Here is a 56,638-nt window from a genome sequence, read left to right as displayed (position 1 = left end):
GGATCGCGAACGACATCGCGCCCGAGCACCTCGAGATTTCCGCGCTGGAGCCGCAGCAATGGGGCCAGCAGATCCGCCACGCCGGCGCGATCTTCCTCGGCCGCTACACGAGCGAAAGCCTCGGCGACTACTGCGCCGGCCCGAACCACGTGTTGCCGACCTCGCGCACCGCGCGCTTCTCGTCGCCGCTCGGCGTGTACGACTTCATCAAGCGCTCGAGCCTGATCGAAGTCAGCGCCGAAGGTGCGCAGACGCTGGGCGAGATTGCTTCCGAACTCGCATACGGCGAAGGGCTGCAGGCGCACGCGCGCAGCGCCGAGCTCCGGATGAAGGGGTGAACCGCGCGCCGGAGCCGATGCCGACGCATCGACTCCGGACGACGAGGAGACCAAGCGCAGGGCGGCAGCCGCCGCCCTGCCGACCAATTTGACGCCGGCGCGACGCACGCCGGCTTGAGACCATGACGACGCCACAAGACATCATCCGCCGCGACGTGCTCGCAATGACGAGCTACCCGGTGCCCGACGCGAGCGGGTTCGTGAAGCTGGATGCGATGGAGAACCCGTATTCGCTGCCGGCGCCGCTCGCGGCGGCGCTCGGCGAGCGCCTCGCGCAGGTCGCGCTGAACCGCTACCCGGCGCCGCGCCCGGGCGCGCTGCTCGACAAGCTGCGCCGTGCGATGGGCGTGCCGGCCGCGTGCGACGTGCTGCTCGGCAACGGTTCGGACGAAATCATCAGCATGATGTCGGTGGCCTGCGCGAAGCCGGGCGCGAAGGTGCTCGCGCCGGTGCCGGGCTTCGTGATGTACGAGCTGTCCGCGAAGTTCGCGCAGCTCGAATTCGTCGGCGTGCCGCTCAAGGCCGATCTGACGCTCGACGCCGACGCGATGATCGCGGCGATCGCCGAGCACCGGCCTGCGATCGTCTATCTCGCGTACCCGAACAACCCGACCGGCACGCTGTACGACGAAGCCGACGTCGAGCGGATCATCGCGGCCGCGCGGCACAGCCTGATCGTGATCGACGAGGCGTACCAGCCGTTCGCGGAGCGCTCGTGGCTGCCGCGCGCCGCCGAGTTCGACAACGTCGTCGTGATGCGCACGGTGTCGAAGCTCGGCCTCGCGGGAATCCGCCTCGGCTATCTCGCCGGGCTGCCGACGTGGCTGACCGAGTTCGACAAGGTGCGCCCGCCGTACAACATCAACGTGCTGACCCAGGCGACCGCCGATTTCCTGCTCGACCACCTCGACGTGCTCGACGCGCAGGCGGCCGAACTGCGTGCGGAACGCACGCGCCTCGCGCAGGCCGTGGCCGCGCTGCCGGGCGCGACGGTGTTCCCGAGCGCCGGCAATTTCCTGCTGGTGCGCGTGCCGGACGCGGCGGCCGTGTTCGATGCGTTGCTCACCGAGCGGGTGCTGGTCAAAAACGTGAGTAAAATGCATCCGTTGCTGGCCGAATGCGTGCGGCTGACCGTCGGTTCTCCCGACGAAAACGCGCGCCTGCTGGCTGCCTTGAAACTCGCGCTGCCCGGTTGACCCCAGGGCGCGGCGGCGCGCGACGATCAATCCCCATTTACATCAGACTCATTCAAGGAATTGCCATGCGTGTGGCGGAAGTCGTTCGCAATACCAGCGAAACGCAGATCCGTGTGAAGCTCGATCTCGACGGTACGGGCCGGCAGAAGCTGGCCACCGGCGTGCCGTTTCTCGACCATATGCTCGATCAGATCGCGCGACATGGTCTGATCGATCTCGAGGTCGAAGCGCATGGCGATACGCATATCGACGACCACCATACGGTCGAGGACGTCGGCATCACGCTCGGTCAGGCCGTCGCGAAGGCGATCGGCGACAAGAAGGGCATCCGCCGCTACGGCCATTCGTACGTGCCGCTCGACGAGGCGCTGTCGCGCGTCGTGATCGACTTCTCGGGCCGGCCGGGTCTCGAATTCCACGTGCCGTTCACGCGCGCGCGGATCGGCACGTTCGACGTCGACCTGTCGATCGAATTCTTCCGCGGGTTCGTGAACCACGCGGGCGTCACGCTGCACATCGACAACCTGCGCGGGATCAACGCGCATCACCAGCTCGAAACGGTGTTCAAGGCCTTCGGCCGGGCGCTGCGTGCGGCGGTGGAGCTCGACGAGCGCGCGGCGGGGCAGATTCCGTCGACGAAGGGCAGCCTCTAACTTTCGAACGGACAGGACGCCACGGACAACCTCACGGCTTCGGCGCGGCGCGCCGGCTTGCGATGGATCTGCTCAAATCGTTCATTTCACTGCTCGCGCTGATCAATCCGGTCGGCGCGGTGCCGTTCTTCCTGAGCCTGACGGCGCAGCAGACGGACGACGAGCGGCGCCGCACGATCCGGATCGCGTCGGTGTCGGTGTTCTGCGTGATGACGGTGACGACGCTGCTCGGGCAGCAGATCATCGACTTCTTCGGCATATCGGTCGGCTCGCTCGAAGTGGGCGGCGGGATCATCATGCTGCTGATGGCGATCAGCATGCTGAACGCTCAGGCCGGCAACACCCGCTCGACGCCGGAGGAGCGCCACGAAGCCGAGCAGAAGGACAACATCGCGGTCGTGCCGCTGGCGATTCCGCTGCTCACGGGCCCCGGCTCGATCAGCACGGTGATCATCTATGCGGCGAACTCGCATCACTGGTATGAGCGAGCCGGGCTCGTCGCGATCGGCGCGGCGCTGGCTCTGCTGTGTTTCTTTGCGATGCGGCTCGCCGAGCCGATCGCGAACTGGATCGGCCGCACCGGCATCAACATCGCCACGCGGCTGATGGGTTTGATGCTGTCGGCGCTGGCGGTGGAATTCATCGTCAATGGACTGAGGGCGCTACTGCCTGCACTGAGATGAAAACTTCGATTGCGATTGTGGATTATGGGATGGGCAACCTGCGCTCGGTCGCGCAGGCGCTCAAGAAGGCCGAACCGGCCGCCGACGTGGCGATCGTCGACACGCCGGCCGCGATTCGCGCGGCCGACCGCGTCGTGCTGCCCGGCCAGGGCGCGATGCCCGACTGCATGCGCTGCCTCGGCGAATCGGGGCTGCAGGAAGCGGTGATCGAGGCGTCGCGCACGAAGCCGCTGCTCGGCGTGTGCGTCGGCGAGCAGATGCTGTTCGACTGGAGCGCGGAAGGCGACACGAAGGGCCTGGGCCTGCTGCCCGGCAAAGTCGTGCGCTTCGAGCTCGACGGCCGGCTGCAGGACGACGGCTCGCGCTTCAAGGTGCCGCAGATGGGCTGGAACCGCGTGCGCCAGTCGCAGCCGCACCCGCTGTGGGACGGCGTGCCCGACGACGCGTATTTCTACTTCGTTCACAGCTATTACGTGAGCCCGGACAACCCGGCGCACACGGTCGGCGAAACGGCCTACGGCGCGCCGTTTACGTCAGCGGTCGCGCGGGACAATCTCTTCGCGACCCAATTCCACCCCGAGAAAAGCGCGGAAGTCGGGTTGCGTCTGTATCGCAACTTCGTACACTGGAAGCCGTGAACGTGGTGCGCGAGCCACAGTTGACAGGGCGCAAACGCCTGTCGTGCGGGGCTCGCACGCTTAAGCACCGAAAGAGTTGTACTAAACTAGCGAGACGGCGCGGCACCGGTTTGGCCGGTGCGCGCCGGATTCTTTTCATTTTCCACGACGACACCCGATTGCTATGTTGCTGATTCCGGCCATCGATCTCAAAGACGGTCAGTGTGTGCGCCTCAAACAGGGCGATATGGACCAGGCCACGATTTTCTCCGAGGACCCGGCGGCGATGGCCCGCAAGTGGGTCGATCTCGGCGCCCGGCGGCTGCATCTGGTCGACCTGAACGGCGCATTCGCCGGCAAGCCGAAGAATCTCGAGGCGATCGAAGCGATCCTCGACGAAGTCGGCGACGAAATCCCCGTTCAGCTCGGCGGCGGCATCCGCAGCCTCGAGACGATCGAGAAGTATCTCGACGCGGGCCTGTCCTACGTGATCATCGGCACCGCGGCCGTGAAGGATCCGGGCTTCCTGCAGGACGCGTGCACCGCGTTCGCGGGCAACATCATCGTCGGCCTGGACGCGAAGGACGGCAAGGTCGCGACCGACGGCTGGAGCAAGCTGACGGGCCATGAGGTGATCGATCTCGCGCAGAAGTTCGAGGACTACGGCGTCGAGTCGATCGTCTACACGGACATCGGCCGCGACGGGATGCTGCAGGGCATCAACATCGAGGCGACCGTGAAGCTCGCGCAGGCGGTCGGCATTCCGGTGATCGCCAGCGGCGGCCTGTCGAACCTCACGGACATCGAGAACCTGTGCGAAGTGGAAGAGCACGGTGTCGAAGGCGTGATCTGCGGCCGTGCGATCTACTCCGGCGATCTCGATTTCGCGGCCGCGCAAAAGCGCGCGGACGAACTGAACGGCGAACTCGACAACGCGTAACCGCGGTGTCCCGTTCGCCGGGGCTGCCCGCAGGCGGCCCCGACCGGAAGCCTCGCGCGAGGCTTCCGCAACCGGCCGTTCCACCGCGGCCTATGGCGTACATCATGGCTCTAGCTAAACGCATCATCCCCTGCCTGGACGTGACTGCCGGGCGTGTCGTCAAGGGCGTCAACTTCGTCGAGCTGCGCGATGCCGGCGACCCCGTCGAAATCGCCCGCCGCTACGACGACCAGGGCGCCGACGAACTGACGTTCCTCGACATCACCGCGACCTCCGACCAGCGCGACCTGATCCTGCCGATCATCGAAGCCGTCGCGTCGCAGGTCTTCATTCCGCTGACCGTCGGCGGCGGCGTGCGCGCCGTCGAGGACGTGCGGCGCCTGTTGAACGCCGGCGCGGACAAGGTCAGCATGAATTCGTCGGCGGTCGCGAACCCGCAGCTCGTGCGCGACGCGGCCGACAAGTACGGCTCGCAGTGCATCGTCGTCGCGATCGACGCGAAGCGCGTGTCGGCCGACGGCGAGGCGCCGCGCTGGGAAGTCTTCACGCACGGCGGCCGCAAGGGCACGGGCCTGGATGCGATCGAATGGGCGCGCAAGATGGCCGAACTCGGCGCGGGCGAGATCCTGCTCACGAGCATGGACCGCGACGGCACGAAGTCGGGCTTCGACCTCGCGCTCACGCGCGGCGTGTCGGACGCGGTGCCGGTGCCGGTGATCGCGTCGGGCGGTGTCGGCTGCCTGCAGGATCTCGCGGACGGCATCAAGGACGGCCGCGCCGACGCGGTGCTGGCCGCCAGCATCTTCCACTACGGCGAGCACACGGTCGGCGAGGCGAAGCGCTTCATGGCCGAGCAGGGCATCGCGGTGAGGCTGTGATGAATACGCAAACGAAATCCCTGCCCGCGTGGCTCGACAAGGTCCGCTGGGACGACAACGGCCTCGTGCCGGTGATCGCGCAGGAAGCGTCGACGAACGACGTGCTGATGTTCGCGTGGATGAACCGCGAGGCACTGGCGAAGACGATCGAGACGCAGCGCGCGGTCTACTATTCGCGCTCGCGCAAGCGCCTGTGGTTCAAGGGCGAGGAGTCGGGCCACGTGCAGCACGTGCACGAGGTGCGGCTCGATTGCGACGAGGACGTCGTGCTGCTGAAGGTCGAGCAGGTGTCGGGCATCGCCTGCCACACCGGCCGGCATTCGTGCTTCTTCCAGAAATTCGAAGGTACGGTGGACAGCGGCGACTGGGTCGCGGTCGATCCGGTGCTGAAAGACCCCGAACACATCTACAAATGACGCAATCGACCGAAGACACGCTGCTGCGCCTCGCGGCCGTGATCGATAGCCGCAAGGGCGGCGACCCCGAACAATCGTACGTATCGCGCCTGTTCCACAAGGGCGACGACGCGGTGCTGAAGAAGATCGGCGAAGAGGCGACCGAAGTCGTGCTGGCCGCGAAGGACGTGCGCCAGGGCGGCGCGCCGACGGCGCTGGTCGGCGAGGTGGCCGATTTGTGGTTCCACTGCCTCGTGATGCTGTCGCATTTCGACCTGAGCCCGGCCGACGTGATCGCCGAACTCGAGCGCCGCGAAGGATTGTCGGGCATCGAGGAAAAGGCGCTGCGCAAGCGCCGCGAGCGCGAGGAAAACGGCGGTTGACGGCTCGCGGCCTGCCGCGCCGGCGACAGTGCGGTAAGCTGTAAGAATTGTCATCCAACGGGGGTAGCATCATGACCGATACGCCGAGCCAGCTTCCGACGCCGTCGGTGCCGGGTGCAGCGGACGCCGAGCGGCTGAACGGTTTGCGCACGTTGACGCACGTGCTGTACGGCCTCTACGCGATTCATTGGCTGACGGGCGGCGTCACCGGCATCATCGCGATCATCATCAACTACGTGAAGCGCGGCGACGTGGCCGGCACGCCGTACGCCGACCATTTCGAGTGGCAGATCCGCACGTTCTGGCGTGCGCTGATCGCCTACGTGATCGGCTTCGCGCTGATGTTCGTGGGCGTGGGATTCGTCATCATGTTTGTCACGTGGATTTGGACGCTGTACCGTATCATCAAAGGTTGGCTGTACCTGAACGACAACAAGACGCTCGATCCGCAGGCCTGGTTCTGACCGGCGCGCGGGCGTTTCGCAGGAGCAACATGAGTCACGATCCGAATTGCCTGTTCTGCAAGATCGCGGCGGGCGAGATCCCGAGCACGAAGGTGCACGAGGACGACGAATTCGTCGCGTTCCGCGACATCCGCCCCGCGGCCGAGACGCATGTGCTCGTGATTCCGCGCCGGCACGTGCCGACGCTGTCGGCGGCGAGCGAGGCCGACGCGCCGATGCTCGGCCGCCTGATGCTGCTGGTCGCGCGTCTGGCCGACCAGCTCGGCGTCGCGTACACGGGTGGCGAAACCGGTTTTCGCACGGTGATCAACACGGGCCCCGGCGGCGGGCAGGAGGTTTACCACCTGCACGCGCACATTCTGGCCGGCCCGCGCCCCTGGCTGCGGATGGGTTGACGTCGCGGGGCGTTTCCCCGCATCGATAGTCGAAGCCGGCGTGCCGCCGGCGATTTGCGCCGCGACGCGGCGTGGTTGAGGAGAGGTTTCATCATGGGTGGATTGAGCATTTGGCACTGGCTGATCGTGCTGCTGATCGTCGCGCTGGTTTTCGGTACGAAGAAGTTGCGCAACATCGGCAACGACCTCGGCAGCGCCGTGAAGGGTTTCAAGGACGGCATGAAGGACGGCGAGACGCCGGCGGACGCGCAGCAGCTGCCGCGCAACGGCTCGGTCGACGTCAACGCGAAGGAAACGACGCGTTCCGACTCGAACAAGGCGTAACGCCGGCACGCTGACAGGCATTCGCGATGCTGGATCTCGGTCTTTCGAAGATGGCGCTGATCGGCGTCGTCGCGCTCGTGGTGCTCGGCCCCGAGCGCCTGCCGCGCGTCGCGCGTACGGCCGGCGCACTGTTCGGCCGCGCGCAGCGGTACATCAACGACGTGAAGGCCGAGGTCTCGCGCGAAATCGAACTCGACGCGTTGCGGACGATGAAGACCGATTTCGAGACGGCCGCGCGCAATGTCGAGACGACGATTCACGACAACCTGCGCGAGCACGAGAAGGAGCTGAACGACACGTGGAACTCCGCGGTCGGCGGCCTTAACGAAGGCTCGGTCGATGCCGGTACGTACGGCTCCGACACGCCCGCGGCGCCGTCGTGGCGCGGCAGCACGGCCGCACTCGCGCCGAAGCGTCGCAACTGGCGTGTGAAACAGGCGGCGACGCCTGTCTGGTACAAGCGCGCGACGACCCGCCGCACGCACGTGCAGTCGGGCGCCGCGCGTGTCGCGCGCCACCAGCCGGCCAGCCTGCGCCGGCCGACGCGCTTCTTCTGAGCCGAGCGCATGCTCGCTCGTCAATCCTACCGAGGGCCGGTGTGAGCGACCCCCAGCAGAACCCGGGCGACGCCCCGGAAGAAACCTTCATTTCCCATCTCGTCGAGCTTCGCGACCGCATCATTCGCGCGGGGCTGGCCGTGATCGTCGTGTTCCTCGGGCTCGTGTACTGGGCGCCCGACATCTTCCGGCTGCTCGCGCGGCCGCTGATGGAAAATCTGCCGAAGGGCGGCAGGATGATCGTGACCGACGTCACCGGTTCGTTCTTCGTGCCGATGAAGGTCACGATGCTCGTCGCGCTCGTGATCGCGCTGCCGATCGTGCTGTACCAGATCTGGGCGTTCGTCGCGCCGGGGCTGTACCAGCACGAGAAGAAGCTCGTCGCGCCGCTCGTCGGCAGCAGCTATGTCCTGTTCCTGTGCGGGATGGCGTTCGCGTACTTCCTCGTGTTCCCGACGATCTTCCGCGTGATGGCGCACTACAACGCGCCGCTCGGCGCGGAGATGTCGACCGATATCGACAACTACCTGAGCTTCGTGCTCGGGATGTTCATCGCGTTCGGCGTCACGTTCGAGGTGCCGATCGTCGTCGTGCTGCTCGTCCGGATGGGCGTGCTGACGCTGAAGAAGCTGAAGGAGATGCGGCCGTACGTGATCGTCGGCGCGTTCGTCGTCGCGGCGGTCGTCACGCCGCCGGACGTGTTCTCGCAGCTGATGCTCGCGTTGCCGCTCGTCGTGCTGTTCGAGATCGGGCTGCTGGCCGCGCGATTCTTCGTACCGAAGCCGACGGAAGAACCCGAGGCGGAGAACGGCGCCGCGAGTTGATGCGGGACCGGTGCGCGGCGGCCGGCATGATCGCGGTCGTCGATACGGCCCCTCGACAGCGTTGAAGCCGCGCGCGCCGACCGGATGGCGCAGATCGCGAGGGCGCCCGCAGCTCTTCACCATGAAGAAGGCATGCCGGAGCAACGCCGCCGGACCAAAGTAACAGGGCAGCCGATCAGGCTGCCCTTTTTTGTTTCCGTCCTTGGCTGGCAAGCGGCGCCGGTACGCCGCCCGCCGGAGGTCATTCGCTGTCGCTGTCCTGTTCGTCGAGCGCCTGCTTCGGCGGCGGCGGGCGCTTGCCGATCACGACCTTCACGTCGAACTCCTTGCCCTTGCGCACGACGTGCACCTTGGTCGGGGTGCCCGGCTTGATCTGCGCGACGGTGTTCAGCAGCTTCGTCGTGTCGGTGATGTCGTCGCCGTTCACGCTCACGAGGATGTCGCCCGGCTTGATGCCGGCCTTGTCGGCCGGCCCGCCCTGCAGCACGCCCGCGACGATCGCGCCCGACTTCTGCTGGAGCCCGAATGATTCGGCGATTTCCGGCGTGACGTCCTGCGGCTCGACGCCGATCCAGCCGCGCGTGACCGAGCCCGTCGTGATGATGCTTTCGAGCACGGTGCGCGCGGTCGACACGGGGATCGCGAAGCCGATGCCGAGCGAGCCGCCCGAGCGCGAGTAGATCGCCGTGTTGATGCCGAGCAGGTTGCCGTTGACGTCGACCAGCGCGCCGCCCGAGTTGCCCGGGTTGATCGGCGCGTCGGTCTGGATGAAGTTCTCGAACGTGTTGATGCCGAGGTGATTGCGGCCGAGCGCGCTGATGATCCCCATCGTGACCGTCTGGCCGACGCCGAACGGGTTGCCGATCGCGAGCACGACGTCGCCGACCCGCGACTGGTCGGAACGGCCGAGCGTGATCGTCGGCAGGTTCGTCATGTTGATCTTCAGCACGGCGAGGTCGGTTTCCGGGTCGCTGCCGATCACCTTCGCGGTGCCCGTGCGGCCGTCGGCGAGCGCGACTTCGATCTGGTCGGCGCCGTCCACGACGTGCTGGTTCGTTAGAATGTAACCTTCAGGGCTCACGATAACGCCCGAGCCCAGGTTGGCGGCCGGCTCGTCGTGCTGCTTGCGCGCATTGCGGTCGCCGAAGAAGTAGCGGAACAGCGGATCCTTCGCGCGCGGATCGGGCGGCAGCGAGCCGTCCTTGCTGGAGAAGACGTTGACGACGGCGGGCATCGCCTTTTGCGCGGCCTCGGCGTACGACGTGGTCGCGGGGGCGCCGCCGATGCCCGGTGCGACTTCGCGCAGCGCGACGATCGGCGTGGCGAGCTGCTTGCCGAGCTGTCCTTGCCGTTGCAGCCATTGCGGCTTGAGCGTCACGACGATGAACATCAGCGCGAGCAGTACGGTCACCGCCTGCGCGAAGAACAGCCAGAAGCGTCTAAGCATCTGAAAGGATTAGAGGTTTATATGGATCGGATCGAACTTGAATTGTACTTGAACAATACCCTTGAAATCGCGCGCTTCAAGGACTATTGCCCGAACGGCCTCCAGGTCGAGGGGCGCCGCAAGATCGAGAAGATCGCTACCGGCGTGACGGCGTCGGTCGCGTTCCTCGAAGCCGCGCTCGAATGGGGCGCGGATGCGGTGCTCGTCCATCACGGCTATTTCTGGCGCAATGAGGCGCCGCAGATCACCGGCCGCAAGTACCAGCGGCTGAAGCTGCTGCTCGCGAACGACCTGAACCTGTTCGCATTCCACCTGCCGCTCGACGCGCACCCCGAGTTCGGCAACAACGCGCAGCTCGGCGAGAAGCTCGGGCTGCTCGGCGAGCAGCGTTTCGGCGACGGCGACCTCGGCTGGATGGCCACGCTGCCGATGCCCGTCTCGCTCGAGCACTTCGTCGCGAAGGTCGAGCGCACGCTCGGCCGCACGCCGCTCGTGCTCGGCGATCCGGAGATGCAGTTGCGCCGCATCGCATGGTGTACGGGCGCCGCGCAAAGCTATTTCGACGCGGCGATCGACGCGGGCGCCGACGTGTTCCTGACCGGCGAGGTGTCGGAATCCGTCACGCACGCGTCGGCCGAGAGCGGCGTCGCGTTCGTTGCGGCAGGGCACCACGCGACCGAGCGCTACGGAATCCAGGCGCTCGGCGCCCACTTGTCCGAAGAATTCGATCTCGAACACCTTTTTATCGATATTCATAATCCGGTCTGAACGCCGGATTTGCGGCGGTGCATCGAAATTTCGCAATGTAGCGCATGCTTAAAAGTGAAATGATTTAATCGCTCCGATAGTGGGGGAAAACCCTTAACTATCAATTACTTCGAAGGGATTTTCGTCTCCGGGCCTTGTAAATGGCGACTCCATTCGCGCAAACTAGCGGCGGAATGAAAAGTCGTGACGGAAAATCCAACTCAGAAGTGGGGCGTGTGATGCGAGACAAGGAAGAGAAACGCGTCGACAGCGGCCGCCGTACCTGGCTGATTGCGACATCCGTAGCAGGTGGCGTGGGAGGCGTAGCCACCGTCATACCTTTCGCGGCGTCGCTTGCGCCGTCCGCGAAAGCGAAAGCGGCCGGAGCCCCGGTCGAGGTCGACATCAGCGGCCTGAAGCCCGGCGAAATGGTCACGGTGCCGTGGCGCGGCAAACCCGTCTGGATCCTGAATCGCACCGATTCGATGCTGGCCGACGTCGTCAAGGCCGACAAGGAAGTGGCCGATCCGACCTCGAAATCCCCGTATTCGATGCCGTTGCCCGCGTATTGCGCAAACGAATATCGCTCGCGGGCCGATCGCAAGAACATTCTCGTCGTGATGGCCGTGTGTACGCACCTCGGCTGCACGCCTAGCCAACGCTTCACGCCGGGTCCGCAGCCGAACCTGCCGGACGACTGGCCGGGCGGCTTCCTGTGCCCGTGCCACGGTTCGACCTACGACCTCGCCGGCCGCGTGTTCAGGAACAAGCCGGCGCCCCAGAATCTCGACATCCCGCCCTACATGTTCACGTCGGCGACGACCCTCGTGATCGGCAAGGACGAGAAAGGAGAAGCGTGATGGCCGACAACAAGGAAGTCTCCACGACAGGTCTCACCGGCTGGGTCGACCAGCGCTTCCCGCTCACGTCCACCTGGAAGAAGCACGTTTCCGAGTACTACGCGCCGAAGAACTTCAACTTCTGGTACTTCTTCGGCTCACTCGCGCTGCTGGTGCTCGTCAACCAGATCGTCACGGGCATCTTCCTGACGATGAACTACAAGCCCGATTCGACGCTCGCGTTCGCATCGGTCGAGTACATCATGCGCGAGGTGCCGTGGGGCTGGCTGATCCGCTACATGCACTCGACCGGTGCGTCGATGTTCTTCGTCGTCGTGTACCTGCACATGTTCCGCGGGCTGATGTACGGGTCGTACCGCAAGCCGCGCGAACTCGTGTGGATCTTCGGCTGCGCGATCTTCCTGTGCCTGATGGCCGAGGCGTTCTTCGGCTACCTGCTGCCGTGGGGCCAGATGTCGTTCTGGGGCGCGCAGGTGATCGTGAACCTGTTCTCGGCGATTCCGTTCGTCGGCCCGGACCTGTCGTTGTGGATCCGCGGCGACTACGTCGTGTCCGACGTCACGCTGAACCGCTTCTTCGCGTTCCACGTGATCGCGATTCCGCTCGTGCTGGTCGGCCTCGTGATCGCGCACCTCGTCGCGCTCCACGAAGTGGGGTCGAACAACCCGGACGGCATCGAGATCAAGGCGAAGAAGGACGCGGACGGCATTCCGCTCGACGGCATCCCGTTCCACCCGTACTACTCGGTGCACGATTTCTTCGGCGTCTGCGTGTTCCTGATGGTGTTCGCGCTGATCGTGTTCTTCTCGCCGGAGATGGGCGGCTACTTCCTCGAGTCGAACAACTTCGTCCCGGCGAATCCGCTGCAGACGCCGCCGGAAATCGCGCCGGTGTGGTACTTCACCGCGTTCTACGCGATGCTGCGCGCGACCACCGACCCGTTCAAGATCGTGCTGATGATCGTGATCGCGCTGCTCGGCGTGCTCGCGCTGATCCGTGCGCGCGGCAAGTGGAAGGTCGGGCTGCCGGTGCTGGCCGCGGCGATCGTCGTGTTCATGTTCCTGACGGAATCGAAGTTCTGGGGCGTCGTCGTGATGGGCTCGGCGGTGATCACGCTGTTCTTCCTGCCGTGGCTCGACCGCAGCCCGGTGAAGTCGATCCGCTACCGGCCGCTGTTCCACAAGGTGTTCCTCGGGATCTTCGTCGCGGCGTTCCTGATCCTCGCGTTCCTCGGCACGCGGCCGCCATCGCCGGTCTCGACGCTGATCGCGCAGGGCTGTGCGCTGATCTACTTCGCGTTCTTCCTCGGCATGCCCGTCTGGACGCCGCTTGGCACGTTCAAGCAGCCGCCGGAGCGGGTGCGCTTCAAGCCCCATTAACGAGAGCGAGGAGAGAACGACATGAAGAAACTGCTTTCGACGCTCGCGCTGATCGGGGCGACGGCCGTCGCGCTGCTGGCGGCGCCGGCCGTGCGCGCGGAGGGTAATTTTCCGCTCGACCGGGCGCCCGATAACACGGAAAATCTCGTTTCGCTTCAGCACGGCGCGCAATTGTTTGTAAACTATTGCCTGAACTGCCACAGCGCGAACCTGATGCGCTACAACCGTCTGACGGATCTGGGCATATCCCAGAAGGAGATCGAAACGAATCTCCTGTTCACGACCGACAAGGTCGGGAACACGATGTCCGTCGCGATGCGGCCCGAAGACGCGAAGAACTGGCTCGGCACGACGCCGCCCGACCTGTCGGTCGAGGAACGGGCGCGCGGTCGCGACTGGCTGTACACGTATCTGCGGAGTTTCTACCGCGACGATACGCGGCCGAGCGGCTGGAACAACGCGGTGTTCGAGAACGTCGGCATGCCCCATGTATTGTGGCAACTGCAGGGGCAGCGCACTGCCAAATTCGAAGACAAGACGGACGAGGAGACGGGCGAGAAGGTCCACACGCTCGTCGGCTTCCAGCAGGTCACGCCGGGGACGTTGTCGCCGCCGGACTATGATGCTGCGGTGGCCGACCTGGTGGCCTATATGACATGGATGTCCGAGCCGGCCCAGCAGACCCGCAAACGCCTCGGCGTGTGGGTGCTGGTCTTTCTCGGTGTCCTGACTTTCCTGGCCTGGCGGCTCAATGCCGCGTACTGGAAAGATATCAAGTAAACACGCCTGACCGGCGTGGGGCCGGCGCAAGGCGGAACCCGTGAAAGGGGTTGCGCCGCGTGCCGGCCCTCGGCTTTTTTGAGGAAACGCAAATATGATGGTTCTGTATTCCGGCACAACTTGCCCGTTCTCCCAGCGTTGCCGGCTGGTGCTGTTCGAGAAGGGGATGGATTTCGAGATCCGTGACGTCGACCTGTTCAACAAGCCGGAAGACATCTCGGTGATGAACCCGTACGGTCAGGTGCCGATTCTGGTCGAACGCGACCTGATCCTGTACGAATCGAACATCATCAACGAATACATCGACGAGCGCTTCCCGCACCCGCAACTGATGCCGGCCGACCCGGTGCAGCGCGCCCGTGCACGCCTGTTCCTGCTCAACTTCGAGAAGGAGCTGTTCGTTCACGTCAGCACGCTCGAGAACGAGAAGGGCAAGGCAGCGGAGAAGAACCACGAGAAGGCACGCCTCGCGATCCGCGATCGCCTGACGCAACTCGCGCCGATCTTCGTGAAGAACAAGTACATGCTCGGCGAGGAGTTCTCGATGCTCGACGTCGCGATCGCGCCGCTGCTGTGGCGTCTGGATCACTACGGCATCGAACTGTCGAAGAACGCCGCGCCGCTGATGAAGTATGCCGAGCGGATCTTCAGCCGTCCGGCCTATATCGAAGCACTGACGCCGTCCGAAAAGGTCATGCGTCGTTGATGATGCAATGAGGGCAAGACGGAGCGGGCGGCGCGGCGTGCCGAGTGCTCGCTCCGGGTTCGAGGATTGTGATGCAAGAGATTTCAACGAAGCCTTATCTGCTGCGCGCGCTGTACGAGTGGTGCACCGATAACGGTTACACGCCGCATATCGCGGTGAGGGTCGACAACTCGACGCGCGTGCCGCGTCAGTTCGTGCGTGACGGCGAGATCGTGCTCAACATCAGCTTCGAGGCGACGAGCCAGCTGCAGATGGGTAACGAGTGGATCGAGTTCACCGCCCGGTTCTCCGGGAAGGCGCACAAGATCGAGATTCCGGTGGCCAACGTGCTCGCGATCTACGCGCGCGAGAACGGCCAGGGGATGGCGTTCCAGGTCGATGCGGTGGCGGGCGAGGGCGCGGATTCGGGCGCGTTCGAGGACGATGCCGAGCAGGCCGATGAGGTGCGGCGCGACGAGTCGCCTGTCGTGCTGGCGCCGGTTGCCGATCAAGGTGCGAACGAAGAACCGTCCGAAGGCGCCGACGAACCGCCGAAAACCGACGGGGATGGCTCGAAAGGCGGCAGCAGACCTCGCCTCAAGATCGTGAAATGAGGTAGAATCTCGCGCTTACGCCGGCTTAGCTCATCTGGTAGAGCAGTTGATTTGTAATCATCAGGTGGCGGGTTCGAGTCCTGCAGCCGGCACCATATCCGAAAAGGGGTTACGGAGTTTTCCGTAACCCCTTTTTTTCGTTCGTAGCGATCACCGGCGTGCGCGCTGCACATCCGGGCAATGGTTTCCCGACTGTGCTTTATCGCCAATTCGCCGGGACGGGCGTCGGCCCGCGGATTCCGTCGCCCGCGCGACGCCCCGGGCCTTCGCGCGGCAATCGAACTACTTCATCGCTTCCAGACGTACCACGGCACGACTTCCCGTCGCCTTCGCATAGCGCGCCAGCGTGCGCAGCGACGGCATCGTGCGACCGCTCTCCATCCGCGCGATGGTCGATTGAGTGGTCTGCATCCGCTCGGCGACCTGTTCCTGCGTCAATCCGGCGCGCACGCGTGCGGCGACAAGTTCGCGGGCAACGGCGAACTCCGGTGCCTGCGCGTCATACTCGGCCTGCGTGGCCGGATCGGCCAACAGGCGCTTCTTCAACGTTGCAAGGCTGGTCATCGCTCAATCCTCCTTATCCGGGCGCACGCCATTTCGATAGCGCGACGCGGTGTTCTCTGCGTCTTCTTCACGAACACGTGCAGCACGATCAGGCGTTGCTTCGTCCGCGCGACGTAGATCGCCCGCGCGATGCCATCACGCCCGGTCATGCGGATTTCCCAAAGCTTTCCCGTCAGCGCGCGCACATGGGGCATCCCGACGCGTTGCGGGCCGAACTCCGCCAGCATCTCCGCGATATGGAGGAAGCGGGCGCGCATATCGGGAGGCAATGCCAGCAATTCGGCCGTTGCCTCGGGTATCAACTCAACATGCCAGGTCGTCAGTTTATCGCTTTTTTGCTATATCGGGTGAGTGAGTGGCCCACTGCATGCAATCCACGGGGATTGCATCGACGCCCATCCCTTGATGTGCGGATATTCGCAACAGTGGGGGCGGCGGTGGCGGCTATGCAGTGCTCATGAAGCGCATTCGCCGTCGACACGACCTTTCACAATCTCGGTGAAGAGCGGAGAGAAAAATACTTTGGTGTCCGTTCAATGTAGGCGGTTTCAATTGCTTTGAGTGCAAATTGGCCGTTCGGTATAGAAACCCTGACCAAACGGCAGACGAGGTGAGGCGAAGATTCCTGGGGCGGGGGGCGCTGCGAGAGACGGTTCGATTTCGAGCGACGAACGTTGCGTATCGCGTCAGCGGAATCGTGCCGATATTGGTTGGAGTGCTAGAAGTTTGAAGCGGAGAATTTTGAGGCGCATGGGCAATGGAGGCTAACGTTTCGACCGCATGGCACGTCAATCCAGCTCGGCCACAGGCATCGCCCTCGAGGCTGAAGATGCCTGCGCTCCCGCCCCGATCCGCACGACGTGCGCTGCGCTGGCAATCCGAGCGCGCATCGCACATCGTTGCGCCCTCCTTTCCCTGTCACGCCCGCGTCACGCTGCGCCCCTAACGTTGCACGTTCCCGTCGCGGCACCACCGTCGCGATCCGGGCGTGCGTGACCCGCACGCGACGCCGTGCCCGCGTTGCGCAACGGTCAACCGGGGTCTCGCTCCCGGCGGCGCATCGACTCTGCCTCGCACCATTCCATTCGAAAACACGATCGACGCCGGTTCGAACCGGATCGCGGACGATCAGGAGACAAGGACCATGTTGAGTCCGCATGAATTCTCGATGCTGCTGCGCATAGCCCGCGCACCGGACAGCGTCGACCTGGCGAACCCCGCGTTCGCCGTGCTCGTCGAAAAGCGGCTCGTCGACGATACGCAGGTACGCGTGAACGAGGTGGCTGCGCGCCCGGCGCTGACGCCGATCGGCCAGATGCTGCTCGCGCGCTTCGACGAAGCGGCCTGAGCGAAGGGAAGAGCGAAGAGAGCGGGAGAGAAGAGGCGTCACGCCTTCGCCGTAGCGAGTGACGTGACGCAATGCAAGCGCGGCGAACCGCTTACTGTGCGACCGGCACCGTCACGTCGCTGCCGAACCAGTGCATCGAGATCTTCTTCAACGTGCCTTCCTTGCGCAGCGACTCCAGCGCGTCGTTGATCGCCTTCTCGAACTTCGGATTGCCCTTGCGGAACGGGATCGCCATCTCCTGCTTGCCGCCGTTCAGCACCGCGCCCGAGCGCAGCGGCAGGTTCGACGTCTTGATCATGTACGGCAGCATCAGGCGGTCGTCGAGCGTCGCCTCGATCCGGCCTGCCGCGAGATCACGCAGCTTTTCCGGTGCGCCAGGATACGTCTGCACCTCGATGCCCGGCACGCTGCGCGCCATCTGGTCGTAGTTGGTGCCGAGCGTCACGCCGAGCTTCTTGCCCTTGAAGTCCTCGAGCGACTTGAAGTTGCGCGTGTCGTCCTTGCGCTGGATCAGCTGCGCGGCCGAGTACGTGTACGGCTCGCTGAAGTCGAGCGCTTCCTTGCGCTGCGGCGTGATCGTGACCTGGTTGACGATCACGTCGAACTTGCCGGCCTGCAGCCCCGCGATGATGCCGCTCCATTCGGTCGGGACGAACTGCGTCTTCACGCCGAGCTTGCCGGCAACCGCATTCGCGACGTCGACGTCGAAGCCCTCGAGCTGACCCGACGTGCCGCGCGAGTTGAACGGCGGATATGTGCCTTCGAGGCCGACGCGCAGCACACCGGCTTTCTTCACCGAGTCGAGCAGGTCTTCCGCGTGCGCGGCGACGGCCGTGAAACCGAGGGCCGACGCGAGCAGCAGGCCAGATAGCAGGAACTTCGAACGTTTCATCGTGGATCTCCAGTGTTCAGTGTGGTGAGGGCGCACCGGGCATCGATCGTGCCCGGGCCGGGCCGAATGACGGGCACGTAGACACTACTCGCAACCGGGCGGCGCCGGAAGTCGAATTGGCCCTGATTGCAATCGATTTCAGCGGGCGGCGGGGTGGCAGCGCGGTGTGACGACGTGGCACGTGAGCGCTGGACGAGCGTTAGAAAGGTTTGCCGTGGACGCTCGGACCAACGATTAAAAATACTCTTTTAAACCAGGTCATTTTCCGAGTCGGCTAGTAATTTGTCTGTAAAATCGCGCGAGCGAAAATCGCATCACGCGCCATCCGAGGGCGCGTCAAAAGAAGAAAAGGCCGTTGCCATGAACATGCAGAACACTGTTGCCGCATTGCGCGGCGGGTTGCTTCAGCAGGACCGGCTGCTGAAGCTCGATACGCCATTGGGCGCCAACGTGCTGACCGTGCAGCGGGCCGTCGGCCGGTCGCGCATCGGGCGCGCGTACGAATTCACGCTCGATGTGCTGTCGACCGACAGCGATCTGGAACTCAAAAAGCTGATCGCGCAGCCGGTCACGTTGTGGATCCAGCAAGGCGATCGCAGCTACCGGCCGATCAACGGGTACGTGCACACCGCGCGCCGCCTCGGCGCCGACGGCGGGCTCACGACCTATCAGCTCACGTTCGCCGATTTCACCCATTTCCTGAAGTTTCGCCGAGACCAGCGGCTCTGGAACGACACGACCGTCGACCAGATCATCAGCGACGTGCTGAACCAGCATCCGCAGGCGCAGGGGCATTTCCGCTTCGCGCTGTCGAAACCGCTGCCGAGCCGTTCATACACGCGTCAGCACGAAACCGACTGGCATTTCGTGCATCGGCTGATGGAGAGCGAAGGCCTCTACAGCACATGGCAGCAGGCCGACGACGGCAAGTCGCATACGCTCGTGATCACCGACAACCTGCAGGCGTTCGCGCCGCTGTCGCCGGAGACCGTGCGCTTCTATCGGGGCGGCGCGGCGAGCGAAGCCGACGCGTTCACGCAATGGTCGGGCTCGCGCACGCTGCAGAGCGTGACCCGGACGACGCGCACGTTCGACTACAAGAATCCGTCGCAACCGTCGAACCCGAAGGGCACGACGCTGCCGACGATGGGCGGCCAGGGCGAATTGCCCGACCAGCTCGAAGTCTACGAGTACACCGGTGCGTACACGTATCTGGAGCAGACGCGCGGCGACCATCTGACGAAGCTGCGGATGGAGGAATGGGAGTCGCAAGCGAAGCGCTTCCACGGCGCGGGCGGCGTGCGCGCGATCGATGCCGGCCGTCGTTTTACGCTGGCGGATCATCCCGAACACGATCGCGATCCGGCCGACCAGCGCGAGTTCGCGGCGATCGGCGTCGAATGGTGGATCGAGAACAACCTGCCCGTCGCGAGCAGCAGCGCGGACTTTCCGTACAGCCTGCGCGACGCGTTGACGCAAGCGCAGGAGGGCTACGGTGCCGACGCCGCGTTTCGCGTGCCGCATGACGACGGTTCGGTCGGCTTCTATCTCGTCGAGGTCGAAGCGCAGCGCGTGAGCGTGCCGTATCGCAGCCCGTTCGAGCACGAGAAGCCGAAGATGCATCTCGAGACGGCCATCGTCGTCGGGCCGCAGGGCGAGGAAGTCTATACGGACGAGCTGAATCGGATTCGTGTGCAGTTCGTATGGGATCGTCTGAACCCGGGCAACGAGAACGCGTCGTGCTGGGTGCGCGTCGTGCAGTCGGATACCGGCGGCGGTTACGGTGGCGTGCACGTGCCGCGCATCGGCGAGGAAGTGCTGATCGACTACGTGGGTGGCGATTGCGACCGGCCTTTGGCAGTCGGGCGCGTGTACAACGGCGCGAACCAGCCGCAGTGGCATAGCGACGGGATTCTGTCCGGCTATCGGTCGAAGGAGTATTCGGGCAGCGGCTACAACCACCTCGTGATGGACGACGCGACCGGGCAGAACCGCGTGCAGCTGATGAGCAGCAGCGCGAACAGCCTGCTGCATCTCGGCTACCTGATCGACCAGAACGGCAATTCGCGCGGGTCGTATCTGGGCAGTGGCTTCGACCTGCGTTCGGATGCATATGGCGCGGTGCGGGCGAGCCAGGGCCTGTACGTGACCACGCACCCGAAGGCGCCGAACAGCCAGCCGCTCGACGTGAAGGAAGCGCAGCAGCAACTGGTGACGGGCGAAAGCCTGGTCGAGGCGATGTCGGGCGTGAGCGAGCAGCATCAGGCGGAAAGCCTCAAGGAAGCCCACGACACGATGCGCGCGTTCACCGACGCGACGCAGGACAGCGCGTCGGGCAACGCGTCAGGCGGACGCACGGCAGGCGGCGGCACGGGCAGCGCGAATGCGTTCAAGGAGCCGGTGATGCTGTTCGGCAGCCCGTCGGGGATCGGGATGTCGACACAGCAGTCGCTGCACGTGGTCGCGAACGATCACGTGAACGTCGCGAGCGGACAGAGCGTGCACGTCGCCGCGGGCAAGTCGCTGATCGGCAGCATCGGGCAGAAGCTGAGCCTGTTCGTGCAGAACGCGGGGATGAAGCTGTTCGCCGGCAAGGGCAAGGTAGAGATACAGGCGCAGTCGGACAACGTCGAGGTGACCGCGCAGAAGGCGGTGAAGGTTGTGTCCGCAACCGACCGGATCGAGATCGCGGCCGACCAGGGGATTCTGCTGACGAGCGGCGGCGGGTATATCCGCATCAAGGACGGCAACATCGAGATTCATACGCCGGGTGCGGTCGATGTGAAGGGCGCGTCGCATACGTTCGCGGGGCCGGCGAGCATGGGATATCCGCTGCCGAGCCCGCGGCCGGACCAGCCGGGGCAGTTGGAGCTGTTTCACAAGTACGTGAACGGCGAGGCGGTGAAGGGCGGCCTGTTCACGGTGAGAGACGTGAACGGCGCCGTGCTGAAGAAAGGGGCGCTCGACAACAGCGGCTATACGGCGGTGAGCGGTTTGCCGCCGGGGGCGGTGCGTGTCGAGTTCGGGAAGGATCCGCGCGAGTCGGCTCAACCCGCAAATTACTTCAAGCAGGCGCAGTGGCCGGTCGAGCCCGTCGAGCCGTCGCCGCAGGCGGCGCAAGCCGCGGCGACGGACCAACTCGCGAGCCAGTTGAAGGGGATGGCGCCTGCGGCGACGACGGCTGCGATGGGGCTTGCGAGCGGAGGTGGAGCCGGTGCTGCGTTGGGCGGACTGGCGAGTTCCGCATTGCCGGCTGCCGCAAGTGCGCTGGGTGGGGCAGGCGCTGTTTCCGCGCTACAGACGGCATCGAGCCTGGGCAGTGCCGCGAAGCAGGTGGCCGGGATGGTGCAGGCAGCTCGCCAAGGCGGGCTCGCGGCGCTGGCCACGCCGGCTGCGAAGGCGGCATCCGGTGCGCTGCAGGGCGCGCTACCTGGTGTCGCCGGAAAGGGCGCTACGACGGTGGTGTCGGCCGCCGGTGCGACCGGCATGAAGCTTCCGACGAGCGGGTTCGGCGGACCGCTGAAATCCTGAGAGGGCGGCTTGTCAGCCGTCTTGAAAAAACGAATTGAACGAACAACGACATGGCACAACAACTTCCACCGGGCGCCGAGAAGGAACAGGCCGTTTCCTGGCTCAGCGATATTTCGCCGAAAGATGTAGCGGCGGGAGGCGACCGTTTCAACAAGTGGCTGCTCAAGATCAGCGGCAATCACATTTCGTTCGAGGATCTCAAGACCTTCGCAAGCGCGGTGCCGATCATCGGCAACCTGATGGCGTTTTACGATGCGGTGTGCGACATCGTGATGATCGTCGAGAAGCGCCACGCCAATCTGCTCGATTACCTCGGGCTTGCGATCAACCTGATCGGCGTCATTCCGGTTCCGCCGCCGCTGGCATCGTTTCGACTGTCGGCACGGCCGCTGCTGGCGCTCGTGCGCAATCAATTGCTGGTGTCTCGCGGCAATCTCGGCGCGGCGCTCATTTCGGTGCTCGTCACGCATGTCAACGCCGCGGCCGCGACCGAAATCGAGAACTTCCTGAAGACCCTGCAGGACGTTCTTGTCGAACTGCTGAACGACTGCGCGCATAAGGCGCAGGAGTTGATGCTCGGTATTGCTACCGGGCTGGAACTCGCCCTCAAAGGGCAAATTTTCGACAGCAGCGCCAACGTGCGGCGTACTGCGCAGATCGCCCGGAAGATGGACAAGCGATCCTGGTACAACCCGATGCTGGTGGTTGATGCGATCGAGTACGGTTACGAAGGTTCGATCGCGTTGGGGAAGGAAGCCGGGAACGCGACGGTCGGGACTGCTGCGAAGCTTGCTCCGGATTCGTGGCTGCAACCGTTCCGCGATATCGTCGCGTTCCTGAAGGACGAGGCGCCGAAAGTCGCGAAGGCGATCCGCGATCTGAACGGCAGCGAAGAAGGCAAGATGCTGTGGCTGATCGCGCAAGTGATCGAGGCCGTGGCAAGGGTGCGCGCACGCGGGAAGCTTCACGAAAAGACCGCCGACGTGCCGCCCGGCGGCAAGGGGCGGGCGCAGCACGATCGTCCTCAGGAGCCGGCGGGTGCGATCGGACAGCAGGCGCATGCGGAAGGTGCCGGCCAGAGTCCTTGTAAAAGTTGCGGAATTGGCGCGTCGACCGGGTCGATCGATTTTGCCTTCGGCGATGAGACTTTCACTCACACGGACTTTGAACTGCCCGGCGCACTGCCGCTCGTCTGGGCGCGCACGTACCGGTCGCGCCTCTCCGCATACGACAACGGGGAACTTGGCGCGCGGTGGCTCACGCCATACACGACGCGCATCGATGTCGAAGGCGATAGATGGTTCTTTCGCGATGCCAGCGGGCGCAGCATCGAATATCGAGCGCTTGCAGCCGGAGGTGTGCATGACGATCTCGCGGAAAACCTGACGCTGACGCGTCTGGACGAGACGTGGGTCACGATTGCATACGGCCACGACGAGCTTCACGTGTATGAACGGCGCGGCAATGCGTTCCGGCTGGCGATGCAGAAGGACCGTGCGGGCAATACGATCACGCTCGATTACGACGCACTCGACCGCGTGGCACGCCTGATCGATGCGAGCGGCAACGTGCTGTCGTTCGAGCACGACAAGCAAGGCCGGATCGTGCTGATCGAGCAGGTGCTCGACGATGGAAAGCGCCGTACGCTTGCGAGTTACGCCTATGACGAAGCAGGCGATCTCGTGCGCGCAACCGACCGGTACGGCAACGCATGGAGCTATCAGTACCACCGTCATCTCGTGACGCGCTATACCGATCGCACCGGCCGCGGGATGACGCTCGAATGGGACGGCGCGGACGCTGAAGACAACGCGAACGCGAAATGCGTGCGCGAGTACGCGGACGACGGCAGCCTCGATATCCGCCTTGCATGGCATCCGAACATTCGGCTGACCTACGTGACCGATGCGCTCGGTCAGATGTCACGCTACTACTTCAACATCAAGGGATACGTTTATCGAATCGCCTATCCGGACGGCAGCGAGGAATGGTTCCGGCGCGACGAGCATAACAATCTGACGCTGCACATTCTGCAGGACGGCAGCATCGAGCAGATGCGTTATGACGCACGTGGCAACCGGACCTGGCACGAGCGCGCGGACGGCAGCATCGTCGAGATGGCATACGACGGCAAGGATCAGATGATCCGGCTCGTCGATCCGAACGGCCACGTGTGGCAGCGCAAGTACGACGATGCGGGCAATCTCGTCGAGGAAATCGATCCGCTCGAGCATGTGACGAAGTACGCCTACAACGACAAGGGGCTGCCTACGCAGATCACGGATGCGAAGGGCGGCTCGAAGGCGCTTGGATACAACGACGCCGGGCAATTGACGAGCTACACGGACTGCTCCGGAAAGAAGACGGAGTGGCGGTACGACGATATCGGCCGCGTGATCGAGACAAAGGACGCGTCCGGTGGCGTGGTTGCCTATGGTTATGGCCCGAACGGCCAATTGACGGAGACGCGTTCGCCGGCCGGTGTCGAGCACGTGCAATACGATGCTGAAGGCCGGTTGTTGCGGCATACGGATCAACTCAATCGATCGACCCGATACGGCTACGATGCAGTGGGTCGTATTGCGAGCCGCGCGGACGCGCTCGGGCAGACGATTGCGTATCGCTACGACCGTATCGGCCGCTTGACCGCGCTGACCGATGCGAACCTTGCGACGTACCAGTTCCGCTACGATCCGGCGGGGCGGTTGATCGAGGAAATCGGTTTTGACGGCAAGTCGACGCGTTATCAATACGACCCGGACAGCGGCAGCCTTGTTTCGGTTGATGAAGCGGGTTGCGTGACGTCGATCGACGTCGACGCAAACGGTCGCCTGATGAAGCGTGTGGCGGGGGAAAGCGAGGAACGGTTCGCCTACGACCCGAGCGGCAGGCTGATCGACGCGGTGAACCGCTACAGCCGCGTGCAGTTCTTCTTCGATCCGGTCGGCAATCTGGTGCGCGAACATCACGCGTACGATTTGTTCGGCGAGCGGCGTAGCTACGTCTGGCACCACGAATACGACGAGCTCGGCAACCGACGACGTACCGTGCGGCCGGATGGGCATGCGGTTGACTGGCTTATGTATGGCTCGGGGCATGTGCACGGGATGCTGCTCGATGGCGAGGAGCGTGTGCAATTCGAGCGCGATGACCTGCATCGCGAGACGGTACGCATGTTGTCGAGCAAGGTCGGACAGCGCACGCATTACGACCCGGCAGGACGCGTGCTGCAGCAGACGATCCAGCGGTCGACCTCGCCCGCGCCGCTCGCCGAGCGGCGGTATCGCTATGACGCGGTCGGGCAGTTGTCGCGGATCGAGGATAGTCGCAAGGGCGGGACGGACTATCGATACGATCCGGTCGGGCGGCTGATCGAGGCGATCAGTCCGGTCGCGAAGGAGCGGTTTGCATTCGACCCGGCGAGCAACATCATCGATCCGGTGCGGTCTACCGAAACACCGGTCTACCGGTCGAGCCCGGTGCGGCCGGAAAGCACGTTGCCGGTCGAGGTGCCGAAGGTGTTGGGCAATCTGCTGAAGGCGTATGCGGGGATGCACTTCGAGTACGACGCGCGCGGGAATCTGGTGCTCAAGCGCACGCCGGCGGGGGAGCAGGAATACGAGTGGGATGAGTTCAATCGCTTGCTGTCGGCGCGGGTCGCGGAGGCGTCGCGGCAGAGTCAGTCACGGTATTTCTATGATGCGTTCGGTCGTCGGATCGCGAAGGAGGTGAATGACGAGCGGACGGTGTTCGGATGGGATGGCGACACGCTGGCGTACGAGAGCGATGGCGAGCGCGGCACGCACTATCTGTACGAGCCGGGAACGTTTGTGCCGCTGGCGCAGTATGTGGCGGAACCGGTTGAGGGAATCTCGACGCCGGAGTGGAAGAGTACCGACCGCTACGTGCCGGAGGATGATCCGCTTCAGAAGATGCCGGAGCGGCGGGGTGACGCGGCGCTGTTCTATTACCACTGCGATCAGATCGGGACGCCTCAGTTGCTGACGGATGACGACGGAGACGTCGTGTGGGAAGCGTCGTATAAGGCTTGGGGCGAAGCGCGGGAGGTGATTGCGCGAGTGTCGAAGGCTGCGGGTGTCGTACCGAAGAACCCGTTGCGGTTTCAGGGGCAGCAGGTTGATGAGGAGACGGGGCTCACCTATAACCGACACAGGTACTACGATCCGAATTCAGGTCGCTTCGTGTCAAAGGACCCGATCGGTCTCGCGGGAGGCGACAATTGCTATCAATACGCACCGAACTCGACGGGATGGATCGATCCACTTGGATTGGCTCGTTGTCTAACCTCGAGAGCAGCTCGTCGCGAAGCAATGCGGCAGGCAGGTATTCCGACGAGCCAACAACCAATCAGTCAATCAAAGAACGCATCTGGCCGGGAGTATCGTTATGAAATTCCACAAGGAGGTGGAGGAAAAATTCAGGCCACTGTCCAGCAACAAACGATGGATGTGAGCCACCTTGACGATCCCCACTGGGAGGCGGGCAAGGTAAAGATCGATCCAATCAGCGGCGACACGCGGATGAATGACTATGGTCGACCTAAAATAGCTAATCCGAAAGGAAAGGCTTATTACGGGGGGTGCCAATGAGCGAGAACCATGTGAGTGAGTACCGGAAGGAGCTTCTTTTCAGGAGGGCCAACGGAAAGAAGATTTTAGGCACGTACCTTTCCAAGGTGGCGGTGTTATTTCCATCTCTTGCTCGTCCAGAATTGCTATCCCTTGAGGAGACGGATTCAATTTTGGATAGATTAAGAATAACTTGTGCTGATCTTCGGCAAGAAAAAATCCGGATTCCTGCGGGAGAGCTTCATTCTCAATTGGCAGATATTCGGAATTTCGGGGGCGGTTTTTATGTTTTGGTCGACGAGGACTGGAAATATTGCGGCTTGCTGAAGGTGGGGGCGATAGAAATTCTGAATGTGGTGGTCGAGTTTGGAGGTGGGATATTGAATGATCTTGTTTTTATATCGACTGACATGTCATTGGTTGTTGATTTCGATTTTTTTGAGATGAATGGGCTTAAATTGATAGATGTAAAAAAATGGTGTAAATAGAAGTGCAAGTGAGCAGGAATACGAGTGGGCGAATTCAATCGCTTGCTGTCGGCACGCGTTGCGGAGGCGTCGCGGCAGAGTCATGCAGGTGCTGACGATGAATCAACGCGATGAAAAACTGAAATTGGTCACGAAAATAATGGAGTTCATCGAAGCGCAAACCTATGATCCGGAAATCTGTGCTCGATATGTCTATCTCAAGTCGCTTGATGCTAGGGCATATCGCTATGGTGATAAGAGGCTCGACACGCTGCTCGACACGATTGGTGGGATGAGTGCGGGAGAGGAGTTCGTCTATTCAAAGACTGAGCTTCTAGAAATGTTGAAGGCGTACTTGTCAGAAGCGTAGAAACGAAAGGCTGCTCGAGCGGCTCCCGGTATATATGTTGGATGTCGAGGTTGGGGGAGATGGAAATCAAGTACGACGGAATCGACCATTTGACCGAGCAAACGGGGGCGACGGCATGATGATGCGCTATGAATACGATGAGGTGGGTTTACGGATCGCGTCACATTGAGGAAATTACTCAACGCCCCGCAGCCAAAGGCGGGCTGGCACCTAGCGATTGGCGCAATGCGACTACGACGCGGGTGGTGTTCTGCGCCCAGGCACCGTGCTTTTCGATCGGGAGAGTGAAGGAGCGCGACTTATAGACGGGGCTGCACTATAACCGGTGTTGGTGAGTCTCAAAGGCTTGACGCTTGGGGAGAGGTGAGCTCTAGGCTGCCCACCTGAAGTCGATGATTGAGTAATCTCCACGAGGCCGAGCGATACATATGTCATCAGCCAGCGTCGTCCGGTCTCAGTCAGGCTCGATTTGCATCTGCTGGACAGCCAGCTGACGCCGCTGGCGTTGCGGCAGGCTGTTTGTTTGCTCGGCCAATTAGATTGTTGAGTGGCGATTATTCTAGAAATGCGTTGAAAGAATTTAGATCGGATTTCCCCATTGACCGGCAGGATCGCATGGCAGAGGTGAACGCCTCAAAAAATGGAGAGTGCAATCTGTGACTCCATCAGCAGTCGATCAGTATCTAGCTGGGTCTACTGGTGACATCGCCAGGGAAGGGGGCGTTCAATTGCTGTTGTGCCTAGGAGGTCGGAGAAATGTTATTGGAAGAGCCAGTGGTCGAGAATATATTGACCGCGCTTCGTGAGAAATTCGAGTCGTACGACACGACGAATCTCTACTCTCAATATCTTGAAATCAGGGATTCGATAGGCGATTGGAAATTTTCGTCCGGTGACTATTTTTCATGTCTTCCATATGAAGAGCAGCGACAGGGTTTCTCCGCGCCAAAGTTGCTCAAGAAACGCTATGAGAGCGTCGACGAAGCACGTTGGCTAGGAAAGTACAGCGCAGGCTTCCGAAATGGACGGCATGTCGTGACAGTCATGCCAGGTCAAAAGACCATTCGAGCGCTCGGTGCAGATTTGTACAGCGAAGACGATGGTGTAATCGATGTGTGTAGTATCACGCATAAGGGGATTGATAATCCGGAGAAGGTCACGTCTCGCGTGACGGGTATTGCTAGAATGAAACCGCTTGGTGAATCTCTCAAGGTTTACGTCGCTGTTGGTGAGGGTGGGGCATTTTTGATTTATCTTTTTGAATACTCGGTGGATGAAAAGCCGAAAACTGCGCTAGCGTTCTCGAAAGGATGGACGGGCGAGTCTCGGTGGGACTTCCATTATGGGTCGTCCGGCGAGTTAGATCGAATCACAGCCGGCCCAGCGACACTTTGGGCACGCGCGTAGTTGACTCTTTGCTGATAGCGCTCTGCGGCAATCTGGTGCGCGGACACCACGTCTAAGATTTGTTCGACGATCGACATTGCCCGCGCCGCTCGCCGAGGAGCGATATCGCTATGACGCGGCCGGGCAATTGTCGCGGATCGAGGACAGTCGCAAGGGCGGGACGGACTATCGATACGATCCGGTCGGGCGGCTGATCGAGGCCACCAGTCCGGTCGCGAAGGAGCGATTTGCGTTCGACCCGGCGAGCAACATCATCGATCCGGTGCGGTCCACCGAAACGCCGGCCTCCCGTTCGAGCCCGGTGCGGCCGGAAAGCACGTTGCCGGTCGAGGTGTCGAAGGTGTTGGGCAACCTGCTGAAGGCGTATGCGGGGATGCACTTCGAGTACGACGCGCGCGGGAATCTGGTGCGCAAGCGCACGCCGGCGGGGGAGCAGGAATACGAGTGGGACGAGTTCAATCGCTTGCTGTCGGCGCGGGTTGCGAGCCGACCTCGCGCATACGAACTTGGCATAATCACGCCTTGCTCGACACGAGCGCCGCTGCGCAGACACACTTGTGCAACCGCCGCATCTTGGCTTGGGCGTATTGACTCCAGTCCCGTTACCACCGCAATACCCATGTCGACCATCACCGCGACCACCGCGTCGCTGAAACACATTCTCGAACGCCCCGGCGATTTCTCCGGTTGGCTCTGCCTGCCGCCGATGCCCTGGACGCTCGATACAGAGGGCGCATTCACTGAAGACGCCAACGACCCCGAAGCCGCCACGCCGCCCGCTACCGCACCGCAACCCGGCTGGCGCGTCACGCTGAATAGCGCGACGATCGAGGACATCGTGATCAACGCGCATGACCAGGTCGACGAACCGAGCGTCGCGCAATTGTTCGACGCGTTCGTGTTCTACGTCGACAACGAGGAATTCATTCTGCTCTGACGACGCACGACGCACGACGCACGACGACGCGCCCCACGCACCACAGTAAAAAAGGACCGCCGAGCGGTCCTTTCTTCACGAAGCGTCAACATCCGAACGAAAAGCCTGCCCCTCAAGGCAACGAAATCGTCAAATTCGCCGACTCCGGCCCGACCTTGATCACCTGCGAATAAGGCGCCAACGCCTGCAACGTCTTGTCCTTGAGATAGGTATTGAGCCCGAGATACCCGAGCAGGGCCACCAGCGCAAACACCGCCCCGATCGCCCAAACCGGCACCTCCCGCTTCAGCCGATGCGCGATCTGATCCGGCAGCGGCCAATGCGGCGCAAACGCCGCCCGCTTGCCCTTCATATGCGCGATCTCATCCCCCAGCCGCGCGGTGAGGTAAGCGAGCTTCTCCGGCCCCTCGAGCAGATACTTGCCCTGGAACCCGAGCAGCAGGCACATATGAAACACCTCGAGCGACTGCAACCGCGCCGCGCCTTGCGCGCGACATTCCTCGAGATACTGAAAGAACTTCTCCCCCGCGAGCTGCTCGCCGAACAGCACGAGCTGCAGCGGCCGGCGTTCCCAGTCGGTGCGGATCTTGAACTGCGACGACAGCACCATTTCATCGACCGCCGCGCAATACGCGAACTTCGCGCCATACACGTCCTCGGCCGGGATGTTCAGCTTCTTCGCGCCACGCTCGAAATCCGCCAGAAACTCCTGGATCTTCGTGCTGAACTCGCTCGCGCTGTCCGGCTCGCGGCCGTTCTTGAGCAGGAACAGCATGAAGAACCCGTCGTACAGCAGGTCGAGCAGCGAACGGGCCTGGAACGCGGCGTCGGTCGACGCCGGGGTATGCAGCGGGGCCGGCGCGTTGTCGCCGAACAGGGAAGGCGCGTAGCTCATGATGTGACCGCGATCAGTTCGAATTTCAGGTCATTGATGCCAGTCGGCGCGTAGATCATCGCGGACTGGGCCTGCAGCATGCGCTCGTACAACGCGCCGCGCGAGTCGAGCTGGAAATAGCATGCACCGGGCCGCACCGGAATCGCGGGCGGCACCTGCGGCATGTACGACAGCCGCACGCCGGGCATCGCCGACAGCACGAGCTTGTCGACGTCGTCGGGCGCGCCGACCTTGAAGCGCGCCGGCACCGCATCGATGAGCTCGACGTTCGGCATGTCCGCTGACACCGCGAGATAGAACTCGGTCTTGTCGTCGATCTTGCCCGAATCGAGGCGGCCGAGATGGAACGACGGACGCACCTCGTCGAGCGTGATCGCGAAGTAGCGCGTCGAGATCACGGTGTCGAGCAGCTCGCGCAGCATCAGGTCGAGACGCGCAAAGCTCGGGCCCGGATCGTCATGGCGATACACGGGCAGGTCGGCGAGCGTGTAGCCCTTCGAAAACGTCATCAGCTGCCCCGCGAGGCGCAGCAGTTCCTGGAACAGCCGCTCCGGATGCAGCGCCGCGTGCTGGTGCAGGTGCGCGAGCGTCGCGAACGCGGCATTCGCCGTGTGCAGCAGCCAGAACGACGCGATGTCGCCCGAGCGGAATTCGATGATGTTCTTCGACGGTTCGCGGTGAAAACCGTACAGCGCGTTCACCTTCGCCTGCAGCGCGTCGACGAGCTGGCGCAGCCGCTGGTGCAGGATCGGCGACGCGTCGATCGCGAGGCACGGCGGCACGAAGTTGTCGTCCATCTCGAAGCCGGACGTCGCTGTGCGGCGCACGCGCACGAGCGGCACCGACAGAAGCTGGTCGCGCGGCTCGCTGTGCGCGATCAGCTTGACCTGCGTCTTCAGGAACGTGATGTCGGCTTCGGCGGCGTCGGTGAAGTTGTCGGCGACGCTCGTCTGCTCGCTGACGAAGCGTGTCATGAAGCCGGCGGCCGGATCGTCGCTGTAGTTGGTGCCGTTCTCGCGCAGCGGGTGCAGCGCGAGGTAGAACACGAATTCGTTGATGCCTTGCGGCAGCGTGTCGAGCGCGATCGGCGGCGGCAGGTCGTCGGCCTGCGGCGCGGCGTAAAGCGCACCGTCCGGAAACACGAGCGCGAGCTCGGCCACGCGCAGCACGTTGCTGCCGAGCGCATCGCGGTCGATGCGCACCGAGCGCACGCCCCAGTTGTACGGCTGGATCGCCTGGATGGATTCGAACAGGCGCGCCTCGTGGTACGCGTCCTGCCGCTGAAAGTGTTGAGGCCGGAGGAACAGCCCTTCCCCCCACAGCACCTTGGCCGAATAACTCATGTCAAATCCGGTTAATGTCGCGTTGCGATGTAATCGATTTGTTCGTGCCCGAATTAATCGCCATTTTGTTAACTCTTGTTAAATGACATTCGTGCGTCATGTTTAACCGCAGGTCACCGACGAAAGCAAATTCAGCGGTTGCGAAGGCGCACCCTGTTGCGGTGCGATGACAGAGCCGTCGGTGACCGTCATCGCGCAATTATGCAGGCCGATGATTATGCCGGATTTCTCCGACTTTGCCGGGTCGAACGTCAGTTTCCATCGCTGGATTGCGGGATCGCGGAACAGCGCGACGATGCCGAATGCCTGCGCTTCGCGCGATAGCTTTTCGGTTGCCGTATAGCGCTGGCCCGGAATCAGCGTGATTTCACGCACGTTCAGCAGATCGGCGCCCAGCGCGGCCTTTTCCTTGGTCGGATCGGTGAATGCGTCGAACGGCGCCTGCTGGAACGAAGTCGGATCCTTCAGCGCGTAGAGCCTGACCACTAACGCGAGCGGCTTGTGATCGTTCGCGGCATTGAGGTTCGGCGCGGCGGCGAGCGTGAGCCCGATGTTGCGCGGCGGTTTCTGGGCATCCGGCACGTCGGGCTTGCCGACGCCGGCGGCCTGCATGACGGCGCTCGCGGCGGAGCCGAGCAGCGGGGCGGCCGCGCATCCGGCCAGGAGCGCGCAGGCAATCAGCGGCAGCGCATAGCGAATCATGGACGATCTCATCGTGTTTCCGGCGTGCCGCCTTTAACTCCCCTGTCAAAACTGCCGGGTATTTCCGCGTTCGCCGCGAATCCCCGGCGTATCGGCCGTTCAACTATTAAGCACACGCGCCCGGCAGCGTGCCTTCGGAAATTTTTTCCGTCGTTCGCGCAAAGCGTTGCGGGCCAAGTAAAACTTGCGCATTCCGGTCGATGCGAAAGCCGTCGGCGAGCCGCTGCCAGAGGCGTTTCGAGGGGGTAGCGCACGATTTTAAAAGGAATTACTCTGCACGCAGCGATTGAATTATGAAAAATTGATCGGTACTATACCCGCGCGCTTCTTGCAAAGCAAAAGAACCAGATTCTCAACGATTTTAATACTCACGCGCCGGTGGATATAACGATGAAAGACCGTCTCTTCGCAAAACTTTCTGGGGTAGTGCTGGCTTGCGGCGTGATCGCCGGTTGTGCGAGCCAGCCGCCGGCGCCGCCGTCTGCCGAGGTGTTCAACAAGTCGCTGGCCGATGCGGACGCCGTCGCGAAATCGGGTGACCAGGACAAGGCGCTCGGCCTGTACCAGCAGCTCGCGAAGTCGGATCCGACGCGCGAGGAGCCGTGGTCGCGCATCGCGCAGATCCAGTTTGCCCAGAACCACTACGGCCAGGCGATCGTCGCCGCGCAGGAAGCACTGCAGCGCGATGCGACCGACCGTCAGGCGAAGAGCGTGCTCGCGGTCGCGGGGCTGCGGATCGCGACGCAGTCGCTCGGCGAACTGCGCCAGGATTCGTCGCTCGCGGGCGACGCGAAGTCGGACGCGCAGGCGCTCGCGAAGCAGCTGCGCGACACGCTCGGCGAATCGGCGCTGTTCCCGCCGGAGCAGAAGGCGCAAACGCGCAAGGTCGTGCGTCGCCAGATTCACCGTCCGAAGGCCGGCGCCGGCGCTGCAACCGAGGTCGCCGCCGGTGCTGCCACCACGCCGACGGCGTCGGGCAACACCGCGCCGCAGAAGGGCGGCGCCGATCCGTTCAGCGCACTGCGCAACTGACCGCAACTGACGCGATAACCACAACTAACCTGGGAGCCGTCGAGATGGCCAAGAAAGAAAGCATTCAGAAAAGCTTGCAGAAAATACGGCCGCCGCGCGTCCAGCTGACCTACGAGGTCGAGAAGGGCGACGCGATCGAGGTAAAGGAACTGCCGTTCGTCGTCGGGGTCGTCGGCGATCTGGCGGGCCAGTCGGAAGTCGAGCAGCCGAAGCTGCGCGACCGCAAGTTCGTCAACATCGACCGTGACAACTTCGACGACGTGATGAAGGCGATCGAACCGCGTGCCGCGTTCCAGGTGGAAAACCGCCTGAGCCCGGAAGGCGGCAAGTTCGCGGTCGACCTGAAGTTCCGTTCGCTGTCGGATTTCAACCCGGACGAAGTCGTCGAACAGGTCGAGCCGCTGCGCCGCCTGCTCGAGGCGCGCTCGAAGCTCGCCGACCTGCGCAACAAGCTCGCCGGCAACGACAAGCTCGAGGACCTGCTGTCCGAAGTGCTGAAGAACACGCAGCAGCTGCAGGAGCTCGCGAAGGGCACCGGCGGCGACAAAGACGGCGAATGACGACGGAGTGTTGAGATGAACCAGCAAACGGCTGCGGCCCAAGCGAGCGGCGCGGAATACGCCGCCGGGACTTCGCTGCTCGACGACATCGTCGAGAAGAGCAAGGTCGCGAAATCCGATTCCGAGCATGCACGTGCGAAGGACCTGATCGGCGAACTCGTGCACCAGGTGCTCGACGGCACGGTGATCGTGTCGGACAACCTGTCGGCGACGATCGACGCGCGCGTCGCGGAACTCGATCGCCTGATCTCCACGCAGCTGTCCGCGGTGATGCACGCGCCGGAATTCCAGCGCCTCGAAAGCACGTGGCGCGGGATGGATTACCTGGTCAAGGAAAGCAACACCGGCCAGACGATCAAGATCAAGGCGCTGCACGCACCGAAGCGCGACCTCGTGCGCGACTTCAAGGGCGCGAGCGAGTTCGACCAGAGCGCGCTGTTCAAGAAGGTCTACGAAGAAGAGTTCGGCACGTTCGGCGGCTCGCCGTTCGGTGCGCTGATCGGCGATTACGAGATCTCGCGCCAGCCGGAAGACATGTACTTCATCGAGCAGATGTCGCACGTCGCGGCGGCCGCGCACGCGCCGTTCATCGCGTCGGCGTCGCCCGAGCTGCTCGGCCTCGAGTCGTTCTCCGACCTCGGCAAGCCGCGCGATCTCGGCAAGGTGTTCGACACGGTCGAATACGCGAAGTGGAAGTCGTTCCGCGATTCGGAAGACTCGCGCTACGTCGGCCTCACGCTGCCGCGCTTCCTCGGCCGCCTGCCGTTTAATCCGAAGGACGGCCAGACGGCGGAGAACTTCAACTTCGTCGAGGACGTCGACGGCACCGAGCACGACAAGTACCTGTGGTGCAACGCGGCGTGGGCCTTCGCGGCACGCCTGACGGCCGCATTCGACGACTTCGGCTGGTGCGCGGCGATCCGCGGCGTCGAGGGCGGCGGTCTCGTCGAGGACCTGCCGACGCACACGTTCAAGACCGACGACGGTGAAGTCGCGCTGAAGTGCCCGACCGAAATCGCGATCACCGATCGCCGCGAGAAGGAGCTGAGCGACCTCGGCTTCATCCCGCTCGTGCATTGCAAGAACTCGGATTACGCTGCGTTCTTCGCCGCGCAATCGGTGCAGAAACCGAAAAAATACAGCACCGACAGCGCGAATGCGAACGCCGTCCTGTCCGCCCAGCTTCAGTACATCTTCTCGGTATCGCGCGTCGCGCACTACCTGAAGGCGATGATGCGGGACAAGATCGGCAGCTTCGCATCGGCGCAGAACGTAGAGACTTTCCTCAACCGGTGGATTTCGCAGTACGTCCTGCTCGACGACAACGCGTCGCAGGAACAGAAGGCGCAATTTCCGCTGCGCGAGGCATCCATACAAGTGTCGGAGATTCCGGGCAAGCCGGGCTCGTATCGTTCGGTCGCGTTCCTGCGTCCGCACTTTCAGCTCGACGAACTCTCGATTTCTCTGCGACTTGTCGCTGATCTGCCCAAACCGGCAAATTCATAAGCGAGTAAATCGCCCGGGCGGGCCGCCTGGGTAGGACGTTAAAACCACCTCTTTGGGGAGTCGAAGGGCCATGTTACATATGCACTTGCAGTTTGGTAGTCCGGCGGTGAAGGGCGAATCCGCGGACAAGGACCATCAAGGCTGGATCGAGCTGAAATCGTGGGATCACTCGATCGTTCAGCCGCGTTCGGCAACGGCATCGACCGCAGGCGGTCACACGATGACGCGCTGCGAGCACGGCGACATGATTTTCACGAAGGAAATCGATTCGTCGAGCCCGCTGCTGTATCAGCACGCGTCGGGCGGCACCACGTTCGATGAAGTGACGGTCCATTTCTCGCGCGCGGACGGTGAAGGCAAGCGCGTGCAGTATCTGGAAGTGAAGCTCAAGTACGTGATCATCTCGAGCATCGCACCGAGCGTTCGCGAAGAAGGTCTGCCGCTCGAGACGTTCTCGCTGAAGTACGCGGCCGTGCAGTGGAAGCAGACCCAGCAGAAGATCGGCGGCAACCAGGGCGGCAACACGCAAGGCGCCTGGAGCCTGACGAAGAACGACAAGACCTACGCGGTCTAAGGTCGGTTGCGGCAACGGGGCGCTCGGCGTCCCGTTGCCGTTTTCGCTGTGCACGCCGGCCGATGAAAAGATTCGAACCCAGTTTTCTCGACAAGCTGTTCGACGACGAACCGCATCTGCCGGCCTCGGCCGCGATGCGGCAATTGTCGCTGGACGAGCTCAAGAACACGGTCGCCCGCGACGTCGAGGCGATTCTCAACACCCGTATCGCGCACACCGAAATCGAGCTGGCCGCGCTGCCGGAGTGCCAGAAGTCGGTGCTGACCTACGGGCTGAACGATTTCGCGGGGCTGAGCCTCGCGAGTCACTACGACCGCGCGTTCATCTGCAAGTCGATCCAGCAGGCCATCGCGCGCCACGAGCCGCGGCTGCAGCAGGTGCAGGTGACGTTCGAGCTGAACGAGCAGTCGACCAACGCGCTTTACTTCGCGATCCAGGCGCTGCTCGTCGTGCACCCGGCCGAGGAGCCGGTGAGTTTCGATGCGATGCTGCAGCCGTCGACGCTGCAGTATTCGGTCACGCGCGCACGCGCGGCCAGAATGCTGTGAATCGAGCTGCCGAGCGGGCCGGACCGCCCGGTGGTGGATCAGGGTCCGGCAGGAAATATTGAGGTTCGGGGTCGTCGATGGAAGAATTGCTGCCGTATTACGAGCGCGAATTATCGTTTTTGCGGCGCTATTCGCGAGATTTCGCCGAGCGCTATCCGAAGATCGCCGCGCGGCTCGCGTTGTCCGGCGAGCACTGCGAGGATCCGCACGTCGAGCGGATGATCGAGTCGTTCGCGCTGCTCGGCGCGCGCATCAACAAGAAGCTCGACGACGACTACCCGGAATTCACCGAAGCGCTGCTGGAAGTGCTGTATCCGCACTACCTGCGGCCGTTCCCGTCGTGCTCGATCGCGCAGTTCACGCCGGCGTCGCCCGGCCAGCAGACCGAACCGGTCGTGATCGACCGCGGCACCGAGCTGAAGAGCCGCCCGATCCGCGGCGTGCAGTGTCGGTTCCGCACCGCGTACGACGTGACGCTCGCGCCGATCCGCATCTCGGAGGCGCGCTACACGCCGGTCGCGCTCGCACCGAGCGCGACGGTGCTGCCGTCCAACGCGACCGGCGTGATCTCGATCACGTTCGAATCGCTCGCCGCGCAGCTCGATCTCGGCGCGCTGAAGCTGCCGACGCTGCGCGCGCACCTGCACGGCGAGCAGTCGTTCGTCGCCGCGCTGACCGACTGCCTGTTCGTCAACGTGCTCGGCGCGTACGTCGAGCCCGAGCGCAACGGCCGCTGGACCGCGCTGCGCAAGCTGCCGATCGCGCACGCCGGCTTCGACGAGGACGACGCGCTGATCGACTACCCGGCGAAGTCGCACCCCGCGTATCGCCTGCTCACCGAATACTTCGCGTTCCCCGACAAGTTCGATTTCGTCGATTTCGATCTTGCGGCGATCGCGCGCGCGTCGGGCCGCTGCCAGCGCGCGACGCTGCATCTGGTGCTGCAGGACGTGCGCAGCGATTCGCACGTCGCGCGGCTGCTCGAGCTGCTGACGGCCAGCCATTTCCGGCTGTTCTGCACGCCGATCGTCAACCTGTTCCGCCAGCACGGCGAGCCGATCCGCATCACGCACCGCGCGGTGTCGTACCCGGTGATCGCCGAAGCGCGCCGCGCGTTCGCGTACGAGGTGTACTCGATCGATTCGGTGAAGCTCGTCCGGCAGCAGGCGCATGAGGAATCGGTGATCGAGTTCCGGCCGTTCTATTCGCTGCATCACGGCGAATCGGCACGGATCGGCCACTACTGGTTCGCGCGCCGCAACGACTGGGTCGCGCAGAAAAGCCCCGGCTACGAGACCGAGATCTCGATCGTCGACATCGACTTCGAGCCGACCTCGCCGCAGACCGACACGCTGAGCCTCGACCTCACCTGCACGAACCGCGACCTGCCGGCGATGCTCGCATTCGGCCTCGAAGGCGGCGACCTGTTCCAGGAAGGCGGCGCGCAGACGAGCGGCATCTCGATGCTGCGGCGCCCGACGCAGAGCGTGCGCTTCGAGCGCGGCCGCGCCGCGCACTGGCGGCTCGTGTCGCATCTCGCGCTGAACCACGTGTCGCTGGTCGCGCACGGGCTCGCGCCGCTCAAGGAAATGCTGACGCTGTACGACCTGCGGCGCACCGCCGTGTCGATGCGCCAGATCGACGGTCTCGCCGGCGTCGAGCAGCGCGGCGCCGTGCAGTGGCTGCCCGGCAAGCCGTTCGCGACCTTCGTGCGCGGCATCGAGATCCGACTGACGATCGACGAGGAGCACTTCGTCGGCGCGAGCCTCGCGTCGTTCGTGCGCGTGCTCGACAGCTTCTTCGGGCTGTACGTCCATCTCAACAGTTTCGTTCAACTAGTCGTGGTGTCGAAGCGCACCGGCGAGGAGATCATTCGATGCAAGCCCCGCACCGGCGAATCGATCCTGGCGTAGTCGACGCGCTGCTCGACGAGCCGCACCGCTTCGAGTTCTTCCAGGCGGTGCGCGTGCTCGAAGGGCTGTTCGCGCGGCAGGCGTCCGATGCCCCCGGCGCGTGGCGGCAGGGCGACGTCGTCGCGCAGCGCATCGAATTCCGCAACACGCTGTCGCTCGGCTTTCCGCCGAGCGAGATCGAAGGCGCCCGCTCGTTCGACGACGACGGCACGCTGCTCGACTCGGGCGAGGATCGCGGCGCCGCGCTCGCGGCCGGCGAGCTCGGTCACGTCGAACTGACACCCGCATTCTTCGGGCTGCTCGGCGGGCAGGGCGCGCTGCCGCTGCACTACACCGAGCAGATCGTCGCGCGCGAGCACCTGAAGCGCGACCACGCGGCACGCGCCTTCTTCGACGTGTTCTCGAACCGCGCGACCGCGCTGTTCTACGCGGCGTGGAAGAAATACCGGCTGCCGTTCCATTACGAACTCGACCGCGACGAGCGCTACCTGCCGCTCCTGCTCGCGATCGCCGGCGTGCCGAGCGACGAGGTGCGCGACAGCCTCGCGGCCGGCGCGGGCGGCGTGCTCGACGAGGCCGTCGCCGGCTACGCGCTCGCCGCGCGGCACCGGCCGATGTCGGCCGCCTACCTGCAGCGCACGCTGTCCGATTACTTCCGCGTGCCGGTGAAGATCGACCAGTTCGTCGGCAAGTGGTACGACGTGCCGCCCGACCAGCTGAGCGTGCTCGGCGAGGTCAACGCGGTGCTCGGCGCGACGGCGCTCGTCGGCGAACGCGTATGGCAGCGCGACATGCGCGCGCGGATCGTCGTCGGCCCGCTGTCCAAGCGCGACTACGAGGCGTTCCTGCCCGGCGGCGCGCAGGCCGTCGCGCTCGAGCGGATGCTGACGCTGCTCGCCGGCGTCACGCTCGAATACGAGGTGAAGCTCGTGCTGAAACGCACCGAGGTCGGCGCGAGCGTGCTCGGCGCGGGCTCGCGGCTCGGCTGGGACGCGTTCCTCTGCACCCGCGACGCAGCCGACGACCGCTCGGACGCCCGCTATGAACTGCACGTGATTCACTGATTCCGAACGACAACAAACAATCGAACCTGAGATCGACGCCATGAGCACGCCTCTGAAGACCCTGATCACGAAACTGAACCCGCTGTGCCGGCACGCGACCGAGCGCGCGGCGAGCGCGTGCCTGGCGCGCGGCCATTACGAGGTCGATCTGGAGCATCTGTTTCTCGCGCTGCTCGACCAGGCGACGGGCGACCTGCCGCTCGCGTTGCGTGCGAGCCGCGTCGATCCGCATGCGCTGCGCGCCGATCTCGAGCGCGAACTCACGCGCCTGAAGACGGGCAACACGCGCACGCCGGTGTTTTCCGTGCACCTGATCGCGCTGTTCGAACAGGCCTGGTTGATCGCGTCGCTCGATTCGCAGCTCGGCCGCATCCGTTCGGGGCACCTGCTGCTCGCGCTGCTGACCGCGCCCGATCTCGCGCAGTTCGCGCAGCGCATGTCGTCGCAGTTCGCGGAAATGAACGTGACGGACCTGAAGCACAAGTTCGACGAGATCATGGCCGGTTCGAGCGAGGCCGAGCCGCGCCAGGCGGATGCGGAAGGCAGCGACGTCGCGCCGGCCGCCGACGGCGCCGCGCCCGCGGCCGGCCCGTCGAAGACGCCCGCGCTCGACACGTACACGACCAACCTCACGCAGCGCGCGCGTGACGGCAAGATCGACCCGGTGATCGGCCGCGAAGCCGAGATTCGCCAGGCGATCGACATCCTGATGCGTCGTCGCCAGAACAACCCGATCATGACCGGCGAGGCCGGCGTCGGCAAAACGGCGGTCGTCGAGGGTCTCGCGCTGCGGATCGCGGCCGACGACGTGCCGCCGCCGCTGCGCGGAGTCGCACTGCACGTGCTGGACATGGGTCTGCTGCAGGCCGGCGCGAGCGTGAAGGGCGAGTTCGAGAACCGCCTGAAGAGCGTGATCGACGAGGTGAAGAAGAGCGCGCACCCGATCATCCTGTTCATCGACGAGGCGCACACGATCATCGGCGCGGGCGGCCAGGCCGGCCAGAACGACGCGGCGAACCTGCTGAAACCGGCGCTCGCGCGCGGCGAGCTGCGCACGATCGCCGCGACGACCTGGAGCGAATACAAGAAGTACTTCGAGAAGGATGCGGCGCTCGCGCGGCGCTTCCAGGTCGTGAAGGTCGAGGAGCCGAGCGAGCCGCTCGCGGCCGCGATGCTGCGCGGGATGTCCGGGTTGATGGAGAAGCACTTCAACGTACGGATTCTCGACGATGCGATCACCGAGGCCGTGCGCCTGTCGCATCGCTACATCAGCGGCCGCCAGCTGCCGGACAAGGCGATCAGCGTGCTCGACACCGCGTGCGCGAAGGTCGCGCTCGCGCACAGCGCGACGCCCGCGGCGATCGACGACACGAAGAAGCGCATCGAGCGCATCGACGCGGAAATTGCGTCGCTGGAGCGCGAAGCGGCGGGCGGCGCCGCGCACGACGAGCGCCTGGGCGAGCTGCGCGGCGCGCGCGACACGGCGCTCGCACAATTGACCGAGGACGAAGCGCGCTATGCAGCCGAGCGCGCGATCGTCGCCGAGATCACCGAACTGCGCGACACGCTCGACCGGGCGCGCGGTCCGTCGGAAGACGGCGAGCCGGTCGACGTGCCGGCCACGCGCGAGAAGCTGGCCGAACGCGTCGCGGCGCTGCACGCGCTGCAGGGCGGCGAGCCGATGGTGCCGCTGCAGGTCGACGGTCACGTCGTCGCCGAGATCGTCGCCGCGTGGACCGGCATTCCGCTCGGCCGGATGGTGAAGGACGAGATCGACACCGTGCTGAACCTGCAGCCGCTGCTGACCGCGCGCGTGATTGGCCAGGACCATGCGCTCGACGCGATCGCGCAGCGCGTACGCACGGCGACCGCGAACCTCGAGGATCCGAACAAGCCGCGCGGCGTGTTCATGTTCGTCGGGCCGTCGGGCGTCGGCAAGACCGAGACGGCGCTCGCGCTGGCCGACATCCTGTACGGCGGCGAGCGCAAGATGGTCACGATCAACATGAGCGAGTACCAGGAAGCGCACAGCGTGTCGGGCCTGAAGGGCTCGCCGCCGGGCTACGTCGGCTACGGCGAGGGCGGCGTGCTGACCGAGGCCGTGCGCCGCAACCCGTATTCCGTCGTGCTGCTCGACGAGGTCGAGAAGGCGCATCCGGACGTGCTCGAGATGTTCTTCCAGGTGTTCGACAAGGGCACGATGGACGACGCCGAAGGGCGCGAGATCGACTTCCGCAATACGCTGATCATCCTGACGTCGAACGTCGGATCGGCCGCGGTGATGCAGGCGTGCCTGAACAAGCCGGCCGACGAGCTGCCCGATCCGGACGCGCTCGCCGAGGCGCTGCGCCCGCAGCTGTACAAGACGTTCAAGCCGGCGTTCCTCGGCCGGATGAAGGTCGTGCCGTACTACCCGATTTCCGACGACGTGCTGGCCGAGATCATCGAGCTGAAGCTCGAACGGATCCGCCGCCGCATCGAAGCGAACCACAAGGCCGCGTTCGAGTGGGACGAATCGCTCGTCGACGCGGTGCTCGCGCGCTGCACGGAGGTCGATTCGGGTGCCCGCAACGTCGACCACATTTTGAACGGCACGCTGCTGCCGGAGATCGCGGGCCACGTGCTCGGCCGGATCGCCGACGGCGCGGCCATCGCGCGCATCGCCGTGCGCGCGGACGAGGCCGGCGAATTCGCCTATACGGTCGAATGAGCCTCCGCACGCGACATCTCATGCATCAACGGATTCACTGAACCATGCCGATCAATCTCCCCGAGCTGCTGACGCCGATCAGCGATGCATCGCCCAGCGGCGACGACCTGCTGTTCTCGAACGAATTCGACGCGATCCAGGACGCGCGGCGCTACGACGATCCGACGCTCGACCAGGGCGAGTGGGTGACCGAGATCAAGGAGGCCGACTGGGGCTTCGTCGTCGATCACGCGGGCGCGCTGCTGCGCACGCGCACCAAGGACCTGCGGCTCGCCGTGTGGCTGACCGAGGCGCTCGCGCTGGAGGACGGCATCACCGGCCTCACCGAAGGCTATGCGCTGCTGGAAGGCCTGTGCCGCGACTACTGGGACACCGTGCATCCGCTGCCGGAAGGCGACGACGTCGAATACCGGCTCGGCAACGTCGCGTGGCTGTCCGGCCGCACGGCCGAGCTGCTGCGCGGCATTCCAGTGACGGACGGCGCATCGAACGCGTTCACCACGCTCGACTGGGAAGTCGCGCAGCATGTGGCGCAGGCCGTGAAGCGCGATCCGGAACACGCGGACGACATCGCGCGCGGCAAGCCGTCGGTCGAGCAGGTCGATGCGTCGCGGCGCGTGACGTCGATCGCGTTCTACACGACGCTGCTCGCGAACCTGAAGGCGTTCGAAATCGCGCTCGACGCGTTCGAGGAGCGGCTCGTCGAACGCGCCGGCGATTCGGCGCCGAGCTTCCGGCAGACGCGCGACGCGTTCGAGACCGTGTACCGGCTCGTCGAGCGCTTCGCGCGCGAGCAGGGCTATACGGGCAGCGCGCCGCATGCGCCGTCGGCGCCGCAGGCGCAGCCCGAGCGCATCGAGCCGAGCTTCGGCGACGCGTTCCACACCGAGGAGACCCATGTGCAGTCGCAGACCGCTCCGCGTCCGCCGGTGACGCAAATGATCGCCGGCATCCAGAACCGTGCGCAGGCCGTCGACCAGCTGCGTGCGGTCGCGCGCTACTTTCGCCAGACCGAGCCGCACAGCCCGGTCGCGTATCTCGCGGACAAGGCCGCCGAATGGGCCGACATGCCGCTGCACAAGTGGCTCGAGAGCGTCGTGAAGGACGACGGGTCGCTGTCGCACATCCGCGAGCTGCTGGGGGTGAGGCCCGACGAGCAGTCGTGAGCCGCCGCTTGTTGACCTGAGAGCGCGGGCCCGGCGGGCTCGCGATGAACGAGAAGAAGGGTGACGCATGAACGTGACCGAACTGGCACAGGCGATTCGTGGTGGCCTGATCCAGCAGGATCGGCTGCTGAAGACGGACATCCCGTCGCTGCCGAACAATGCGCTCGTGCCGCGCCGCGCCGTGACCCGTTCGGCGCTCGGCCGCGATTTCAGCGTGGCGCTCGACCTGGTGTCCATCGCGAGCGACGTCGAGCTCAAGACGCTGATCGCGCAGCCGATCACGCTGTGGATCCAGCAGCCGGACAAGTCGTATCTGCCGATCAACGGCTATGTCCACACGGCGCGACGGCTCGGCGCCGACGGCAGCCTGTCGAGTTACCAGCTGCGCTTCGCGTCGTGGATGCATTTCCTCAAGTTCCGCAGCGACATGCGGTACTGGCAGGACCAGCCGGTCGACGCGATTCTCTCCGACGTGTTCGATACGCATCCGCAGGCCAGGGGCCAATACCAGTTCGCGTTGTCGAAACCGTTGCCGTCCCGGTCGTACTGTCGCCAGAGCGAAACCGACTGGAACTTCGTGCACCGGCTGATGGAGGACGAAGGGCTGTTCGGGTTCTGGCGGCACAGCGAAGACGGGAACGCGCATACGCTCGTCATCACCGACGACGTGCATGCGGTCGATGCGCTGTCCCCGAATGTCGTTACGTTCGATCGTTCCGGCAGCGGCACCGAAACCGCCGGGTTTACGCAATGGACCGCATCGCGGACGTTGCAAAGCACGCTGCACACGACGCGCACGTTCGACTACAAAGCGCCGTCGTCGGCGGGCAATCCGAACGGCACGTCGCTGCCGACCAAGGCCGGCCAGGGCGACCTGCCGGGCCAGGCGGAAATCTACGAATACACAGGCGCGTACACGTATCCGGGCCAGGACCGCGGCGAACACCTGTCGAAGATTCGTCTCGAGGAATGGGAGTCGCGCGCGAAGCGCTTCTTCGGCGTGGGCGGCGTGCGCGCGATCGATGCCGGCCGGCGCTTCACGCTGAGCGGTCATCCCGAGCACGATCGCGATTCGGCGGGCGATCGCGAGTTCGCGGCCATCGGCGTCACGCGGTACATCGAGAACAATCTGCCGGTTTCGGACCACGAAGCGAGTTTTCCGCATAGCCTGCAGGACCAGCTGGCGCAGGTGAAGGCCGGTCACGGGGAAGCGGCGGCGTTCGAAGTTGGGCATGACGACGGCTCCGCCGGGTTCTATCTCGTCGAGGTCGAAGCGCAGCGCGCGAGCGTGCCGTACCGCAGCCCGTTCGAGCATCGCAAGCCCGCGATGCAGCTCGAGACGGCGATCGTCGTCGGGCCGAAGGGCGAAGAGGTTTATACGGACGAGCTGAACCGGATCAAGGTCATGTTCGTCTGGGACCGCCAGAGCGAAGGCCGCGAGAACGCGTCGTGCTGGATGCGTGTCGTGCAGTCCGATACCGGCGGCGGGTACGGCGGCGTGCATATTCCGCGGGTCGGCGAGGAAGTGCTGATCGGCTACATCGGCGGCGACTGCGACCGGCCGATCGTCATGCATCGCGTGTACAACGGTGCGACCAGGCCGCAGTGGCATAGCAACGGGATCCTGTCGGGCTTCCGGTCGAAGGAGTATGCGGGATCGGGGCACAACGAGATGGTGCTCGACGACGCGACCGGGCAGAACCGCGCGCGCCTGTTCAGCAGCAGTGCGAATTCGTTGCTTCATCTCGGCTATCTGATCGAGCAGAACGGGAACACGCGCGGTGCGTATCTCGGCTCAGGCTTCGACCTGCGCACGGATGCGTACGGCGCGATGCGGGCCGGGCAGGGCCTGTACGTGACGACGCATCCGAAGCAGGCGAACAGCCAGCCGCTCGACGTGAGTGAGGCGAAGCAGCAGCTTGGCAATGCTGAGGGGCTGATCGAATCGATGTCGCAGGTCAGCGAGATGCATCAGGCGGAGAGTCTCGGCACCGGTCGCGATGCGCTCAAGCAATTCGTCGAGGCGACGCAGAGCAGCGTGGCGGGGGCGGCTTCGGGCGGCGGCAGGACTGCAGGCGGCGGGACGGGGAATGCGAATGCGTTCAAGGAGCCGGTGATGTTGTTCGCGAGCCCGGCGGGGATCGGGGTGGCGTCGCAACAAAGTACGCACCTGGCTGCGGACCGGTACGTGAACGTGGTGAGTGGTCAGAGCACGCATCTCGTCAGCGGCAAATCGCTGGTGGCGAGCGTCAAGGAGAAGCTCAGCCTGTTCGCGCAGAACGCGGGCATGAAGCTCTTTGCCGGGAAAGGCAAGGTCGAGGTGCAGGCGCATGAGGACAATATCGAAATCACCGCGCAGAAGACGGTGAAAATTCTCTCTGCGACCGAGAACACGGAAATCGCGGCGGCGCGGGAGATTTTGTTAACGTCCGGGGGTGCGTATATCCGAATTGCTGGCGGAGATATCGAAATTCATGCACCTGGTCGTGTCGATGTAAAGGGAAGCCAACATAGTTTTGCTGGTCCGGCGCGTTTAAGTTATCCATTACCCGACTTGCCTCAATCGTCGCCCACAAAATTCAGTCAGAGAGTTTTGTTCAGATCGATAGACGATGGTCAGTCTGTCAGTCAAGTAAAGTACTCGATGTTCGCCGTGTCGCCGGAAGCGGCGCGGCGTATCGTCATGGGGGTGTCTGCTGACGAGGGTTCTGAGCGAAGAGTTAACCCTGCTGAGACCGAACATCTGACAGTGCTTTACGGTCAAGGCGAGTGGGGTGCAATATACGACTTCAATATCGATCGGGAAAACGACGAATCGATGACAGATTTCGTACAAGAAGGCGATGCTGGAGTTGCATGAAAATGGAGACTAAAAACGAATATGTCGTCCGCCCCGGCGATACCCTGAGTGCCATTGCGCACACTCACGGAACGACAGTCGATGATCTCGTCAAATTGAATCGGATCGAGAACTCCCGCTTGATCTATCCAGGACAAAAGCTTGTCCTTTCCTCTCCCGCTGCGGACCCTGTCGAAGCGTTCTTTGCCGAATTGTGGATTCGCGTCACGGACGCAAAAGGCTTGCCAATTCAAAACCTGAAGACGACGATCGTGACAGCTGCAGGTCGGCACAAGCATGCTACCGATGAACACGGGGTCGTGCCGCCCGTGAGAACGCGAAAGGCTGACGAAAAGATTCACGTATATGTGGCGAAGATCGATGGAGGGAGAAAGAAGGTAGCTGAACTTAAACCGCCTGCAGGCGTGCATCAGGCGACGTTACAAAGCCCAAAGCTGAAGGCGCAGATCCCGCTGCGTGTCCACACAGGTGGCAGTGATCATCAAGAGAAGGCGCCGTTGCCCCTGCCTCCAGGAGAGGTGCAACACAATCGCGACAGTTCAGGAAATCCGGTCGTAAATGCAGGTGTCGAATGTCCTAATAAGGACAATCTGCGTTTGGGGCCGAACAGCAAGTTTCGCGACTACATCCTTGCCGCGAGCAAGAAAAGTAATTTCAAGCCGCAGGCCGTCGCGTCGGTTGTGAATATCGAGGCAGCGAAGCTTTCAGTTGTTGTTGAAAAAAAATCAAGGTCAAAGGTAAGGAAAAGACGAAAAAGGTGCGCGTTTCCACTGGCGAATGGGATCCCAATTCGGCAGCGTCGAAGTCGACAGCGAGAGGGCTCACGCAATTTCTCGCGGGTACATGGCTGGGCGAGGCGATCAGGCCTGGAACTTTTATCAACCAAAAGGCCGAAGCAAACGGGTGGGTGAAGAAGGACGCAGCCGGGCGATTCAGCGTGGTTCCTGAGCACAAGGCCGAACTTCTGGAGTTGCGGATGAATGCCGAGGCGGCGATCATGGCGGCGGTGGATTACGGTATGTCGAATTTCAAGGCACTCGAAGGTGGTGGCTACGATTTCTCGAAATTGAATGATGGGGAGCGCGCGAAGATGCTGTACTTGTCTCACCACTTAGGAGCAGGCGATGCAAAACGGTACTTGGCCGGAACAATTGCTGCGGAGGATACGTACACCGAAGCAAAGCCGCACCATCCTCCCAGACTCATTGCCCGCGGGGCCAAGACGCTTTTGACGGCGCAGGTGGGAAGCGCGGCAGCAGCGAAGCGTGCGGAAGAGAACGGTGGGAACTATGTCAAGGCTCACCGCCTGTGGTTGAGCCATCTCGTCGACACAGGTGTCAACTTCAAGAACTTCGCATGTGACCCTTCGAAACTTGAAGATGTTCGTCCGCTGCTGGATCTTGTGACTGTCGTCGGTGGTACGAACCCCACTTTTTAGGAGGCGAGTTTGTTGAAGTCGTTTGTTGTAATGTTGATGGCGATCTGTTGCATCAGTGTCAAGGCGCAGACATCCGGGGGAGATCACGATACGATCCGTACCGTTGCGGGCACATTGCAGATATCAAAGATCGTCCAACCGGGAAGCGATGGCGTTACATTTAATGTCGAGCTCGATGGCAAGCAATTCGATCACCTTTACGGTTCACGCTATGTGTACTATCCGGATTCGAAAGAACAGGATAAGGCCGTCTCGCGGTTGATCGTCGAAGACTTCAGCGGCGGTTTTTCGGATCCACCGGCGGTCTCCCTGTACGATTTCCGCCAAAAACCCGCCGCAGTCTGGTCGGTTAGCGACAAGTTGGATATTGACGATGTCCGATGGCTGCCTGGCCGCGTACTGCTTAGTGTGGGGGGGAAGTGGTTTGCTTTCGCGAACGGAAAGCTCGTGGCAGTTCACAATAGAAGGAAATAACCCGACATGTCCGTGGGTTCAGCCTGGTTGAAGGCGTGTCGATCCAGGCGGAGCTCGTCGGACTGCTCGATGCCGTTTCGCCCGTCATGTCAGAGGGAGCCGGAACACTGATCGGAATGGTGCCCTATCCGAGCATGTTCGAGACCGGCTTTGGGGAAATGCATCCGCAGTGTTTGACCGAATTGACGGAGCAACGAATGAAGACGCTTGGATTACCTTAAACACGCGCACGATCAGTGAACGGCCGGTCCTCAGCTACCGACAACGGCGATCGGCGCCTCGCATGAACGATCGTGACCAGCGCGATCCGAACCCGCCATGCACATCCGCATCACGAACCGCTGACGCGATTCCGTGCACGCCGCGCTTTCCGCTTCGCCGCGCTTTTTTTGCGATCCTCGATCCACGGCAGCAGCGAAATGCTTGCCGCAGACAGCATCAACCCGGCGACCAGAGCAAACAGACCGAATCCGATTTCTCGTACCCATTCCCCGCCCACAACCGCTTCGTTGCGCCGCGCAATACCCGGAAACATCGGCGAAACGCGCAGGTCATCGTTCGCTGCGGCGCTGCAATACTTCTTCGTGAACGCGGCGAATTGTTCGCGGCTGATGTTCTCGGCGGCCGAACGCGAATACACCGGCGACCCGGCAGGCTGCCACGTCGTATCGTACTGCTGCGCCTGTCCCGCGCCATAGCGGAACAGGGCGCGCGCCTCCCATGTCGCATCGGATTTTCCGTATCGCAGAGACAACTCGCATCGCTCGACAATGGCGGGGACGTGAGGCCACGCACGAGCGCGAACGAGGATGGCGGAATTGATCGTGCCATCTATACCCACCAGTACGAAGAGCCCACCAACGAACAGAAGAATGGCCGACCACAAGCAGCGGATCGCGTATTTCACTGGAATCGCTGGATTTAGTAGTGGGGCGGTGAGGTGACCGGCTTGTTGACCATGCGCGAGCAGATTGGGCGTGCGCAATCCGAGGGACGAGTCTGCCGCTATCCGGTCCCGGCGCGCGATATCTCCGAATCGGCGCTTACTGCCCCACCCGGAACTCGATCCGCCGATTCCTCGCGCGCCCCTCGGCCGTATCATTCGGCGCAATAGGCTGATCCGGCCCGACCCCTGTCGTCGTCATCTGCTGCGGCTGAATGCTCTTCGTGATCAGATACCCCTTCACCGCATCCGCACGCGCCTGGCTCAGCGCGATGTTCGACGTCCGGTTCCCCGAGTTGTCGGTATGCCCGATGATGTCGACCGTGCGGTTCTGCATCTTCGCGAGCGCGGCCGCCATCTGATCGAGAATCTGCCTGCCTTGCGGTGTGAGCGTCGCACTGCCCGTTTCGAACTCGATCGTGCGATTCGCGAGCGTCTGGTCGAGCAGCCCCTGCTCGGACGCCGACACGCGCAGCCCGTTCTTGATCGTATAAGTCGGATTCAGCGTATTGGCCATGTCGCTCGCGAGCTGCTGGCGCTGCGCCTCGTTGTGCACCTCGCCCTTCATCTCGATCTGCGTGCCGTTGATCTTCAGCTGGCCTTTGCTGATCTGCTTCAACTGCGCGCCGAGCAGCTTCTGCACGTTCGCGCTCCAGTTCGGCGGCGTCGCGACGTCGCCGACCTCGATCTGGTCGACCACGTTCGCCGCGCCGTAGGTGTCGCGCAGCTTCTGCAGCACGGCGGCCTTGGTCGCCTCGTCGGGCACCTTGCCGCCGACCACCACCTGGCCGGGCGACGCGTTCGCGGGCGGCGGTGCGATCGTGCCGGCCGTGCCGCGCACCACCGTGCCGGACGCCGTGGCCGGCGCGGCGCCGGGGTTGGCGTTCGCGGGCAGGGCGGCGGTCGCGACCGTGCCGTTGCCGACCGGCGTGACGGTCGCGCCGCCCGTGTTCTGCGCATGGGCCGCGCCGCAGGCGACGAGGCCCGCGGCGGCGAGAGCGGATACGAAGGGCGACAAGCGCGTGCGCCGGACCTGAATCGTGCGTTGCATCCCGTCAGCCTCCGATGAACGCTTCGCGGAAGGCGTCGATGGCGACGCGCAGCGAGAGTTGCGGTTGGTCGAGGTAGCTGACGAGCTTGCTGATCTGATGATCGTTTTGCGCATGGGCGTCGATCCACTCGGGATCGTCGATGTCGATGTTGTGGGCGGCGTAGGTCTGCGGATCGACGACGCTCAGCAGCGTCTTCGACGACGCGCCGTTGAAGCCGATGATCAGCCGTTCGCGTTCGGCGATCGTGCCGATGAAGATCGCGAGCTCGAAGTCGGCCTGCGCGACGAACGGTGCGATCAGTTCGAGCCAGAACGCGGCGACGAGGCTGCGATAGAACGGGTCGACCGGCAGCGGCAGCGTGAGGCCGCGCTCGATGTGCGACGAGCCGCTCTGCATCACGGGCCGCAACAGCGAACCGAGCGCGAGCATCGCGCCGCGCAGTCGCACCGGATGGCCGCTTTCGAGCAGCATCTGCTGCAGGCCGTACAGCGACTGGTGTTCGATGAAGTCGTTGAAGGTGCCGTCATGCGACGTGCCGGGGCCGCCGACGTCGATCGGCACCTGCGTATCGCCGAGCGCCTGCAGCGCGCCGGGCGGCTCCTCCTTCGCGAGCAGCGCCGGCATCTGCGCGGCGACGCGCGACCACAGCCGCGCGAACGCGAGCGGGCTGCGCGCGAGGAACGCGAGCGGCCGGTCGACCTCGAGCGCGGTCGCGCCGAGGAACGGGAAACGGCGCATCGACACGTCGTGGCTCGCGACCATGTGGCCCGCGATGGCGAGCTTGCTGCGCGAGCCGAGGAACGCGAAATGCATCGGCTTCGCATCCTCGTAGACGATCTTCCAGCGCGGATCCTCCGCGAGCAGTTCGAGTGCTTGCGCGATCCAGCGATCGAGCGTCTGCAGCAACTGCGGATTGTGCGGGCTCTTCACGAAGTCGCCGCGCGACGGAATCTTGCCGAAGTAGGCGATCTGCGCCTGAACGGTTTGCGTCATTGCGCCCCCTGTGCGTTCGTTGCGGTGGCGGCCGCGACGGCCGGTGCGGCCGCCGGCGCGCCCGAGCCGGCCTGCGTCGCGTTCTGCGCGGCACCCGCGCTCGCGTCGGCGACCGACGACGGCAGCTGCAGGCCGCGCAGGCTCTGCTGCTGCGGCTGGTCGCCGCCGCCGCTGGTCGGCTGCGACGTGCTGATGATGCGCATCGTCACCGACACGTTCACGCTGCCCTGGACCCACGTGAGGTCGAAGGTGCCGTCCGGACGGCGCTTGCGCTGCGCCGAGTTGATCAGCTTCTCGAGACCGTAGCGGCCCGGTTCGTTGACGAGCTGCACCGTGCGGCCGTCGAAGGTCGTCGCGGACAGCGTCGCGCCCGGCGAGCCCTGCGGGTTCGGCCACACGAAGTTGGTCCACTGCGGCGGCGTGTTGCGGTAGCGCAGCTGCTGGCCGTCGATCGCGATCGTGTATTCCGTCGTGCCCGTGCTCGGCTGCGGCAGGATCTGGAACACGGTCTGCGGTTCGGCCGCCGCGGCCGCGCCGCCCGCGGCGCCGCCGGCGAGCGGGGCGACCCAGCGCGCGAAGCCGTTCGTGAAGTCGGGCGTGAGGCCGATGCCCATGTCGCCCCACGTGCGGGCGGCGAGCGTGTCGCCGCGGCGCACCGCGAGCGGGCCCAGCGTCGTGCCGACGAACTTCGCGATCGCACCGTCCGGACCGAACACCTGCGCGATTTCACCGGCGCCGGCCTCGACCTTCGCGTTCGCCGCGAACGGGTACTTGGTCGCGAGCGAGCTCTGGAACGGCTGGTAGACCTGCGCGTTCCATACCTTGTTGACTTCCGCGCTGGCCGGCTGGATCACCACCGAGAACGCCTGCATCAGCGGCCGCACCAGCAGCGGACGCAGCGACTTGCGTTGCGAATCGGTGAGGCCGGTCAGCATCTGCTCGTCGACGAACTTCAGCGAATCGGCGAGTTCCGAGCCGTTGCCGTCGAGCGTCTGCTGCATCAGCTGGCGCGCGCCGGGGCCGGGGTCGCCCTGGTTCTTGATCACGTTGAAGCGCGTACGGACCTTCGACAGCGAGTCCATATAGCCCTTGAGCATCGACGTGCCGTCGTGCGTCGCGACGATCCGCGCGAGCCCGATGAACTCCTGGCCGATCGGACCCATCGGCACCTCGGCCGGATTGCCGTTGATGTCGATGTTCGCGGCCGCCACCTGGCCGGCCTGCGAGCGCGTGAACAGCTGCTTGACCCAGTTCACGACGCCGGTCTGCGCCTTCTTGATCGCGACGTTCGCCAGCGACGGGTTGTCCCACGACGTCTGGTCGTACGCGGTCTCGAGGATCTTGCGGATCGGCGAATCCTGCGGGTCGCCGAGGCGGTTCATCCCGTCGACGGCCTGGCCGAAGCTGCTGAAGCCCTGCACCGCGATGCCCTGCATGAACTTCTGCCAGTGCTGCGCGTACTCGGTCTTGTACATCCCGACGAGCGTCTTCTGGATCTGCTCGGGGCTGCCTTCCAGCGTCAGGTCGTCCTGCGTCGACGTGTTCAGCACCCAGTCCTTCGCCTGCAGTTCCTTGGTCGCCGCGTCGCGGATTGCCGGCTGCACGTAGTCGAACCACGCTTCGCGCGTGAACGTGCCCGGAATCGCATAGCTGCCGGCGACCAGCCCCTGGTTGCCGTCGCCGACGATGCGCGCGATGGTCATCGGCGCGAAGCGGGTCGACGCGCGCGCCTTGATTTCCTCGTAGACGCGCTGGCGGGCCGGCATGCCGCGCACGACGCGGCGCAGGTTCTCGCGGGTCTGGTCGACGAGCGCGAGGTTCGCGTCGATCATCGGCCAGTCGTTGTCGTTCACGCGGGCGAGATAGAACGAGATCATGCGCTCGGCGCTCTTGATCATCTCGTCGCGCGGCATGTTGCCGCGATTCGTCTCGAGCCAGCCACGCCAGAAGCGGGCGAGCTGGTCGGTCAGGTGCGCCTGTTCGACGTGACGCTTGTCGGACAGCATCAGGTAGGTCTTCAGCGCGTTGTACGCGTCCTGCACGTTGGTCGGCGACGCGTCGCTGTAGAGGCCGCCTTGCGGCGCGGCCGGCTGTTGCGGCGCGGCGGCCGCCGCCGCGGATGCGCCTTGCGCGGCGCCGGCGAGCGGCGTGGCGCCCGGCGGGTTCGTCGACACGGGAATCGCGCCGCCCTGCACGGCCCCCGATTCCGGCGGGCGCGTCATCGGCACGAGCTGTTCGGGATGCGCGTTCACGTCCTTCATGAACGACGCGAGGTTCTGCGAGACCGGCGCCAGCAGGATCTGGCGCACGCCGTTGTAGTACTCGGTCAGCAGGTGCTGTTCGAGACGGTCGCCCTGGTACAGCCCGAGCGACACCGACACCGGCTTGTCGCGGCGGAACTGTTCGAGCTGTTCGATGCGGTCTTCCAGGATGTCCATCGCCTGCAGGCGCGACTGCAGGTCGTTGCGGCCCTGCTGCAGGCGCGTGACGTTGTCGAGGTCGGCCTGCACGTTCGCGACGAGCTGCTGGTTGCCGATCGTCGACCAGGTCCAGCCGCCGAGCGCGAGTGCGAGCGCCGCGACGAAGCCGAAGAAGGTCGCGTAGCGCAGCCGGGTCTTGGTCGGGCTCGCGAACTGGCGCACGGTCTGGCGGTCCGCGAAGATCACCTTCGAGAACAGGTCGCGCAGGAAGAAGCCGTTCTTCGAGAACGCGCTGTGCGGCTTGGGCAGCGCGCTCGCGTCGAGGCCGAAGCGGTGCGCGATGCGCTGCGCGGCGGCGCTGTTGGTTTCGCCTTCCTGCAGCGCGCTGGTGAAGTAGAAGCCGCGGAAAATAGGCTTGTACTGGAACGGGTTGTTCTCGAACAGCGTCGCGAGGAATGCGCGCAGCGACGGCTTGATCGTCGAGAATTCGAGCGGGAAGCTCAGCTGGCCCGGCGACAGCTGGTTGCCGCGCGACAGCGACAGCTGCGCGACGCTGATTTCCTTCAGCCCTTCGTAGAGTTCCTCGAAGTGCGTGTCGAACTGCGCGACCACGTCGCGCTTGTCATCGGGCTCGTAGGGCAGGGTGGCGCCCCACACGCGGTCGTATTCGTGCTTGTCGCTGCTGCTGAAGAATTCGGTGAAGCCGGTGATCAGGTCGGCCTTCGTGAACATCACGTAGACCGGCGCGAACACCTCGAGCTTCTCCGTCAGCTCCTGAACGCGCTGACGAAGGTTCTTCGCGAGGTTGATCGCGAATTCGGGGCGGTTGCCGGTGAGTTCGGCGATGCTCGCGGTGACGATGATGCCGTTGATCGGCGCCTTCGGACGATAGCGCTTCAGCAGGCCGAGAAAGCCGAGCCATTCGCTGCGGTCTTCCTCGTGCACCGAGTAGCGGCCGGCCGTGTCGAGCAGGATCCCTTCGGTCGTGAAGAACCAGTCGCAGTTGCGCGTGCCGCCGATGCCGTGGATCACCGCGCTGTTCTTGTCCGCGAACGGAAACTGCAGGCCGGAGTTCAGCACGGCGCTGCTCTTGCCGGCGGCCGGGTTGCCGATCACGATGTACCACGGCAGTTCGTACAGCGCGGAGCCGCCCGACACCTGGCCGATCTTCGATGTCTTGATCGTCTTCACCGCGTCGGACAGGCGCGTGCGCAGCACGTCGAGGTCGGCGGTCTTCGTGTCGGGTGCGAGCGCGGCCGCGGCCGGCGCGGCGATCTTGCCGGTTTCCGCCTGCTCTTCGAGCACCTGGCCGAGCTGCCGGTTCGCGCGCTTCACGCGCCAGCGGCGCACCAGTGCGACGCCGAGCCACAGCACGAGGATCGCCGCGAAGGCGACCGCCGCCCACAGGAGCGGCAGCTGCAGCATGTCGGCAGCGATGAAGAGAATCGCCGCTAGCGCGACGATCCCGACAATCGAGAGCGTACGCGGATGAGTCAGCACGTTGAGGATGCGTTGCATAGGACGTTCAGGTTCCGGTGCGATTCGGTGAGGCGACGCAGGCGCGCCGAGCGGCAAGCGTGGCGCCGCGATGTGTCGCCATGCTGTCAAACGGGATGAAGGGGGCTGGCATCAATGCGCCCGCGGCATCGGAGAAGGCGCGCGCAATAATGAAAGGACGCTGTGAGAATTAAAACGGAAGCGGCTGCCTGAAAAAATCGCGCAACGGAATGCCCGATCGTTTGCACCGCCCAAATCGTTTCCTGCCGGGTGATTAAAAAGCCCCATGCCGCCCTCATTATTTCTTGTCCGGCAGCCCTGACTAGCTGCCGCGTCCCAGTTTAAAACCGGGTTTATGGTATTCCACGTGCCCGAGATCCATCATTTTCCAACGGCCTCCCCAGGTCAGGCCGACTTGCTCGGCGACCTGTCCGTACAACTGGTAGCCGCGCATCGCCCAGGGATCTTTCTCGGAAATGACCAGCTTGCCGTCGCGCAGAAACGCGTTGTCGGCCGCGAGCCCGAACTGGTGATAACTCTGGAAGGCCGCCGCATTGGTCACGTTGGTGCCCATCTGCGCGAGCCGGTTCTGTCGTTCCGGACTCCGATAACCTTCCAGCAGCGCCATCTCGTAACCATATTGTTCGTGCATGATCTTGTAGACCAGCAGCAAACGCGTACGGAAATCGGGATCCAGCAGGTTCCAGTCGCGGCTTGCATCTCTCAGCGCCGGCCGCACCTGTTCGACTTCCTTCGTGGCAAAGACTTCCGGCGGCAACGGCGGCGGCGGCACGAGCTGTTCGCCCTGCAGCAGCGCGGCGATCTTCTCGTCAGGCACGCGCGCCGTGTCGTCGTACTGAAATAATTGCCGACCGCGTAACGCAATGGCCACCAATGGCGGCGTCGCAAGAATACCTGCCGACACCATAATCATCAAGCGCCGCCGGATCAGTAAATTTTGCACGTCACTTAATGCGCCGCGCGTAACGCTTGCCGATTTAACAATTTGACTTCGCGTACGTGCGGCGTGATCGTTCGCGCGGCGCGTCAGGCGGCCGCGAAACTGGGCGACGGATTCGAAAACGGTCGCGCGGATACCCGGTAAAAGCAACAGTGCCGCAACCGCGACGGCAAGGGCGAAATAGGCGACGAGTGCGACGGCAATCAACGAAATCCCCGGAAATTGGAATTGATTGTGTTTTGCAATGCTTGCTCTTAGAATCAGGCTGCTTTGAGAGGCCGGGCTATATTATCGCGGTGAATTAAACCAGGATTCAATGAGACGCTGAATGAGTGCGCCGGAAAATTCAAATTCGAAAACCCCGCCCAGCCTGCTATCCGATACCAAACCGGCAGGCGGGGGCGAACCGCAGCAGTCGCGCATTCTCGCGAATCTGGAAGGACGTGTCACGCCGCCGGCCGAACCGCCGCGCCGTTCGCTGAAGGGGCCGATCGCGGCCGTCGTCGCGCTCGTGGTCGCCGTCGGCGGCTGGGGCGCATGGCGCTGGCAGCAGCAATCCGGCGAGGCGGCCGTCGTGGCAGCCGCGCCCGTGCAGGCACCGGCGAAGGCCGAGCCGGCCAGCGCCGCCGCCGTGCAGGTCGCGCAGAATGCCGCGTCGGCTGCGCCCGTCGTGCAAACGGCGACGATCGTCAACGACGATGCCGCGTCCCAGGTCGTTGCGTC

53 protein-coding genes, 1 tRNA gene and 1 pseudogene (2 of these 55 only partly in view) are annotated in these 56,638 nt (G+C 63.9%); 43 read left to right on the top strand and 12 right to left on the bottom strand.

Going from position 1 to position 56,638, the window contains the following annotated elements:
- From hisD to tatC, 14 genes are all read left to right on the top strand, one after another.
- Positions 1 to 338 carry the final stretch of a histidinol dehydrogenase gene (gene hisD / locus U5A56_RS28460; protein ID WP_044845958.1) on the top strand. 979 nt of this gene lie to the left of the window's left edge, so the window shows 338 of its 1,317 coding nt (coding positions 980-1,317); the start codon falls outside the window, past its left edge; it ends in the stop codon at positions 336 to 338.
- Positions 339 to 460: 122 nt separating this feature from the next.
- Positions 461 to 1,534: a histidinol-phosphate transaminase gene (gene hisC / locus U5A56_RS28455; protein ID WP_044845957.1), complete on the top strand. Its 1,074-nt coding sequence runs from the start codon at positions 461 to 463 to the stop codon at positions 1,532 to 1,534.
- Between the two features lie 65 nt (positions 1,535 to 1,599).
- Positions 1,600 to 2,187 (top strand): imidazoleglycerol-phosphate dehydratase HisB, encoded by a 588-nt coding sequence (gene hisB / locus U5A56_RS28450; RefSeq protein WP_006751804.1) that lies wholly within the window; start codon positions 1,600 to 1,602, stop codon positions 2,185 to 2,187.
- Between the two features lie 62 nt (positions 2,188 to 2,249).
- Positions 2,250 to 2,870 carry a YchE family NAAT transporter gene (locus U5A56_RS28445; protein ID WP_044845956.1) on the top strand — a complete coding sequence of 207 codons (621 nt, stop codon included), beginning with the start codon at positions 2,250 to 2,252 and terminating at the stop codon, positions 2,868 to 2,870.
- Positions 2,867 to 3,508, top strand: a complete 642-nt coding sequence (gene hisH / locus U5A56_RS28440) for an imidazole glycerol phosphate synthase subunit HisH (protein WP_044845955.1) — start codon at positions 2,867 to 2,869, stop codon at positions 3,506 to 3,508. The genes U5A56_RS28445 and hisH overlap by 4 nt, the downstream gene beginning before the upstream one ends.
- A 163-nt stretch (positions 3,509 to 3,671) precedes the next feature.
- Positions 3,672 to 4,427, top strand: a complete 756-nt coding sequence (gene hisA / locus U5A56_RS28435; RefSeq protein WP_034183653.1) for a 1-(5-phosphoribosyl)-5-[(5-phosphoribosylamino)methylideneamino]imidazole-4-carboxamide isomerase — start codon at positions 3,672 to 3,674, stop codon at positions 4,425 to 4,427.
- A gap of 104 nt (positions 4,428 to 4,531) precedes the next feature.
- Positions 4,532 to 5,305 carry an imidazole glycerol phosphate synthase subunit HisF gene (gene hisF / locus U5A56_RS28430; RefSeq protein WP_044845999.1) on the top strand — a complete coding sequence of 258 codons (774 nt, stop codon included), beginning with the start codon at positions 4,532 to 4,534 and terminating at the stop codon, positions 5,303 to 5,305.
- Positions 5,305 to 5,721, top strand: coding sequence for a phosphoribosyl-AMP cyclohydrolase (gene hisI, locus U5A56_RS28425; RefSeq protein ID WP_124487858.1), 417 nt, complete (start codon positions 5,305 to 5,307; stop codon positions 5,719 to 5,721). Before hisF ends, hisI begins: the two co-directional genes overlap by 1 nt.
- On the top strand, positions 5,718 to 6,083 hold the full coding sequence (locus U5A56_RS28420) for a phosphoribosyl-ATP diphosphatase (RefSeq protein WP_044845953.1): 366 nt from the start codon (positions 5,718 to 5,720) through the stop codon (positions 6,081 to 6,083). The genes hisI and U5A56_RS28420 overlap by 4 nt, the downstream gene beginning before the upstream one ends.
- Positions 6,084 to 6,154: 71 nt before the next feature.
- Positions 6,155 to 6,547: a hypothetical protein gene (locus tag U5A56_RS28415; protein WP_321925753.1), complete on the top strand. Its 393-nt coding sequence runs from the start codon at positions 6,155 to 6,157 to the stop codon at positions 6,545 to 6,547.
- A gap of 29 nt (positions 6,548 to 6,576) precedes the next feature.
- Positions 6,577 to 6,942 carry a histidine triad nucleotide-binding protein gene (locus U5A56_RS28410; RefSeq protein WP_044845951.1) on the top strand — a complete coding sequence of 122 codons (366 nt, stop codon included), beginning with the start codon at positions 6,577 to 6,579 and terminating at the stop codon, positions 6,940 to 6,942.
- Positions 6,943 to 7,035: 93 nt separating this feature from the next.
- Positions 7,036 to 7,266 carry a Sec-independent protein translocase subunit TatA gene (gene tatA, locus U5A56_RS28405; protein WP_044845950.1) on the top strand — a complete coding sequence of 77 codons (231 nt, stop codon included), beginning with the start codon at positions 7,036 to 7,038 and terminating at the stop codon, positions 7,264 to 7,266.
- A gap of 26 nt (positions 7,267 to 7,292) precedes the next feature.
- On the top strand, positions 7,293 to 7,823 hold the full coding sequence (tatB, locus tag U5A56_RS28400; RefSeq protein WP_044845949.1) for a Sec-independent protein translocase protein TatB: 531 nt from the start codon (positions 7,293 to 7,295) through the stop codon (positions 7,821 to 7,823).
- Between the two features lie 41 nt (positions 7,824 to 7,864).
- Positions 7,865 to 8,647, top strand: coding sequence for a twin-arginine translocase subunit TatC (gene tatC, locus U5A56_RS28395; RefSeq protein WP_044845948.1), 783 nt, complete (start codon positions 7,865 to 7,867; stop codon positions 8,645 to 8,647).
- 241 nt (positions 8,648 to 8,888) lie between these two features.
- Here tatC and U5A56_RS28390 read toward each other — a convergent pair whose 3' ends face one another.
- On the bottom strand, positions 8,889 to 10,094 hold the full coding sequence (locus U5A56_RS28390) for a Do family serine endopeptidase (protein ID WP_044845947.1): 1,206 nt from the start codon (positions 10,092 to 10,094) through the stop codon (positions 8,889 to 8,891).
- A gap of 21 nt (positions 10,095 to 10,115) precedes the next feature.
- Between U5A56_RS28390 and U5A56_RS28385 the strand changes: the two genes are divergently transcribed.
- The 7 genes from U5A56_RS28385 to U5A56_RS28355 all read left to right on the top strand — a co-directional run bounded on the left by U5A56_RS28385 (position 10,116) and on the right by U5A56_RS28355 (position 15,254).
- On the top strand, positions 10,116 to 10,862 hold the full coding sequence (locus U5A56_RS28385) for a Nif3-like dinuclear metal center hexameric protein (protein WP_044845946.1): 747 nt from the start codon (positions 10,116 to 10,118) through the stop codon (positions 10,860 to 10,862).
- A gap of 218 nt (positions 10,863 to 11,080) precedes the next feature.
- A complete protein-coding gene (petA, locus tag U5A56_RS28380) occupies positions 11,081 to 11,701 on the top strand; it encodes a ubiquinol-cytochrome c reductase iron-sulfur subunit (RefSeq protein ID WP_044845945.1) in 621 nt (206 codons plus the stop codon).
- Complete coding sequence (locus U5A56_RS28375) at positions 11,698 to 13,080, top strand: cytochrome b (protein WP_124487862.1); 1,383 nt, start codon at positions 11,698 to 11,700, stop codon at positions 13,078 to 13,080. The genes petA and U5A56_RS28375 overlap by 4 nt, the downstream gene beginning before the upstream one ends.
- Positions 13,081 to 13,101: 21 nt before the next feature.
- Complete coding sequence (locus U5A56_RS28370; protein WP_257775419.1) at positions 13,102 to 13,860, top strand: cytochrome c1; 759 nt, start codon at positions 13,102 to 13,104, stop codon at positions 13,858 to 13,860.
- 94 nt (positions 13,861 to 13,954) lie between these two features.
- Entirely contained in the window at positions 13,955 to 14,566 is a 612-nt protein-coding gene (locus tag U5A56_RS28365) for a glutathione S-transferase N-terminal domain-containing protein (RefSeq protein WP_006400565.1), read from the top strand.
- 71 nt (positions 14,567 to 14,637) lie between these two features.
- On the top strand, positions 14,638 to 15,159 hold the full coding sequence (locus tag U5A56_RS28360) for a ClpXP protease specificity-enhancing factor (RefSeq protein WP_044845942.1): 522 nt from the start codon (positions 14,638 to 14,640) through the stop codon (positions 15,157 to 15,159).
- A 19-nt stretch (positions 15,160 to 15,178) separates the two neighbouring features.
- Positions 15,179 to 15,254 (top strand) — tRNA-Thr (locus U5A56_RS28355).
- Between the two features lie 187 nt (positions 15,255 to 15,441).
- Here U5A56_RS28355 and U5A56_RS28350 read toward each other — a convergent pair.
- Together U5A56_RS28350 and U5A56_RS28345 are read right to left on the bottom strand one after the other, a co-directional pair.
- Positions 15,442 to 15,723, bottom strand: coding sequence for a helix-turn-helix domain-containing protein (locus U5A56_RS28350; RefSeq protein WP_044845941.1), 282 nt, complete (start codon positions 15,721 to 15,723; stop codon positions 15,442 to 15,444).
- Positions 15,720 to 16,001: a type II toxin-antitoxin system RelE/ParE family toxin gene (locus U5A56_RS28345; protein WP_321925748.1), complete on the bottom strand. Its 282-nt coding sequence runs from the start codon at positions 15,999 to 16,001 to the stop codon at positions 15,720 to 15,722. Before U5A56_RS28345 ends, U5A56_RS28350 begins: the two co-directional genes overlap by 4 nt.
- An 866-nt stretch (positions 16,002 to 16,867) precedes the next feature.
- On the opposite strand from U5A56_RS28345, the gene U5A56_RS28340 reads away from it, so the two are divergent.
- Positions 16,868 to 17,071, top strand: coding sequence for a hypothetical protein (locus U5A56_RS28340; RefSeq protein ID WP_044845939.1), 204 nt, complete (start codon positions 16,868 to 16,870; stop codon positions 17,069 to 17,071).
- A 91-nt stretch (positions 17,072 to 17,162) separates the two neighbouring features.
- Here U5A56_RS28340 and U5A56_RS28335 read toward each other — a convergent pair whose 3' ends face one another.
- A complete protein-coding gene (locus U5A56_RS28335; RefSeq protein WP_044845938.1) occupies positions 17,163 to 17,963 on the bottom strand; it encodes a cystine ABC transporter substrate-binding protein in 801 nt (266 codons plus the stop codon).
- A 360-nt stretch (positions 17,964 to 18,323) separates the two neighbouring features.
- On the opposite strand from U5A56_RS28335, the gene U5A56_RS28330 reads away from it, so the two are divergent.
- From U5A56_RS28330 to U5A56_RS28300, 7 genes and pseudogenes are all read left to right on the top strand, one after another.
- Positions 18,324 to 21,494, top strand: coding sequence for a type VI secretion system Vgr family protein (locus tag U5A56_RS28330; protein ID WP_321925745.1), 3,171 nt, complete (start codon positions 18,324 to 18,326; stop codon positions 21,492 to 21,494).
- Between the two features lie 50 nt (positions 21,495 to 21,544).
- The gene (locus tag U5A56_RS28325; RefSeq protein WP_321925743.1) at positions 21,545 to 26,104 is read left to right on the top strand and encodes an RHS repeat-associated core domain-containing protein; all 4,560 of its coding nucleotides are present in this window, start codon (positions 21,545 to 21,547) and stop codon (positions 26,102 to 26,104) included.
- Entirely contained in the window at positions 26,101 to 26,571 is a 471-nt protein-coding gene (locus U5A56_RS28320) for a hypothetical protein (protein WP_321925741.1), read from the top strand. Before U5A56_RS28325 ends, U5A56_RS28320 begins: the two co-directional genes overlap by 4 nt.
- A gap of 82 nt (positions 26,572 to 26,653) precedes the next feature.
- Positions 26,654 to 26,920: a hypothetical protein gene (locus tag U5A56_RS28315; protein WP_321925739.1), complete on the top strand. Its 267-nt coding sequence runs from the start codon at positions 26,654 to 26,656 to the stop codon at positions 26,918 to 26,920.
- A gap of 756 nt (positions 26,921 to 27,676) precedes the next feature.
- Positions 27,677 to 28,327 (top strand): hypothetical protein, encoded by a 651-nt coding sequence (locus U5A56_RS28310; protein WP_321925737.1) that lies wholly within the window; start codon positions 27,677 to 27,679, stop codon positions 28,325 to 28,327.
- A gap of 61 nt (positions 28,328 to 28,388) precedes the next feature.
- Positions 28,389 to 28,823: pseudogene (locus U5A56_RS28305) on the top strand (RHS repeat domain-containing protein); the annotation flags it as partial.
- Between the two features lie 123 nt (positions 28,824 to 28,946).
- Positions 28,947 to 29,264: a hypothetical protein gene (locus U5A56_RS28300; protein ID WP_321925788.1), complete on the top strand. Its 318-nt coding sequence runs from the start codon at positions 28,947 to 28,949 to the stop codon at positions 29,262 to 29,264.
- A gap of 112 nt (positions 29,265 to 29,376) precedes the next feature.
- Here U5A56_RS28300 and icmH read toward each other — a convergent pair whose 3' ends face one another.
- The 3 genes from icmH to tssJ all read right to left on the bottom strand — a co-directional run bounded on the left by icmH (position 29,377) and on the right by tssJ (position 32,216).
- The gene (gene icmH / locus U5A56_RS28295) at positions 29,377 to 30,159 is read right to left on the bottom strand and encodes a type IVB secretion system protein IcmH/DotU (RefSeq protein WP_044845934.1); all 783 of its coding nucleotides are present in this window, start codon (positions 30,157 to 30,159) and stop codon (positions 29,377 to 29,379) included.
- Entirely contained in the window at positions 30,156 to 31,502 is a 1,347-nt protein-coding gene (tssK, locus tag U5A56_RS28290; RefSeq protein ID WP_321925735.1) for a type VI secretion system baseplate subunit TssK, read from the bottom strand. Before tssK ends, icmH begins: the two co-directional genes overlap by 4 nt.
- Positions 31,503 to 31,604: 102 nt before the next feature.
- Positions 31,605 to 32,216, bottom strand: coding sequence for a type VI secretion system lipoprotein TssJ (gene tssJ / locus U5A56_RS28285; RefSeq protein ID WP_044845932.1), 612 nt, complete (start codon positions 32,214 to 32,216; stop codon positions 31,605 to 31,607).
- Between the two features lie 378 nt (positions 32,217 to 32,594).
- Here tssJ and U5A56_RS28280 point away from each other — a divergent pair, with 378 nt between their 5' ends.
- From U5A56_RS28280 to U5A56_RS28220, 13 genes are all read left to right on the top strand, one after another.
- On the top strand, positions 32,595 to 33,236 hold the full coding sequence (locus U5A56_RS28280; protein ID WP_124522218.1) for a tetratricopeptide repeat protein: 642 nt from the start codon (positions 32,595 to 32,597) through the stop codon (positions 33,234 to 33,236).
- Positions 33,237 to 33,280: 44 nt separating this feature from the next.
- Complete coding sequence (gene tssB / locus U5A56_RS28275; protein WP_059465242.1) at positions 33,281 to 33,796, top strand: type VI secretion system contractile sheath small subunit; 516 nt, start codon at positions 33,281 to 33,283, stop codon at positions 33,794 to 33,796.
- Positions 33,797 to 33,811: 15 nt separating this feature from the next.
- Positions 33,812 to 35,302, top strand: coding sequence for a type VI secretion system contractile sheath large subunit (gene tssC, locus U5A56_RS28270; protein WP_006751237.1), 1,491 nt, complete (start codon positions 33,812 to 33,814; stop codon positions 35,300 to 35,302).
- 70 nt (positions 35,303 to 35,372) lie between these two features.
- On the top strand, positions 35,373 to 35,876 hold the full coding sequence (locus tag U5A56_RS28265) for an Hcp family type VI secretion system effector (RefSeq protein ID WP_006477093.1): 504 nt from the start codon (positions 35,373 to 35,375) through the stop codon (positions 35,874 to 35,876).
- 62 nt (positions 35,877 to 35,938) lie between these two features.
- Entirely contained in the window at positions 35,939 to 36,424 is a 486-nt protein-coding gene (gene tssE, locus U5A56_RS28260) for a type VI secretion system baseplate subunit TssE (protein WP_044845929.1), read from the top strand.
- Positions 36,425 to 36,501: 77 nt separating this feature from the next.
- Positions 36,502 to 38,337: a type VI secretion system baseplate subunit TssF gene (tssF, locus tag U5A56_RS28255; RefSeq protein ID WP_124487868.1), complete on the top strand. Its 1,836-nt coding sequence runs from the start codon at positions 36,502 to 36,504 to the stop codon at positions 38,335 to 38,337.
- Complete coding sequence (tssG, locus tag U5A56_RS28250; protein ID WP_124667624.1) at positions 38,301 to 39,401, top strand: type VI secretion system baseplate subunit TssG; 1,101 nt, start codon at positions 38,301 to 38,303, stop codon at positions 39,399 to 39,401. The genes tssF and tssG overlap by 37 nt, the downstream gene beginning before the upstream one ends.
- A 40-nt stretch (positions 39,402 to 39,441) precedes the next feature.
- Entirely contained in the window at positions 39,442 to 42,111 is a 2,670-nt protein-coding gene (tssH, locus tag U5A56_RS28245; RefSeq protein ID WP_321925732.1) for a type VI secretion system ATPase TssH, read from the top strand.
- Positions 42,112 to 42,155: 44 nt separating this feature from the next.
- Complete coding sequence (gene tssA / locus U5A56_RS28240; RefSeq protein ID WP_321810691.1) at positions 42,156 to 43,277, top strand: type VI secretion system protein TssA; 1,122 nt, start codon at positions 42,156 to 42,158, stop codon at positions 43,275 to 43,277.
- Between the two features lie 67 nt (positions 43,278 to 43,344).
- Positions 43,345 to 46,137, top strand: coding sequence for a type VI secretion system Vgr family protein (locus tag U5A56_RS28235; RefSeq protein WP_321925729.1), 2,793 nt, complete (start codon positions 43,345 to 43,347; stop codon positions 46,135 to 46,137).
- Positions 46,134 to 47,048, top strand: coding sequence for a LysM peptidoglycan-binding domain-containing protein (locus tag U5A56_RS28230; protein ID WP_321925727.1), 915 nt, complete (start codon positions 46,134 to 46,136; stop codon positions 47,046 to 47,048). The genes U5A56_RS28235 and U5A56_RS28230 overlap by 4 nt, the downstream gene beginning before the upstream one ends.
- On the top strand, positions 47,045 to 47,575 hold the full coding sequence (locus U5A56_RS28225; protein WP_321925726.1) for a hypothetical protein: 531 nt from the start codon (positions 47,045 to 47,047) through the stop codon (positions 47,573 to 47,575). The genes U5A56_RS28230 and U5A56_RS28225 overlap by 4 nt, the downstream gene beginning before the upstream one ends.
- Positions 47,576 to 47,587: 12 nt before the next feature.
- The gene (locus tag U5A56_RS28220) at positions 47,588 to 48,049 is read left to right on the top strand and encodes a hypothetical protein (protein WP_321810688.1); all 462 of its coding nucleotides are present in this window, start codon (positions 47,588 to 47,590) and stop codon (positions 48,047 to 48,049) included.
- A gap of 331 nt (positions 48,050 to 48,380) precedes the next feature.
- Here the strand turns inward: U5A56_RS28220 and U5A56_RS28215 are convergent, their stop codons facing one another.
- The 5 genes from U5A56_RS28215 to U5A56_RS28195 form a co-directional block, all read right to left on the bottom strand.
- Positions 48,381 to 48,956, bottom strand: coding sequence for a DUF3592 domain-containing protein (locus tag U5A56_RS28215; RefSeq protein WP_321821173.1), 576 nt, complete (start codon positions 48,954 to 48,956; stop codon positions 48,381 to 48,383).
- A 136-nt stretch (positions 48,957 to 49,092) separates the two neighbouring features.
- Complete coding sequence (locus tag U5A56_RS28210; RefSeq protein WP_321925723.1) at positions 49,093 to 50,043, bottom strand: OmpA family protein; 951 nt, start codon at positions 50,041 to 50,043, stop codon at positions 49,093 to 49,095.
- A gap of 4 nt (positions 50,044 to 50,047) precedes the next feature.
- Positions 50,048 to 51,037: a type VI secretion system-associated protein TagF gene (gene tagF, locus U5A56_RS28205; RefSeq protein ID WP_044845917.1), complete on the bottom strand. Its 990-nt coding sequence runs from the start codon at positions 51,035 to 51,037 to the stop codon at positions 50,048 to 50,050.
- On the bottom strand, positions 51,034 to 54,975 hold the full coding sequence (tssM, locus tag U5A56_RS28200; RefSeq protein ID WP_321925721.1) for a type VI secretion system membrane subunit TssM: 3,942 nt from the start codon (positions 54,973 to 54,975) through the stop codon (positions 51,034 to 51,036). Before tssM ends, tagF begins: the two co-directional genes overlap by 4 nt.
- A 301-nt stretch (positions 54,976 to 55,276) precedes the next feature.
- Positions 55,277 to 56,122, bottom strand: coding sequence for a M15 family metallopeptidase (locus U5A56_RS28195; protein ID WP_321821171.1), 846 nt, complete (start codon positions 56,120 to 56,122; stop codon positions 55,277 to 55,279).
- Positions 56,123 to 56,243: 121 nt separating this feature from the next.
- Here U5A56_RS28195 and U5A56_RS28190 point away from each other — a divergent pair, with 121 nt between their 5' ends.
- Positions 56,244 to 56,638, top strand: the start of a protein-coding gene (locus tag U5A56_RS28190; protein ID WP_321925719.1) for a phage tail protein. 571 nt of this gene lie beyond the right edge of the window; the window shows 395 of its 966 coding nt (coding positions 1-395); the start codon lies at positions 56,244 to 56,246; its stop codon lies beyond the right edge, outside the window.

It is taken from the genome of Burkholderia sp. BCC1998 (assembly GCF_905339875.1).
Lineage (GTDB): Bacteria > Pseudomonadota > Gammaproteobacteria > Burkholderiales > Burkholderiaceae > Burkholderia.
This window is presented reverse-complemented; position numbering and strand designations above follow the sequence as displayed.

What these genes read in the sequence shown, in the direction of transcription:
- hisC (WP_044845957.1), top strand. Translation starts at nt 461, where the DNA reads ATGACGACGCCACAAGACATCATCCGCCGCGACGTGCTCGCAATGACG.
- hisB (WP_006751804.1), top strand. Translation starts at nt 1,600, where the DNA reads ATGCGTGTGGCGGAAGTCGTTCGCAATACCAGCGAAACGCAGATCCGT.
- U5A56_RS28445 (WP_044845956.1), top strand. Translation starts at nt 2,250, where the DNA reads ATGGATCTGCTCAAATCGTTCATTTCACTGCTCGCGCTGATCAATCCG.
- hisH (WP_044845955.1), top strand. Translation starts at nt 2,867, where the DNA reads ATGAAAACTTCGATTGCGATTGTGGATTATGGGATGGGCAACCTGCGC.
- hisA (WP_034183653.1), top strand. Translation starts at nt 3,672, where the DNA reads ATGTTGCTGATTCCGGCCATCGATCTCAAAGACGGTCAGTGTGTGCGC.
- hisF (WP_044845999.1), top strand. Translation starts at nt 4,532, where the DNA reads ATGGCTCTAGCTAAACGCATCATCCCCTGCCTGGACGTGACTGCCGGG.
- hisI (WP_124487858.1), top strand. Translation starts at nt 5,305, where the DNA reads ATGAATACGCAAACGAAATCCCTGCCCGCGTGGCTCGACAAGGTCCGC.
- U5A56_RS28420 (WP_044845953.1), top strand. Translation starts at nt 5,718, where the DNA reads ATGACGCAATCGACCGAAGACACGCTGCTGCGCCTCGCGGCCGTGATC.
- U5A56_RS28415 (WP_321925753.1), top strand. Translation starts at nt 6,155, where the DNA reads ATGACCGATACGCCGAGCCAGCTTCCGACGCCGTCGGTGCCGGGTGCA.
- U5A56_RS28410 (WP_044845951.1), top strand. Translation starts at nt 6,577, where the DNA reads ATGAGTCACGATCCGAATTGCCTGTTCTGCAAGATCGCGGCGGGCGAG.
- tatA (WP_044845950.1), top strand. Translation starts at nt 7,036, where the DNA reads ATGGGTGGATTGAGCATTTGGCACTGGCTGATCGTGCTGCTGATCGTC.
- tatB (WP_044845949.1), top strand. Translation starts at nt 7,293, where the DNA reads ATGCTGGATCTCGGTCTTTCGAAGATGGCGCTGATCGGCGTCGTCGCG.
- U5A56_RS28390 (WP_044845947.1), bottom strand. Translation starts at nt 10,094, where the DNA reads ATGCTTAGACGCTTCTGGCTGTTCTTCGCGCAGGCGGTGACCGTACTG.
- U5A56_RS28385 (WP_044845946.1), top strand. Translation starts at nt 10,116, where the DNA reads ATGGATCGGATCGAACTTGAATTGTACTTGAACAATACCCTTGAAATC.
- petA (WP_044845945.1), top strand. Translation starts at nt 11,081, where the DNA reads ATGCGAGACAAGGAAGAGAAACGCGTCGACAGCGGCCGCCGTACCTGG.
- U5A56_RS28370 (WP_257775419.1), top strand. Translation starts at nt 13,102, where the DNA reads ATGAAGAAACTGCTTTCGACGCTCGCGCTGATCGGGGCGACGGCCGTC.
- U5A56_RS28365 (WP_006400565.1), top strand. Translation starts at nt 13,955, where the DNA reads ATGATGGTTCTGTATTCCGGCACAACTTGCCCGTTCTCCCAGCGTTGC.
- U5A56_RS28360 (WP_044845942.1), top strand. Translation starts at nt 14,638, where the DNA reads ATGCAAGAGATTTCAACGAAGCCTTATCTGCTGCGCGCGCTGTACGAG.
- U5A56_RS28350 (WP_044845941.1), bottom strand. Translation starts at nt 15,723, where the DNA reads ATGACCAGCCTTGCAACGTTGAAGAAGCGCCTGTTGGCCGATCCGGCC.
- U5A56_RS28340 (WP_044845939.1), top strand. Translation starts at nt 16,868, where the DNA reads ATGTTGAGTCCGCATGAATTCTCGATGCTGCTGCGCATAGCCCGCGCA.
- U5A56_RS28335 (WP_044845938.1), bottom strand. Translation starts at nt 17,963, where the DNA reads ATGAAACGTTCGAAGTTCCTGCTATCTGGCCTGCTGCTCGCGTCGGCC.
- U5A56_RS28330 (WP_321925745.1), top strand. Translation starts at nt 18,324, where the DNA reads ATGAACATGCAGAACACTGTTGCCGCATTGCGCGGCGGGTTGCTTCAG.
- U5A56_RS28325 (WP_321925743.1), top strand. Translation starts at nt 21,545, where the DNA reads ATGGCACAACAACTTCCACCGGGCGCCGAGAAGGAACAGGCCGTTTCC.
- U5A56_RS28320 (WP_321925741.1), top strand. Translation starts at nt 26,101, where the DNA reads ATGAGCGAGAACCATGTGAGTGAGTACCGGAAGGAGCTTCTTTTCAGG.
- U5A56_RS28315 (WP_321925739.1), top strand. Translation starts at nt 26,654, where the DNA reads ATGCAGGTGCTGACGATGAATCAACGCGATGAAAAACTGAAATTGGTC.
- U5A56_RS28310 (WP_321925737.1), top strand. Translation starts at nt 27,677, where the DNA reads ATGTTATTGGAAGAGCCAGTGGTCGAGAATATATTGACCGCGCTTCGT.
- U5A56_RS28300 (WP_321925788.1), top strand. Translation starts at nt 28,947, where the DNA reads ATGTCGACCATCACCGCGACCACCGCGTCGCTGAAACACATTCTCGAA.
- icmH (WP_044845934.1), bottom strand. Translation starts at nt 30,159, where the DNA reads ATGAGCTACGCGCCTTCCCTGTTCGGCGACAACGCGCCGGCCCCGCTG.
- tssK (WP_321925735.1), bottom strand. Translation starts at nt 31,502, where the DNA reads ATGAGTTATTCGGCCAAGGTGCTGTGGGGGGAAGGGCTGTTCCTCCGG.
- tssJ (WP_044845932.1), bottom strand. Translation starts at nt 32,216, where the DNA reads ATGAGATCGTCCATGATTCGCTATGCGCTGCCGCTGATTGCCTGCGCG.
- U5A56_RS28280 (WP_124522218.1), top strand. Translation starts at nt 32,595, where the DNA reads ATGAAAGACCGTCTCTTCGCAAAACTTTCTGGGGTAGTGCTGGCTTGC.
- tssB (WP_059465242.1), top strand. Translation starts at nt 33,281, where the DNA reads ATGGCCAAGAAAGAAAGCATTCAGAAAAGCTTGCAGAAAATACGGCCG.
- tssC (WP_006751237.1), top strand. Translation starts at nt 33,812, where the DNA reads ATGAACCAGCAAACGGCTGCGGCCCAAGCGAGCGGCGCGGAATACGCC.
- U5A56_RS28265 (WP_006477093.1), top strand. Translation starts at nt 35,373, where the DNA reads ATGTTACATATGCACTTGCAGTTTGGTAGTCCGGCGGTGAAGGGCGAA.
- tssE (WP_044845929.1), top strand. Translation starts at nt 35,939, where the DNA reads ATGAAAAGATTCGAACCCAGTTTTCTCGACAAGCTGTTCGACGACGAA.
- tssF (WP_124487868.1), top strand. Translation starts at nt 36,502, where the DNA reads ATGGAAGAATTGCTGCCGTATTACGAGCGCGAATTATCGTTTTTGCGG.
- tssG (WP_124667624.1), top strand. Translation starts at nt 38,301, where the DNA reads ATGCAAGCCCCGCACCGGCGAATCGATCCTGGCGTAGTCGACGCGCTG.
- tssH (WP_321925732.1), top strand. Translation starts at nt 39,442, where the DNA reads ATGAGCACGCCTCTGAAGACCCTGATCACGAAACTGAACCCGCTGTGC.
- tssA (WP_321810691.1), top strand. Translation starts at nt 42,156, where the DNA reads ATGCCGATCAATCTCCCCGAGCTGCTGACGCCGATCAGCGATGCATCG.
- U5A56_RS28235 (WP_321925729.1), top strand. Translation starts at nt 43,345, where the DNA reads ATGAACGTGACCGAACTGGCACAGGCGATTCGTGGTGGCCTGATCCAG.
- U5A56_RS28230 (WP_321925727.1), top strand. Translation starts at nt 46,134, where the DNA reads ATGAAAATGGAGACTAAAAACGAATATGTCGTCCGCCCCGGCGATACC.
- U5A56_RS28210 (WP_321925723.1), bottom strand. Translation starts at nt 50,043, where the DNA reads ATGCAACGCACGATTCAGGTCCGGCGCACGCGCTTGTCGCCCTTCGTA.
- tagF (WP_044845917.1), bottom strand. Translation starts at nt 51,037, where the DNA reads ATGACGCAAACCGTTCAGGCGCAGATCGCCTACTTCGGCAAGATTCCG.
- tssM (WP_321925721.1), bottom strand. Translation starts at nt 54,975, where the DNA reads ATGCAACGCATCCTCAACGTGCTGACTCATCCGCGTACGCTCTCGATT.